Raw genomic sequence first — 55,140 nt, forward strand, 5'->3', positions numbered from 1 at the left:
GCCGCCGGAGTCGGCGGCATCGTCGGCGCCTACGTGCTGCTGCGGGTCCCCGCGCACTGGCTGCCGGCGATGGCGCTCGCGTTCTTCGCGCTCGTCCCGTCGGCCTCGATGAGGATCGCGATGCCCTCGCGAGCCGCCTCTCGGCGGCTGGGACGCCTGCGATGCCGTGCCCTCCTCCTCCACTGCTCGACCCTGGCGCCGACCCCCGGGGAGGAGGGGTCGCGTCGGTCCTGCCGCGGATCAGGCGGGGCCCTCCTGAAGCCAGCGGCGGAAGGTCTCAACCGAGTCCTTGTTGGTGAAGGGCGGGACGGTGTGGCCACCCTTGAAGCCGTCGCTGCTGTGATACGCGATCGTCGCCTCCTTGGCGACGGGGAGCGCGAGGCGGCGGAGGCGTCCGCCGTGCAGCTCGGCAGGAGCGAGCTGGTCGGCCGTGCCGGCGCTGACGCGCAGACGCATGCCCTGCCAGGCGGACTGCGGCAGCCGGGCGGGGTTGGTCGCGCGCATCAGCGCCCGGTCTCCGCCGTACACCGCGAGGACGCGGTTCGGCTGGCTGTCGTCGCGCGCCGCGAGGTCCTCGACGTCGAAGACGCTGCTGGCGTGGTACGCCCCGTAGATGTTCGGCACCATCTTCTTCGCGTAGGCCCAGCACATCATCGCTCCGCCGCCGGAGTTCGAGCGGAGGAAGCTCCCGCGGACGTTCCAGAGACTCTGCACCCAGGCCGTGGCGGCCGTCTGCACGGCGAGCGCCGTGGGGTTGGTGTAGTTGCTCGGGCCGCCGAAGTTCGGGCAGATGCTGACGAAGCCCAGATCGACGAGCGGGTCGGCCGAGTAGTTGTACGCATTGTAGAGCGCCGTGTAGGCGCTGCCACTGGCGTGGTAGAACCACGCCACCGGAACCGGGGAGCCGGATCCCGGCTTCGCCGAGTGCGGGACGAAGAGCTGAGTGAGGTCGTTGCCGATCTTCACGTCGATGACCTCGTACGGCTTTTTGCCGTTCCTCGAGAAATTGGTGTCGAGGCGCGAGACCTCGCCCGGGAGCCTCGGGATCACGCTGTAGTTCGGCGCAGCGAGCGCCGGGGTCGCCACCAGCGCGGAGGCGGTCGCGGCGGCTCCGACAGCGGAGGCGGCGAGCAGGAGGCGGCGCGAGAGGCCGCGCGGGGTGTCAGTCATATCGAGAATCCTTCGGAGCTTTCGCCATCAGTGTCGAGTCGGCCGACCATTCCGAATTCGACGCACATGAAGTGACGTCCGGCCCCCCAACCCATTCGAGAGTGTACGGGCCGCGGATGACGCGTGGATGTCGTTCTCATCACGTCTGGTCGCTCGGGCGGGGATCAGCGGGAGGAGGGGAAGAGACGGCGGGAGAGGCCCGAGGACTTCTCGGCCGTCTCGTGCACCACGAAGGGCACGGCGGAATCGGCGGAGACGACCCGCCTCGCCGCGGCGAGTTCGAGCGTCTCGCGGGAGAGGCCCTCGATGTCGACGGTGACCGCGAGGCCGGAGTCGGCCAGGCGGGTGGCGATCTGCACCTGGTGGTCGTCGACGTGCTCGCCGAACGAGGCGCGGCGCGGAACCAGGATCGGCACCCGGCCCTGCTCGATGGCGCTGAGCGCGGTGCCCACTCCCCCGTGCGCGATGACGACGTCGGCCGCCTTCATCGCGGCGTTGAGCTCGTCGTGCGGCACGGAGTGGCGGCCGTCGATCCCGAGCCCGGAGACGTCGTTCGCTCCGGTCTGCCAGAGCACCTCCACGCCCTCGAGCAGCGGCGCGAGCGCGGCGAAGAAGCGGGGGAACGGGTAGCCGTCCTGCGTGCCGACCGAGACCACGGCGCGGCGGATCGGCTGCGGGACGACGTCCTCGACGCGGTAGGTGTCGAAGATCGAGCCGCCGAAGCTCCAGCGGTCGTCGGCCCAGGAGCGGTACTGGGTGTAGGTCGAGACGGCGGGGACCCGGGCGAGGATCCGACCGGTCATCGACGGGCCGAGCACGCGGGCGGCGCTCTCGATGTAGTGCGCGGGGATGCCGCGCGAGGCCGCGAGCGGCAGGAAGGAGAGCGCGGGGCTGGCGCCGGTGCTGAAGACGGCGTCGAAGGACCCGCGGGCCAGCAGGGAGCGGCCGATCATCGCGTTGCGGAGCACCGGCACCACGGCGCGGGGCGGCGGATCGGCGAGGTGGGTCACGCGCCGGTCGGCGAGGAGGGTGCGGCTGAGGGCGCTGTCGACGGTCGCCCAGTGCTGCTCCTCCGGGTCGACTCCGAGGAGCCCCGAGAGGGCGAACATCTCCTTGAGATGCCCGCCGCCGGAGCAGACGAAGAGATACGAAGCCATACGCGCCTTCACTGGTGATGATCGAGATAACAGGCGTGTGGATGATCGATCGTCCGCCGAGAACGACCCCCCGGTCCCTGGTGCAGAAGTCGCCCGATCATAGCAGGGAGGGTCTCCGAGGGGCACTTCTCTGAGAGAACTGTTCACCTCGCCGGAAAGCGATAGGGGCTCATTCGACAGGCGATATCCGCTCACTTCTCCGGAGGGTGGAAAGCAATATCCGCTCGACTCGGGGATGGCCGGGAACGCCCATCGAGCGCTCGATACCGAACTGGCCGATTCCCGTCGATCACCTGCACCGCACGGGCCGCGCGCGTAGCGTCGGACCACCGGCGCAGAGGCCGGTCGACCCAGGAGGAGCGCCATGAGCGACAACGAGCAGAACAGCCCCGTGATGGACGGAGCCGAGGACGCCAGCAACGACGAGAAGCTCGGCGGCCTGATCGACCAGGTCGAGCACGACCACGGAGCCGAGGGCGCCGGCGCGATGGCCGACGCGCTCCGCGACCGCGCCGACGAGACCGACACCGAGATCACCGAGGAGTCGGACGCGTCCGGCCCGGTCGAGGACAGCGGCACCGCCCAGGTGTGAGCGACGGGGCCCGGAGGACGACTCCGGGCCCCGCTCCCTGATCGCTGGGGAGAGCGGTGGGCCCTCCGGATCGCTCGTCAGAGCGGCCCGGCGAGCGCCGCCCGATGTGCACCGGAGCGGCCCGGTGAGCGCCGCCCCACCCCCAAAGCCCTGTTTGACGGTGCGGGAGCCGCCGGTCACCATGGCCGCATGTCCTCTCTCGACGAGCTGCGCGCCACCGCGCATCCGATCCGCCTCCGCCTGCTGTCCCTGGTGACGGGAGCGGCGATGAGCGCCGCGGAGGCCGCCCGCGAGCTGCAGCTGTCGCAGGCGACGGCGAGCTACCACTTCCGCGTGCTGGAGCGCGCCGGGCTCGTGGCCGTCGTCGAGACCGTGCGCCTGCGGGGCGGCGAGGCGAAGAGGTACCGGCACGAGGCCTCCGGAAGGCCCTTCGACGTGACCGCTTCCGTGGACGCAGGGCCGGAGGAGGAGCGGGACCTGCACCTCGAGGCCCTGATCGAGGAGCTCCGGCGGCGCTCGTCGAGCCGGGCGGACGGTCCTCAGCTCTCGACGGACGCGGAGCTCTGGGTCGACCCCGAGGTCTGGCGGCGGGTCGTGCGGCACGTCGGGGAGGCGTCCGCGCTGCTGCACGCGGCGGCCCGGCCGCCGAGGACCCCCGGGACCGCGCCGGTGTCGATGACGACCGCGATGTTCCCGCTCCGCCGGCCGTGACCCGCGACGGGCGCGGGCCGCTGGCGCACGGTCCTCTTGCGCACGGCCCCTTCCGCTGGCTCCTCGCCGCCCGCACGACCGGCGTCCTCGGCAACGCCGTCGCTCCGATCGCCCTGGCCTTCGCCGTGCTGGACCTGACGGGCTCGCCGACGGACCTCGGACTCGTCGTCGCCGCGCGCTCCCTCGCCAACGTCGCCGTCCTGCTGCTCGGCGGCGTCCTCGCCGACCGGATCCCCCGCTCCGTGATCCTCGTCGGCACCTCGCTCGCGGCGGCGGCCACTCAGGCCGCGGTCGCCGTGACGGTGATCACGGGGACGGCGACCGTCCTGGCCCTGGTCGTGCTCAGCGTGCTCAACGGCGCCGTCGCGGCGATGAGCCTGCCCGCAGCGGCCGCCCTCGTCCCCGAGACGGTGCCGGTCGGCGAGCTCCGCCCGGCCAACGCCCTGCTCCGCCTGGGCCTGAACGCCGGGAGCATCGTCGGCGCCTCGGGCGGGGCCGCGCTCGTCGCACTGGTGGGTCCCGGGTGGGGGCTGGCGGTCGACGCCGCGGGCTTCGCCCTGGCCGCGGTCCTCTACTCCCGTGTGCGGCTGCCGCGGACGGTCCGCTCGGGCCCGGGCGCCTCCGTCCTCGCCGACCTCCGCGAGGGGTGGCGGGAGTTCACGAGCCGGCGCTGGGTGTGGATCGTCGTGGCGCAGTTCACCGCCGTCAACGCCGCGTTCGTCGGCGCGACCACGGTCCTCGGCCCGGTCGTCGCCGACCGGTCCTTCGGCCGAGCGGCATGGGGACTCGTGATCGCCGCGCAGACCGTCGGCCTGGTGATCGGGGCCGTGATCGCGCTGCGCTGGCGGCCCCGCCGTGCGCTGGGAGCGGGCGTCGCCCTCATGGCGGTGACGGCCGTCCCGGTCGCCGCCCTCGGGATCCTCCCGGCGCTCCCCGCCCTCCTCCTCGCCTTCGCCCTCGGCGGAGTCGCCCTCGAGATCTTCGCCATCGCCTGGGACCAGACGCTGCAGACCCACGTCCCCCGCGAGGCGCTCGCCCGGGTCTACTCCTACGACATGGTCGGCTCCTTCCTCGCCGTGCCGCTCGGGGAGGCGCTCGTGGGCCCGCTCGCCGACCTCGTCGGGCTCGACCGCACCTTGCTCGGCTGCGCCGCGGTCGTCCTCGTCGCCTCGCTCCTCGCGGCCTCCAGCAGGAGCGTCCGCGGGGTGGGCACGGACCGTCCGCGGCCGCAGACGCTCTAGCGCGTCACGGGAGGCGCGGGTGCGCAGGAAGGGGCGCACCACCCGGAGTCCGGGGGGAAGCAGCTCCAGGACGCCGTCCCAGGTGGCGGGGACGTCGGGGAAGCCGTGCACGAGCACGAGCGGAGTGCCGTCCTCCGGTCCCTCGTCGAGGTAGTGGATGTCGGTGAAGCGCGTGGACAGGACGCGCGCACCCGTCCCCTCCTGCTCCGGCCCGTCCGAACGGGAGTGCCGCGGCCCGCTCACGGGCGGTAGAGGGAGTCGACGGGGACCTCGCGGCTCGAGCCGTCCCGGGTGGTGATCGTGACCGTGCCGGCGGGCCCGGCGGCGAGACCGTCGGACGAGGGCCACCAGGCGGTCCAGGAGCCGCCCTCGAGGGTCGCGACGACCGGCTCGACACCGGCCTCGTTCAGCACCACCGATTCCACGTCCGCGCCCGCGAAGCCGACCGCGTAGATCAGAGCGGCGTCCCCCTCTCCGAAGGTTCCGGCCGAGCTGAGCTGGACGGCGTCCGCGGCGAGGGGGCCGACCGGTGCGGCGTCCGCCACCTCCCACATCCCCGCGCCGTTCCCGGCGCTGAGGCAGTAGTAGAGGGAGTCGTCGAAGCGGTAGATCATCGAGGCGGCGTCGCCGCGCGCGTCGAGGTGCGAGACCTCCGCCGGCCCGGCCTCGCCGTTGGGGCTCTGCAGGTTCGTCGCGCACCACTGCGTCGCCGACTGCCCGAGCTCGGAGCTCGGCAGGAGGCGCTCGGGGATCGCGGTCCAGGAGGCGAGCACCGCGCGGTTCAGCCCGACGGAGCCGGTGCCGGGGATGAGACCCGGGACCACGACGACCACCGCGGCGGCGGCTGCGGCGGCCAGGAGCACGGTCGCCGCGCCGGCGACGGCCCAGTCGCGGGGGCGGAGAAACGGGGAGCGGCCGCGTCCGCGCTGACCAGGATCTCGCCGAGGAGCGCGTCCCGACGTGCGGCCTCGGCAGCGGTGAGGGAGGTGCGGGGCTCGGCGTCGTGCGCGCGGAGCAGGTCGAGGAGCTGGTCGGTCATGAGAGGGTCCGTTCTGCCGTGCCGGAGAGGATGGTGGAGTCGAGGGGGGCGAGCAGCGCCGCCAGCCGCCGCTTCGCGCGGGTGAGCCGCATCGCGTAGGCGGCCCGGGAGCAGCCGAGCACCTGCGCCGCCTCGGCCTGCGGGAGGTCCTCCCACACGTGGAGGGCCAGAGCCTCCTGCTCGGCGAGGGGCAGCCGCTTCCACGCGCTCTCCAGGTCGAGGCGGTCGCCGACCGACGGGTCGGCCTGCTCCTCCGGGGCGAGGGTCCCGATCCGCACGGCCAGCGCCTGCCGGCGGTTCTCGCCGCGGGCGGCGTTGTGCGCGGCGCTCCGTGTCCGGGCAGGATCCACCGCGCGGGGCAGATCCTGCAAGCGGCAGGCGGCGATCCGCATCGACCGCACGCCGGAGAGGAGGGGCCCTCGGCGGGTGGCGGGCTGTCGGAGGGAGCAGCGGACGCGCGGTCATCCCCGAGGCGCACCGGACGCGACTCCCGGACGACGCACCGGACTCCTCCGGCCCGGGACTCTGGCAGAACGCCGCCGAGCCTCTGGTCCCGGCGCCCGTCCCGCCCAAGGAGACCTTCGTGAACCGCGCCCTCGCTTCCGCCGCCGCCTCAGCCCTCGTCGTCGTCGACGTCGTCCAGCGCGCCGCTGACGCCCGATGACCGGCTCCGGGAAGCCGGCCGGCGATCAGGCTCCGCTCCGCCTCGCGCTCGTGCACGTCGACTTCTGGTCGGCCGTGAAGCTCTCGTTCCTGCTCGGCCTCGCGCTCGCGGTACTCGGCCTCGTCGCCGTCCTGGTCGCCCATCCGCTGCTCGTGCACTCGGACCTCTTCACCCAGGCCGACACGCTCCTCGGGCAGGTCGTCAGCGATCAGGTCGACCTCGACGCGATCCTCTCGCTGCCGAACGTGCTGGGCTTCGCGCTCGTCGGAGCCGTGCTGAACACCGTCGTCGCCACCGCCCTGGGCGGGGTGGGGGCGCTGCTCTTCGGATCCGCCGCCGCCCTCGCGGGCGGGCTCCCGGTCGACCTCGCCCGGCACTGAGGGGCTCCGCTCCGACTAGGCCGCGAGCCCTCCCTCGGGAACCGGGGACGGACGGTCGTCACCGAGGAGCGGCGCCTGCTCGGGCTCGGCGGCGACGACCATGTCGCGCCCGGACGCGGGGGTGAGGAGCTCGCGCAGCCAGAGGCGGTTCACGGCGTGCAGACGGGGACGATCGAAGCGGTACTCCAGCACCGCGTTCGGCTGCACGAGGATCGCGTGCGAGCGCGGCTCCGACTCCTGCAGCGTCCTCCAGGTCAAGCGGAACGGCTGTCCCTGCTCCATCCGCGCGCGCACCGCGATCCGCACGTGCGCGAGCGTCCGGTCCTCGAACTCGATCCGGCGCCGCCAGGCGCCGAAGATCAGCACTCCCACGGGGCTCTCCTCATCGTGTCGGTCGAGCAGCCCGCAGAACGGCGGGGGCGGCGGGCGCGAGGCTCGCAGGGCCGGACCGCCATCGGACGGTCCGGTCGTGGGGACCGGAGTAGAGGTGGGTCCGAGGCTGGTCCCTTCCCGGAGGTGTGCGGACGGAGTGCGCTCCCGCGTCAGTCGGCGAAGATCGCGCCGACCGGCTCGCGCTTCTCGGCCTGGAAGCGGTCCTCGGCGCGGCCGAGAGCCCAGTAGGCCGAGAGCGAGAGCGCCCGGCGCTCCACGCCCCACTCGTCCTGCAGGAGGGCGCGCAGCTGCTTCATCGCGGTGCGCTCGCCGTGCGCGAAGACCTCGAGCACGCCCTCGGGCCTCCGCTCGGCCCGGACGGCCGCGACCAGCGCCCGGCCGGCCTCGAGACCGCCGCGGTGCAGCCAGCGCACCTCCACTCCGGCCGGAGCGGGAAGCGCGAGCTCGTCGGCGGCCGAGTCCACCTCGATCAGGACCAGGCCGCGGGCGTGCGCGGGCATCACCTCGAGGGCGGAGGCGATCGCCGGCAGAGCGGAGTCGTCGCCGAGCAGCAGGTGCACGGCCTCGGGGTCGGCGCTCGGCGACCAGGCGCCACCGGGCGCGGAGAGGGCGATCCGGTCGCCGGGTGCCGCGGCGAGCGCCCACGGCCCCGCCACCCCTTCGTCGCCATGCACGACGAAGTCGACGGCGATCGAGCGCCGCTCGAGGTCGACCGAGCGGACGGTGTAGGTGCGGCGCACGGGCAGCTGCTCGGGGGCGACGCTCGCCCGGAGCGCGTCGAGGTCGAAGGGCGGCTGGAGGTCGGAGCCGCGCGGCGGGAGCAGGAGCTTCACGTAGCGGTCGGTCGCGGCGAGGCGCTCGGGGTCGGACTCGGCGAGGAACGCGTCGAGCCCGTCGCCGCCGAGGTGCACGCGGACCAGGTGGCCGGTGAGGCGCTCGGTCCGCAGCACGGTGAGCACGTACTGGCTGCGGGCACGGCGCGGGCGGTCGGGGGACGGGGCGGCGTCGGTCATCCGTCCAGCATGCCCGGTCGTGCTCGGTGCGGGCCGAGTGCGGGCGCCCGCGGGCGGGCGCCGAGGGGTCACGAACGGTCGCTTCGGAAGGGCGGAAGGAGCCGTTCGTGACGCATCGGAGCAGGCCGAGGCGGGACCGGGACGTCGCGGCGGGGATCCGCGCGAGGCGGCGGCACGGGCGGGCGTGCGGACGAGCGGGCACCGGGGGGTCACGAACGGTCGCTTCGGAAGGGCGGAAGGAGCCGTTCGTGACGCATCGGAGCAGGCCGAGGCGGGACCGGGACGTCGCGGCGGCGCCGAGCGCGAGGCGGCGGCGCGAGCGCGCGTACGGACGAACGGGCGCCGAGGGGTCACGAACGGTCGCTTCGGGAGGACGGAAGGAGCCGTTCGCGACGCATCGGAGCAGGCCTTGGCGAGGCCGGGGCATCGCGGCGGGGATCCGCGCGAGGCGGCGGCGCGGGTGGGCGCTGATCCGTCGCTCACGGCCCGCGGAGGAGCGCAGGACGGGCCGTCCGCGACGGATCGGAGCGGGCCGGGCGCGACTGGGCGCCGCATGCGGAGCGAGCGCGGGCCTGCCGGACGGCGCCGGGCGTCGATCCGTCACGAACGGCCCGTGCGGGAGGACGGAACGGGCCGTCAGCGACGGATCGAAGCGGGCGGCCGGAGGCCCGGGCCGACGGAGCGGAGCGGACAGCAGCGCGCGTGGGCGGGGGCGGGCGGCGCCGCGCCCGGTCAGCGACGGCTGGGAGCGAGCGGCCGGAGGCCCGGGCCGACGGAGCGGAGCGGACAGCAGCGCACGTCGGCGGGGCGGGCGGCGCCGCGGCCGACGGCCCGGCGGACGGCCGGTGGCGCGAGGTGCGCTCGCGCGGGGCGCGGCGGCGGGGGCGCGCCTACTCTCGCGGGATGACTTCGACGGCTCCGCGACTCCGGCACGACCGACTGGTCGCCCCCGACGTGCTGCGCGGAGTGGCGGTGGCTGCCATGCTCGTCGCGCACGCGATGCCGCTCGTGCCGAGCGCGCGCACGGGGGTCGTCGGGTTCCTGGCGTGGAACGTCAACGATCTCGCGTCACCGCTGTTCGCGCTGGTGATGGGGATGTCGGCGGCCCTGGTGCTCGCGCGGCCCGGTGCCTCCCCCGGGCGGGTGCTGCTGCGGAACGCGATCCGCGGCGCGGTGCTCGTGGCGCTCGGCGTCTGGCTCGAGACCTGGGGCAGCTGGATCGCGATCGTGCTGCAGTACCTCGGCGTCGTGCTCGTGCTCGGCACGCCGCTGCTGCTCGTCCGCTCCCGGACGATCGCCGCGCTGGCCGCCGTACTCGCGCTCGCCGCGGGGCCCGTGAACGCCGCGGTCGCCGCCGCCGCATCCGGCTCTCCGCTCGCCCTCTGGCTCTTCACCGGGCCGAGCTACCGCGCGACCAACCTGCTCCCCTTCTTCCTCCTCGGAGCCCTGCTGCTGCGGCACGGCGCGCAGCGCGACCGGCTGCTGCCGGTGCTCGCGGCGGTCGCGGTCGTCGCGTACCCGGTGCGGCCACTGGTCGCGCTCCTGCTCGGCGTGGAGTCGCCCTCCGGCAGCCTCCCGGACACCCTGCACGACCTCGGGCTCGTGCTCCTGGCCTACGTGGCGGTGGTGCTGCTGACCACGTCGCGCTCCACCGCGGTCCAGCGGCTGCTGGTGCCGCTCCGGGCGATCGGCACGCTCGCGCTCTCGGTCTACGTGCTGCAGGTGGCTCTCGTCGCGGCGCTCGCGCGGGCGGGCCTCGGCTACTCCGCCGACACTCCGCTCGCCGCTCTCGCCCTCGTGCTCGGGCTGTGCGCGGCCGCCGTGCTGTGGTGGCGGTTCCTCGGTGCGGGCCCCGTCGAGCGGCTGACGGCGCGGCTCACCGGGCTCGTGCCGCGCTGAGCCGCCCGGCCGCCCGGCTGGGTCCGCGGCGAGGACCTGAGCCCGCTGCGGTCCGCGGCGAGCTCGCCTGAGCTCGCGTCGGACCGCGGCGAGCTCGCCTGAGCTCGCGTCGGTCCGCGGCGACCTCGGCTGAGCCCCCGACGCCCGACGGCCCGTACACGGGCGCAGACCGCCGGGCGTCCCCTCCCTCAGCGCGCGAGCGCCGACGCCTCCTTCGCGAGGGCCGGGCCGTGCGCCGCGAGCACCAGGTCGCGCATCGCGGTGGCCGGGAGCGACGCGGCTCCGGCCGGCAGCAGGTCCGCGTCCGAGGCCAGCACGAGCGGAGTGTCCGCCGACGAGGACGGCAGCCTCCCGTGCGTGCCGCGCACGAGCGACGCGTCCAGGGGAACCAGGTTCATCGCGTAGCGCAGCCCCAGCGCCTTCTTGGCGAGGTTGCCCGCCGCCTTCGCCTTCACCAGCGGGTCGGCCGGGTCGAAGAAGAGCTCGGCCGGGTCGTAGCCGGGCTTGCGGTGGATGTCGACGCCGCGGGCGAAGTCGGGCGCGCGGTCGTCGTCGAGCCAGTAGTAGTAGGTGAACCACGCCCCCGGCCGGGCGACCACGACGAACTCGCCCGAGCGCTCGTGGTCGAGGCCGTAGCGGGCCTGCGCCTCCCGGTCGAGCACCTCGTCGACGCCGTCGAGCCCCTCGAGGATCGAGCGCACCCGCGGCAGGTCCGCCGCGTCCAGCACGTAGACGTGGGCGACCTGGTGGTCGGCGACGGCGAACGCGCGCGACGTCCACGGGTCCAGCTGCTCCCGGCCGTCCTGCACGTAGACCTCGAGCAGGCCCTCGCGGCGGAGCGCCCGGTTCACGTCGACCGGGGTGTCGGCGTCGGCGATCCCGTACTCGGCGACCACGATCACCGACGCGCCCAGCGCCTCCGCGTCGTCGAGCAGCGGAGCGAGCACCACGTCGAGCTCCGACGCGGCCCGGCGCGCCTCGGGCGAGTCCGGACCGAAGCGCTGGAGGTCGTAGTCGAGGTGCGGCAGGTACGCCGTGGTCAGCTCGGGCGGTCCGGAGCCGTCTCCGGCCAGCACGTGCCGGGTCGCGTCGACCATCCACTGGGTCGAGCGGAGCGACGCGGTCGGCCCCCAGTACTGGAACAGCGGGAAGGCGCCGAAGCGCGAGACCAGCTCGTCGTGCAGCGCCGGCGGGCGCACGTACGCGTCCGGCGACTTGCGGCCGTCGGCGTGGTAGATCGGGCGCGGAGTGACGGTGACGTCGGTCGTCGCCCCCATCGCGTACCACCAGCCGATGTTGGCCGCGCGGTACGGCTCCCCGCTCAGCCGGCGCGCGGTCTCCCAGACCTTCTCCCCCGTGACCAGGCGGTTGTGCTGGCGCCACAGGTGCACCTCGCCGAGGTCGCGGAAGTACCAGCCGTTGCCGACGATCCCGTGCTGCGCGGGCATCGAGCCGGTGAGCATGGTCGACTGCACGCTGCAGGTGACCGCGGGCAGGACCGTGTCCAGCGGCAGGCGCCCGCCCGCGCGGGCCAGCCGCGAGAGGCGGGGCATGTCGGCGAGCGCCGTCGAGGTCAGCCCGACCACGTCGAGCAGCAGCACGGGCCTCACAGCGCCGCCGCCTGCGGGAGGAGGGGCGCCAGCAGCGCCTCTCGGGAGGCGGGCGTGAGCAGGTGCGCGGCCGCCCAGGCGAGCTCGGCGCCGATGCCCGTCGAGAGGTCGCTCGGGGCGTCGGCGAGCACCGACCAGGTGTAGGTCTCGACGTCGAGGTGGATCTCGTCGTACGGCCAGGCGGCGTCGACCGCCGAGACCGCCTCCGCCAGGACTGCCGTGGTCGCCGAGAGCGGCGCCTCCGGCCGGTGGTGCAGCGGCACGTGGAAGTGCACGCGCCACGGGCCGGTGCCGGGGAGCGTGTCCAGCGCCTCGGGCAGGTCGTCGACGCGGAGCACCCCGTCGATCCCGTTCTCGCGGGTCTGGTGCAGGTAGCGCTTCTCGACGAACGGGGTGAGCGCGGCGCGGCCCGAGGGGTCCTCCAGGTGGAGCGCGGCCGAGGCCTGCACCTTGACCACGCGCAGGCCCGCGTCGCGGATGCGGCGGACGGCCGAGACCGGGTCGGCGAAGGAGACGGCGAGGTGGCAGGTGTCGAGGCACACGCCCACGTACGCCGGGTCGACCACTCCGATCCGCGGGTGCAGCCAGTCGACGACGTCGTCCACGGTGTCGAGGATGCAGCCGGGCTCGGGCTCGATCGCCAGGCGGATCGCGTGGCCGGTGGAGCGGCGCAGGTCGCGCAGCTCCTCGACGAGCCGGGCGAGGTTCCGGCAGGCGGCCTCGTCCTGCTCCCGTCCCCAGCCCTCGCGCCAGCCCAGCGGCAGCGTCGAGATGCTGCCGTCGGCGCCGGCGGGCAGCAGGTCGGCCAGGATCCGCGCGCAGTCGATCGTGTACTGCAGGCGCTCCGGCGTGGTCCAGTCGGGGCGGTAGACGTCGAGCTTCACGACCTCGGCGTGGAACGCGGCGTACGGGAAGGCGTTGAGTGTGCGCACCTCCAGGCCGTTGCGCTGCAGGGCCGCGCGGAGGACGGCGCGGTCCTCGGCGCTGGCGACCAGGCGGGCCGCGAGGTCGCGCGGGATCCACAGGCCTACTCCGACCAGGGCGAGCCCGGCGGCCACGCGCGCGGGCCCGGCGTAGACGTCGAGCTGGCGGACGACTCCGGCCAGGTCCTCGGCGGGATGGACGTTGGTGCAGTAGGAGAGGTGCATCACACGACCTCCGCCACGCGCGGCGCGCCCCGGAGCACGGAGTTGCCCTCGAAGGTGCGGCCGGCCGACTCCTGCACGTCGAAGCCCGCGACGGGCGAGAGGTCCAGGCGTCCGCTCTGCCCGTAGAACTCGACCGGGTTCTGCCAGAGCAGCCGGTCCACGTCGCCCGCGCTGAAGCCGGCGACGAGGAGGAGGCGGCCGGTCTTCGCGGTCGTGAGCGGGTCGGAGCGGCCCCAGTCGGCGGCGGAGTTGACCAGCACGCGGTCCAGCCCGATCCGCTCGACCAGCGTCACCAGGCGCGTCTCGTCCATCTTCGTGTCGGGGTAGATGGAGAATCCCATCCAGCAGCCGGAGTCGCGGACCGCGTCGACGGTGACCTCGTTGAGGTGGTCGACGAGGACCCGCCCGGGCTCGAGCCCCGAGTCGGCGACGACCTCGAGGGTGCGGCGGGTGCCCGACTCCTTGTCGCGGTGCGGGGTGTGCACCATCGCGGGGAGGCCGTGCTCGCCGGCGAGCTCGAGCTGCTGGCGGAAGACCTGGTCCTCCTCGGGGGTGAGCGAGTCGTAGCCGGTCTCGCCGACCGCGACGACGCCGTCCTTGGCGAGGTAGCGGTCGAGCTCGGGCAGGACGGCCCGGCAGCGCGGGTCGTTCGCCTCCTTCGGGTTGAGCCCGATGGTGCAGTGGTGGCGGATGCCGAACTGCGCGGCGCGGAAGCGCTCCCAGCCGATCAGGGCGTCGAAGTAGTCCGTGAACGAGCCGACGTTCGTGCGCGGCTGGCCGAGCCAGAAGGAGGGTTCGACGACCGCGCGGACGCCGGCGTCGAACATCGCCTGGTAGTCGTCGGTGGTGCGGGAGGTCATGTGGATGTGCGGGTCGAAGATGCGCATCGTCGCGCCTTTCTCATCGGTGGTGGTGCCCCGTGGTCGGGGCGGCGTTCGGGGGCGGTCAGCTCGGCAGGAGCACCGCCAGATCGTCCGGGAGCGGGCGCCCGGCCGCGCGGCGCTCGTCGGCGAAGCGGCCGGCCATCGCGCGCAGCTCGGCGTCGCTGCGCTCCTCCAGCCCGGCGACCGCCGCGAGCGGGACGCCGAGGAAGACGAGCTTGAGCACCCCGTGCCGCCAGGCGTGCGCGTCGAGGTGGCGGCGGGCGAAGGAGCCCATCGCCGCGGCGACGAGCCGGGTGTCGTTGGCGCGCAGGGCGTCGGCGGTCAGCTCGAGGCCGGCGAGGGTCGTCGCCGGTCCCGGGTCGCCGAGGGCGTTCAGCCCGGCCAGCACTCCGCGGCGCTCGGCGCCGTCCCCGCCGCGGTAGAGGCGGAGGAGGAGAGCGGCCAGGTCGTCGTCGCCGAGCGCCTGCGCCGCGGCCTGCACCAGGGCGGCGCGGGCCGCGTCGTCGTGCGTGCCGTGGACGAGGCCGTGCGGGTCCTCGGCGGGCCGGAGCGGCTCGCGTCCGGCCTCGCGGCCCGCGGCGGGGAAGAAGCGCTCGATCCGCGACGGGCGCTCGAGGACGGCGGAACGGGCGGCCGCGGTCCACGGGTGCCCGGCGTGCGACGAGGCGCCGCCGAGCGCCTCCTCCATCGCCGCGAGGCTCGCCACAGCCAGGCGGGGCGCGTCGTGCGAGTGCCGGGGCAGCTCGACGGCGGCGATCCCGCGGTAGCCGATCTCGGCGAGGGTCGCGAAGGCGGCCGCGAGGTCGAGCGATCCGGTGCCGAGCTCGAGGTGCTCGTGCCGCTCCGGGAGCATGTCGTCGACCTGCACGTTCAGCAGCAGGTCCCCGGCGCTGCGGAGGGCTCCGACCACGCCGTCCGGCTCCACCACGACGCAGTGGCCGAGGTCGACCGTCAGCCCGACCGACTCCGGGTCGCCGAGCTCGCGGCGCAGCAGCAGCGCGTCGGCGACCGTCTCCACCAGCATCCCCGGCTCGGGCTCGACGGCCAGCCGCACGCCGTGGCGCTCGGCCGTCGCGACGACGCCGCGCATCCGCTCGACGAGCAGCCGCCAGGCCGCGGCCGCATCGACGCCCGCCGGCACGACCCCCGACCAGAGGGAGACGGCGTCGGCGCCCAGCAGCGCGGCGATCTCGATCGCGCGCTCGAGGAAGCGGACCCGGGGGCCGGCCTCCTCGTCGACCAGCGTGGGGCGGTGCTTCGCGAACGGGTCGAGCAGGTACCGCGCGCCCGTCTCGACGACCACGCGCAGGCCCAGCTCGTCGAGCCGCGACCGGAGCGCCAGCGTCCGCTCGCGCCAGTCGGCTGCGAAGGGATCGAGGTGCGGGTGCCCGAGGGTGAGCGCGACGGCGCGGTACCCCGCGGCGTGGATCACCGTGAGCGCGTCGTCGAGGGTGTGGTCGGCGAAGCCGTTGGTGCCGTAGCCGAGGACGGGTCCGGTGGCGCTCATGTGATGTCCGCCGTCCGCGGGCGGCGGAGCAGGAGGGAGCCGAGCGCGTCGAGCGCGAGCAGCGCCGCCCCCAGCTCGGGACGCTTCAGACCGGCGAGCGCGGCCTGCAGCGGGATCATCCCGGTGATGCCCGCGCGGGTGGCCGTCCGCGCGGCCGCGGCCGTCGGCGTCCGCACGGCCTGCAGCTGCGCGGTGAGCACGAGCAGGAGCCAGCGCCCGAGGCCCGCGGCGACGACCGCGGCGGGGGCGGCCCGGCGCTCGGCCAGAGCGCCGGCCGCGGTGGACAGCGCGATCGCCGCGGTGCCGGCCGAGACCGCTCCCGCCGCGACCGGGGTGGTGCCGTGCACCTCGCCGCGCGAGAGCACGGTGACGCCGAGCGTGTGCGCGGCCACGGCGGCGGAGGCGGGGGCCGCCGCGCGCACGCCGTCGACGCCCGCGCCGAGCAGCACGTCGAGACCGCGGCAGGCCGCCATCACGACCGGGCCCAGCGGAGTCGGCTTCGCGAGCAGGTCGTACGACCAGATCCCGGCCGCGAGCGGCAGCGAGAGTGCGAGCGAGCGCCGCCCGTCCACGACGGCCGCCACGGCGATCCCCGCCGCGGTCAGCGCGGCCGCCGTGCCCAGCGCCGCCGAGCGCCGGATCCGCCCCGAGGGGATCGGCCGCTCGGGCCGCTCCCGGGCGTCGAGCTCGGCGTCCGCGTAGTCGTTGAGCGCCATGCCCGCCGAGTAGAGCAGCGCCGAGGACAGCGGGAGCGCGACCGTGCGCGCTCCCACGCCGCGGCCCGCCCATGCTCCGCCGGCGACGGTGTCGCCGATCACGGTCAGCGCGGCCTTCGCGCGGACGAGCTCGAGGTAGTCGCGCAGCTCAGCCATCGCTCCGCGTCCCGCTCGTCACCGGGGTGCGGCGCTCGGCGACGAGCGCGCCGGTGCGGGCGGACCAGGCCACCAGCTCCGCCGTCTGCTCGGCGAAGCCGTGCACATCGCTGCCCCACGGGTCCTTGAAGAAGAAGCCGAGCTCGCCGACCGGGCCCGAGACGCCGGCCTCGTCCGCGAGCGCCAGCAGGCGGGCGAGGTCGAGGATCAGCGGCGCCGCGAGGGCCGAGTCGTACGCCGACCAGATCGTCTGCACCGTGATCCGCGAGCCGAGGAAGCCCTCCGCGTGCACGTGGTCCCAGGCGGTCTTGACGTCGCCGAGGTCCGGGACGTTGTCGATGTGGAGCGGAGTGACGACGTCGTCGCCGAGGAGGGAGCGGAGTCCGCGGTTCTTCGAGACGAGCTTCGAGCGCACCGCCTCCGGGTCGGCGAGGGTCTGCCCGTCGCCGCCGCCGAGGAGGTTCGCGCCCGCCCACGAGAGCACGCGCATCCCGCGCGCCGTGAACATCGGCGCGAGCACACTGCGGAGCAGGGTCTCCCCCGTCTTGCCGTCCTGGCCGGCGATCGGGATCCCGGCCTCGGCGGCCCACTCCTCCAGGGCCGGCAGGGCCAGCGCGGTCGAGGGAGTGAAGCAGGCGTAGGCCGCGCCCGCGACGACGGCCGAGAGGGCGGCGATCGAGCTCGGCGGCAGGAGGCGCTCGCCCGGACGCGCCAGGGCGGCGCGCAGAGCGGCGAGGTCGTGGAACTCGGGACGGTCGGCCGGCAGCACCTCGGTCGAGGCGACGTCGATCACGACGACCCGGGCGAGGCCGTGGCGCTCGCGGAAGGCGACGATGTCGGCGGCCCGGCGGTCGATCTCCTCCTGCTGCGACGCGGCGTCGGCGGGGGCGAGGCGGATCTCGGCGTCGGTCGCGTCGATCCGGTCGGCCACCTCGGCGACGACCGAGGTCGGGAACATGCCGCCGGCCGCGAGGCCCGTGGCCTTCTCGAGCAGCGGGGTCGGCGAGACGTCGTGGCCGCCGATGACGATGTCGGCGAACCCGGCGAGCGGGACGTCCTCGAAGGCGGGGGTCGCGGTGGCGCAGCCCGAGCTGGGCGCGGCTCCGGCGGCGATGGCGTGCAGGCCCACGGCGGCCGTGGTGGCGACGCTGCCCCGGGCCCCGATCAGCCAGAGGCCGATGCGCCCGCTCGATCGGGGGGCGCCTGTGGTGGTGGTGTCGGACGAGGTCATCGTTCTCTCCTGTCTGGAAGGGCTGGCTGAGCGGCGATCGTCGGGGCGCACCCGGGCGATCGGAGTGGGGAGGGGCCGCGGCCGGGCGCGCGTCGCGCCTCCGGCCGGCCGTGTTGCGCAGGACCCGCACGCAGGGCCCGCCGAGATTGCGCAACCGTGCGTCGACTGGTTTCCTCAGGTGTGCTGTCCCCCGAACCCGTCCTCCGGGCCGAGAGAAGGAGCTGAGCGTGGCCGAGCGCGCCGGTACCGCGACCGGCGACATGCTGAGGCTGTTCGCCGACGGTCGACCGCGCACCCGCGCCGAGCTGGTCGAGGAGACGGGTCTCGCGCGGACCGCGGTGATGACGCGCCTGGAGCAGTTCTTCGAGCTCGGACTGATCGCGCACCTCGACCGCGCTCCGTCGACCGGCGGCCGTCCGTCCGCGCGTCTCGTCTTCGACCCGGCCGTCCGCTCGCTCCTGGCCATCGACCTGGGCGCGGCGCACTCGACCATCGCGCTGACCGACTTCGACGGCCGCATCATCGCCGAGCGCCGCGAGGAGCTCGACATCGCGCAGGGCCCCGTGGCGGTGCTCGGGCACGCGCTCGACGTCTGCGACGGGATCCTCGCCGCGGCCGGGGTCGACCGCTCCGCCCTCGCGGGCATCGGGGTCGGCGTGCCCGGCCCGGTGGAGCACGCGAGCGGCCGCCCGGTGCGCCCGCCGATCATGCCCGGCTGGGACGGCTTCGACATCCCCGCCTTCGTGCGCCGGCGCTACGACACCACGGTGCTCGTCGACAACGACGTGAACCTGCTGGCGCTCGGCGAGCGGGCCTCGCGGTTCCCGCACGCCCTCGATCTGATGTTCGTGAAGGTCGGCACCGGCATCGGCGCGGGCATCGTCTCGTCCGGGCTGCTCCAGCGCGGAGCCCTCGGCTCCGCCGGTGATCTCGGCCACGTCCAGGTGCCGCGCACGGCCCCGGCAGCGGCGGGAGGTCAGGAGGGAGACCTCGAGGCGGTCGCGGGCGGCTCCGCTCTGGCCGCCGGGCTCGCCCGGGCGGGCCGCGACGTGCAGTCGGTGCGCGAGCTGATCGACCTGCTGAAGGCGCGCGATCCCGAAGCCGTCGAGGCGGCGCGGATCGCGGGACTCCAGCTCGGCGAGGTGCTGGCCACCTGCGTGAGCCTGCTGAACCCCTCCGTCATCGTGCTGGGCGGCGCGGTCGCCCTCGCCAGCCCGGAGATCCTGACGGCCGTGCGCTCGGTGATCGACGAGCGCTCCCTCCCCCTCGCGACGCAGCGGCTCGACGTGGTGACCGCCGAGCTGGGCGGCAGCGGGGGCGTGCGCGGTGCCGCGCTGATGCTGCGCGGGCACCTGCTCAGCCCCGCCGTGGTGGACGGCTTCCTCGAGCAGCTGCGCGCCGAGGGGCGGGCGGTCCGCTAGAGCGGCGGCCGCGCGTTCGGAGGCGGTGGGCCGCGCCGGCGCGATCCCCCGTGGACCGCGTCGGCCGCACCCGGTCAGGAGCGGACCTCCGCGCGGTCGGCGTCCTCCGGCTGGGCGCCGAGAGCGGCGGCGACGGCGGCGTCGATGCGCGCCTGCTCCCCCGCGGCCCGGCGGCGGCGGCGGACGACGGTCAGCACGATGAGCCCGATGAGCAGGGCGAGGAGGAGCACGGCGCTCCACGGCACGGCCGCGGCCGAGGTCTCGGCGGTGGCGACCGGCACGTCGGGGACGACGACGGCGGAGTCGGCCTGCGCGGCCTGGTCGGCGGTGACGACGGTGCCCGAGAGCGCGGCGCGGGCGGTCGCGACGAAGAGCGGCCAGACTCCGGCGACGGTCACGGTGCGCGAGACGGAGGTTCCGGGGAGGAGCTCGGGCAGCGGCTCCGGGTCGGTCGCGGACACCGGCGCGAGGCCGAAGAGGCCGGCGACGCTGATCTCGGCGCCCGGCGCGATGCGGGTGTTGCCCGCGTTGGTCACGGTGTAGTCGACGGTCGCGGAGCCGGGGGCGAAGGGGTTCCAGCCGCCCTGGTACGAGACGGCGAGGCCGTCGATCGACAGGCGCGGGGCGAGCTCGCCGCCGACGCGGAGGTACATGCGCGAGCCCAGGCGCCGGTCGACCGAGACTCCGGTCTCGCCCTGCACCAGGATCGAGGAGACAACGCCCGCGGCGTAGTCGCCCGGGGTCACGTCCTCGGGGACGACGACCTCGAACGGGACCTGCACGCTCTCGCCGGCGGGCACGGTGACCTCGGGCTCGGGGAACGCGATCCAGCTGCCCAGCTGCGTCGAGGGCTCCGCGGCGGGGAGCAGGTCGAGCTGGCCGGCCTCGGTGATGAAGCCGTCGGAGCCGTAGACGCGGAACGTCTGCTCCTCGTCGTCGTAGTTGGAGACGATCAGGGCGTCGCTGAGGCGTCCGCCGGGATCGAGGGCGTAAGCGTAGTTCGGCCGCTCGCTGCCCTGCTCGGTGTCGGCGGGGCGCACCCCCCAGGTGACCGGCGTGGAGGCGGGGTCCGCCTCCTGGGCACCCGCCTGAGCCGAGAGGCCGCCGGCTGCGAGGAGCGTCATCAGCAGCAGGGCGGCGGTGGTGCGGGAGGTGCGTGGCATGAGCGACATCGATCAGGCTTCCGTTGCAAGGGGGGATGCCTCCCCGCGGGACGCCGCTCCGGTGCGCGGCACGCCGAGCGGGGCGTACCGGAGTGGCGTCTCGCGGGGAGACGGGGGGAGGGTGGGGCGGCCCGGAGGCCGCCCCACCGGTGCTAGCCGAGCGCGGTGAGCGTCAGCGTCGCGGTGTAGGTGCCGGTTCCGACCGAGAGCGGGAGCTTCAGGTCGAGGTCGGCGCCCAGGACCGAGGATCCGGTCGGGTGCTGCGCCGCGGCGGAGCCGAGGACGCGGGGCGTGGCGAGGCCGTTGCCCGAGTCGAACCCGGAGGGGACGGCTGCGCCCGCGACGGCACCGCCGGTGTTCTCCAGGACCTCGGGGGTCCAGCCGAGGTGCTTGCCCGAGAACGTCTTCTCGCCGGAGCGGAAGTCGCTCAGCTGGCCGGTGACCGACCAGGCCGGGCCGTTGAGGCGGGTGTCGGTCACGCGGACCGGCACGAGCTCACCGGAGGCGGCGAAGTGGTCGCCCTGCTCCTCGGCGACGCCGAGGTTCACCAGGTTGCTGGTGCCCTCGAGCGTCCAGGTCAGCTCGCCCTTGTTGGCCTCGGGGACGATGACGGCCACGGCCTGGTCGCCGGCCGCCGCAGCGCCCGCCGCCGTTCCCGTGAAGGTGCCGTCGACTCCGGCGGCGGTGTTGCCCGCGCCGAAGTTGACCGCCGGCGCGTTGTCGGTGAGCGCGATGCGCCCGCCGACCGTCGTACCCGCGAGCTGGACGTTGCCGGAGTTGCCCGAGAGCGTGAGGTTCCCGCCCACCGTGTTGCCGAGGGCCGAGGCCGAGCCGTCCTCGTTCGCGCCCAGGAGGACGCCGCGCGAGGAGCCGGTGACGGCGAGCGAGCCGCCGACGATGGCGCCCTGCACGTTCACGCCGAAGTCGCTGCCGGCGAAGGTGGCGTCGCCGCCGACGCTGGTGCGGTCGACGTCGACGTAGTTCGCCGCGTCGGTGCTGACCGAGCCGTCGACCGAGAGGTCGCTGAACTCGACGTCGATCCCGCCGGCCTCGACCATGCCGCCGACCGTGAGGTCGCGCAGGTAGAGGAAGCCGTTGCGGCTGCCGTCCGAGAACGACACGACGTCTCCGCCGACGCTGGTGCCGTCGATCGAGATGCCGTACGCGTCGGTGCCGATGACGTCGCCGCCGATGGTCGCCGAGGTGGCGTCCAGCCAGGCGTCGTCGCCGACGATGACGTTGCCGGTGACGGTCACGTTGCCGAGCACGCAGGTCTGGCCCGCGCCGACGTTGAGGTCTCCGGTGATCGTCTGGTTCCCGAGCTCGGTGGTGCAGTCCGTCGTCGCCGCGAAGGCGGACGGTGCGGCGACCATCGCGAGGGAGGCGGCCGCGAGGACCGCCGTGGGCGTCTTCCACTTCATGGGGGTTCTCCTCGGTGCGCTCGTGCGCGTCGTGCTGGTGGTGGTGCTGTCGGTGCGGCGCGCGCGGCGCGGGGTGCGCTCAGCCACGGAGCGCAGCGATCGCGGAGTAGCTGCGGGAAGCGGCCTCGAGGGAGTTCCCCGTGCTCGGCGGCGTCGCCAGCGTGGGAGCGGTGTCCTGCTCCCAGACGCCGAAGCGCTGGCCGCGGTCGCGCAGCTCCGAGAGGAACGCCTGGTAGGGCAGGTTGCCCGCGCCGAACTCGACGATGTCGTAGCCGTTGGTGTTGGCGTTGTTCGTCTTGCCGTCCTTGAGGTGCAGGATCGGGTAGCGGCGCGGGTTGCGCTTGATGTAGTCGAGCGGCTCGAAGCCCGGGTAGAGCTTCTTGCCGACGTACGCCCAGTAGACGTCCATCTCGAGGTACACGTGACGCGGGTCGGTGTTGTCGTAGAAGAGGTCGTACAGGCGGGTCTTGGGGTCGTCCGTGGCGAACCCGAACTCACCGGCGTGGTTGTGCTGGTAGAGCTTCATGCCCGCGGCCGAGACCTGCTGGCCCCACTTGTTCCACTCCTCCGCCGCGGCGAGGTAGCCCGCCTTGGTGTTGACGTTGGTGGGCGCGTTGCCGGTGCCGAGGTGCGGCGTGCCGAGGATCTGCGCGATCTCGATCTGCTTGCCCAGCTCCGAGCGGAGGAGGTTGGTGCCGACGTGCGAGCCGACGGCGCGGAGGCCGTTGTCGTCGAGCAGCTGGCGGATCTGCTGCGGGGTGATCGCTCCGACGTTGCCCTGGGTGTACCCGGCGAACTCGATCTCGCTGTAGCCGATGCGGCCGAGCTCCTCGAAGACGGCCCGGAAGCCGAGCGACGAGACCTTGTCGCGGACGCTGAAGAGCTGGATGCCGATGCGGTTGATCGGGACCAGGCGCGTGGATCCGGACGAGGGCGCGGGGGCGGCCGTGGCGGGTGCCGCGAGGGCTCCCGCTCCGACGCCGACCGCGACGGTCGATGCGGCCAGGGCCGTCATCAGCGAGCGCCGGCTCATCGGCTTGGCCGTGATGGATGCGTGGTGGTGGTGCATCATTTCTCCTTCGAAATGGCAGATGGTGCAGGGGGTGGGGGGCCGGCCGGCCCGGTCGAGCCGGCCGGCCCCTGCGCGGGGGCTACTGCTGGACGGTGAGGTTCAGCAGCGCCGACGCGGCGTTGGTGTCCGCCGTGGCGGTGTGGGTGACGGTCAGCTTGTAGCTGCCCGCCGCGAGCTTCGGGAGCGTCACCACGACGTGCCCGTTCTCGTCGAGGGTCCCGGTGAGCATCGCGACGGTGGAGAGGTTCCTCTTCACCATCACGCTCACCTGACCGGTGCCGGCGACACCCGTCGAGGACTTCGCGTCGACCGTGACCTGCGCGCTGGCGCCCGGCTTGACCGGGTTGGGCGAGACGGTCGCGGTGAGCTCCGAGGCGGCCTTCGAGACGATCAGGCGGGCGGTGCCCTCCGAGGCCTTGAAGGTGGCGTCCGAGCCGTACGCCGCACGGAGGGTGTGGGTGCCGGCGCCGAGGGTCTTCGGCAGGGCGAAGGTCGCCTTGCCGTCCTTCAGCGTCGCGCGGCCCAGCTCGGTGGCGCCCTCGTAGAGGACGACCTCTCCGCCGGGGTTCCCCCCCTGACCGGTGACCGTGACGGTCGCCTCGCCCGGTGCCCCGAAGGTCACGCGGGGAGCCGAGAGCGCCACGGTGGTGGTCGACGCGGCGGTCGGGGCGTTCGCCGCGGCCAGGTCGATCGTGAACTTCACCGTGCCGACCGCCGAGACGTTGCCGCCGGTGTCGGTGGCGCGGTACTGGATCGTCCGGGCGCCGTTCGTGGTGAACGGGACCGTGTACGCGCCGTTGACGGCGCGGACCGTGGTCCACGTCGTGCCGTTGTCGGCGGAGTACTGGACGGTGGAGAGCGCTCCGTTGTCCGTGGCGGTGAGGCCGAGGGTCACGGGCTTGTTGTAGACGCCGCCGACGCCCGCGGGCGCTGCCGGGTCGAGGGTCGCCGCGACGGTCGGAGCCGTCTTGTCACCGGCGCCGACACCCTGGAAGGTGAGGGAGTCGAGCGACAGGCCGCTGGGCGAGGTCACGTAGAGCGAGCCGGTGCCGCGGGGGACGTTGGTGCCGAAGGGGACGAGGACGTCCTTCCAGCCGGCTCCCGCGGGGATGGTCGCCGTTCCGAAGGGCGCTGCGTCGGCAGCGTTCCAGCGGAGGTCGACGGTGCCCTCACCGGTGGCGCGGACCACGACGCCGGTCAGGTTGGCGAAGTTCACCGGGTCCCAGCGCAGGAAGGATCCCGCACCGAGTCCGCTGACGGCGTTGCCGCCGCTGGCGGTGGTGTCCGCGTAGGGCAGGACGCCCTCACGGGCGGCGTGCTCCGCCTCCTGTGTCTTCGGGTTCAGCCGCAGCGTCGCCTCGGCCGCAGCCGGGGGCAGGCCGTTGAAGCCGCCGTCCGTGTAGGTCACGACGACGGTGCCGTACAGCAGCGCGCCGGGGCCGTGCTCGGGCGAGTCCTTGGACGTCGGGAACGCTCCCTTGGCACCGGTGCCGGTGACCTCGGGGTGGGCGTGCTCGTCGTGGCCGAGGCCGTAGGTCCAGCCCACGCGGCTGCTGACGATCTGGTCGCCGTCCTCAGCGTCCTTGCCGGTCACCTGGTAGGGGATCGCGTCGCCCCAGCTGAAGAACGAGCCGTTGCCGGGCGTCTGGATCTGGATCTGCGGCGCCTGGTTGCCGACCGAGATGACCCGCGAGGTCAGGCTGAACTTGCCCTTGGCGTCGGTGACGCGCAGACGGGCCGTGAACTGTCCGAGCTCGGTGTAGGTCTTCTTGACGGTCACTCCGGTGGCGTCGAAGGTGCCGTCGCCGTCGAAGTCCCAGTCGTAGGTGAGCGCGTCGCCCTCGGGGTCGGTCGATCCCTTGGCGTCGAACGTGACCTCGAGCGGGGTCTGCGAGGCGGACAGGGGGGTCGCGGTGAAGCGGGCCTGCGGCGCCTTGTTGCCCTCGGCGTAGTCGATCCGGTACAGGCCCGCGTCGGGGTTGGCGCGGAAGAATCCGTCGCCGTACTCGATCACGTACATCGACCCGTCGGGGCCGAACTCCATGTCCATCGGGTTGTCGTGGATCGGCTGCGCGGCCTGGCTGAGCGCCGCGTTGGGGAGGAAGTCCTCGATGTGCGTGACCGCGCGGTCCTCATCGAGCGTGAACGCCGCGATGTAGTCCTGCGAGAACTCGCCGAAGAAGGTCTTCTTGTCCCAGTACTCCGGGAACTTCGACGTCGAGGGGTTCTCCGCGTCGAAGTGGTACACCGGTCCGCCCATGGGGCCCTGGCCGGTGCTGGTGCCGAAGTTGACGAGCTCGTCGAACGGCTGGTCGCCGGGGTTGTCGCCGTAGTACAGGGTCGCCGCCTTGGCGTCCGGGATGTCGACGAGGCCGGTGTTCCAGCGCGAGTTGTTCTTCAGGTTCTCCGGGTCGAAGAAGCCGCGGGGCGTCGACGTCTCGAAGTTCCACTCGTTGTACGGCGTGTTCGGTCCGTGGACGTAGGGCCAGCCGGAGTTGTGCGGCTCGTCCAGTCCGGTCGCGTTCCACTCGACGAGGCCCATCGGGCCGCGGACGCCGTCGGCCGCAGCGGCCTTCGTGGCGTCGGGGCCGTAGTCGCCCCAGGAGAGGGTGTTCGTCTCGGCGTCGACGTCGATCTTGAACGGGTTGCGGACGCCCATCACGAAGATCTCGGGGCGGGTCTTCTCGGTTCCCACCGGGAAGAGGTTGCCGTCGGGGATCGTGTACGAGCCGTCCTCCTGCACGGTGATCCGGAGGATCTTGCCGCGGAGGTCGTTCGTGTTGCCGGCGCCGCGACGCGAGTCGAAGCCCGGGTTCATGCGGGGCGCGTCGTTGTTCGGCGCGAAGCCCGCGGCACCCGGAGCGCTCGCCGGCGTGTTGTCGCCGGTGGAGAGGTACAGGTTGCCGTCGGCGTCCCAGTCGAAGTCGGCACCCACGTGGCAGCACTGCCCGCGCTGGGTCTCGATGTCGATGATCTTCTGCTCGCTCGCGAGATCGAGGCCCGAGCCGGTCCACTTGAACCGGGAGAGGCGGTTGATGCCCTTCCACTGGTCCCAGTAGCTGTCGGTCGCGCCCTCGGGCAGCATGTTCGGAGCCGCACCGGTCGGGGTGTTCCCGGGGGGCGCGTAGACGAGGTAGACCCACTTGTTCTCGGCGAAGTCGGGGTCGATGCCGACGGACTGCAGCCCGTCCTCCGAGTTCTGGTACACGGGGATCGTGTTGACGACACGGGTGGTGCCGGTCTTGGGGTCGGTGTGGCGGATCTCGCCGTTCCGAGCGGTGTGGAGGACCGACTTGTCCGGGAGGACGGCCAGGTCGAGGGGCTCGCCGACGTTCTTCGTCAGCAGGACCTTCTCGTAGTTGCTCCAGTCGAGAGCGGATGCTCCGCCCTCGGAACCGTGGTCCACTCCGTCGTGGGCCGAGGCGGGCAGGCCGAGGGCGGTGAGTCCGGAGACCGTCACCATCCCGGCGATGCCGAGTGCGAGAAGACGCCTGATGCTTCTTCTCGAGGATCGCTTACCATTCATGCGTGATGTGATTCCTTCAATGAGGTGTTCATCGCAGAGGCCGGGTCCGTCGCTGTCCGCACGACTGAGCGGATCCGGTCTCCTCCTGTCCGGCCCTGGGGCCGGTGTCTTGCACTCCTCCTCCTCTCGCGGATGCCGGTGGCGCTGCGCTGCGGGTCGTCAGTGATCCCGGGGCGGCGCCGAGGTGGGGGTCGGCGCGGGATGGTTCCCGCGCCGACCCGGGCTGGTGGGGCCGATCAGGACTCGAAGGCCGAGGGCAGGTACTCGGAGACGTTGTCCTTGGTGACGACCGGCGCGAAGAGCTGGATCTGGCGCGGGACGCCGAGCGAGCTGGTGTCGGCCATCGACTTGTTCTGCTCGACGAGGCGGGCGAGCTTGATGCCGTCCGCGGCCTGGGTCGAGGGGTAGACGACCGTGGCCTTGACGACGGAGTCGTCGGCCTCGATCGCGCGCATCACGTTGGCCGAGCCGGCGCCGCCGACGAAGAGGAACTCGTCGCGTCCGGCGGTGTCGATCGCCGCGAGGACGCCGACGCCCTGGTCGTCGTCGTGGTTCCAGATGGCGTCGATCTTCGGCGCGGCCTGGAGGAGGTTGGCCGCGGCCTGCTCCCCGCCCTGGACGGTGAAGTCGGCGGCGACGCGGTTGTCCACGTCGAGTCCGCAGCCCTCGAGCGCGTCCGAGAAGCCCTGGCTGCGCTCCTGGGTCAGCGGGAGGGAGTCGATGCCGGCGATCTCGGCGACGACGGCGTCGGGGTTGTCGCCGAGCTCCTCGCAGATGTAGGTGCCGGCGCTGACGCCCATGCCGTAGTTGTCGCCGAGGATGGTCGACCGGGCGGCGAAGGGGCTGGAGAACTCGCGGTCCACGTTGATGACGGTGATGCCCGCCTCCATCGCCTGGGTGGCGACCTGCGTGAGCGCCGCTCCGTCGATCGGCAGGAGCACGATCGCGTCGACGCCGTCGTTGATGAAGGTCTCGACCTGGCTGATCTGGAGGTTGACGTCGTTGGTGCCCTCCGCGGTGCGGAGCTCCACGTCGTCGTACTTCTCGGCCTCGGCGATGGCGGCGCGGCTGACCGCACCCATCCAGCCGTGGTCGGCGGCGGGAGCGGTGAAGCCGATGACGACGTTGTCGCCGGAGGCGTCGTTGTCCGAGGCGGCCACGGCGGCGGCGGTCCCGCCGGAGGCGGCGTTGCCGGTCTCGACCGGGGCGTTCGAGATGCATCCGGTGAGCATCAGCGCGACGGCGCCGAAGGCGACGCCGGCCGAGCCGAGTCGGGCGGTGCGGGAGAGGCGGCTGCGGGTGAAGGGGCGTGCGGGCATGGAAGTGATCTCCTTCGATCGATCCGAGGGGTCCGCGGGCACACGTGTCCTGCGGAGAGGTGACCTGAGTGGTCGGGTGGGTTGCTGTGTGTGGAGGAGCGGGGCCGGAGCCCCGGGGTCAGGACTTCCTGCCGCGGGCGGCGAACCGCTGCTGCAGCAGGACGGCGGCGACGATGATCGCGCCCTTCGCGACGGCCTGAGTCGAGGTCGACATGTTGTTCTGCGTGAACACGTTGGTCAGGGTCGTGAAGATGAGGACGCCGAACACGGTGCCGACGATGGTGCCGCGGCCGCCGGCCAGCAGCGTGCCTCCGACGACGACCGCCGCGATGGCGTCGAGCTCGTAGAGGAGGCCGTTGGTCGAGCTGCCGGCGGTGGTGCGGGCGAGCATCATGACGGCGGCGATGCCGGCGGTGAGCCCGGCGAGGCCGTAGACGTACATGGTGTGGCGGCGGACCTTGATGCCGGCGAGGCGGGCCGCCTCCGGGTTGCCGCCGACCGCGATGGTGCGGCGGCCGAAGGTGGTGCGGTTGAGCAGGATCCAGCCGGCGACGGCGACGACCACGAAGATCAGCACGAGCACCGGGATGCCGAGCACGTCGGCGCGGAAGAAGTCGAGGAACGGCGTGACCGTGACGACCTGCGTCTGGCGGTTCGAGATCAGCTCGGCGAAGCCGCGGGCGGCGACGAGCATCGCCAGGGTCGCCATGAAGGCGACGACCCGGCCGTAGGCGATCAGCGCGCCGTTGATCAGGCCGCAGACGAGGCCGACGACGACCGCGGTGAGCACGATCACCAGCCAGGAGGTGTTGGCCGCGTAGTACTGGGTCGAGACCGTGCTCGCCCAGACCGTCGCGAGCCCCATCACGGAGCCGACCGAGAGGTCGATGCCGCCGGAGGTGATGACGAAGGTCATGCCGATGCTCAGCACGCCGATGACGGCGGCGAGGCGGAGGATCGTGAGCACGTTGTCGACGCTGGCGAATCGCTCCCCCGCGGTGGCGAATCCGACGATGCAGAGGATCACCAGCGCGAGCAGCAGCCCGACGTTGCGGCCGAGGGAGCCCTGCATGAGGCGGGCCATCCCGGAGCGGGAGTCCTTCGAGGGCACGCCCCCGGAGGAGCCTCCCGTCGCGGCCGACGCGTGACGGGCGGCGTCCTCCTGCGGACCGCCGATCGACGGCGACGCAGTGTCGAGCTGTCCGCTCACGCTGCACTTCCTTCCATGACGAGATCGAGCACGCGGTGCTCGTCGATCGAATCGGCCGGGCCCTCGTGGACCACGGCGCCGTCGGAGATCACGAGCACTCGGTCGGAGAGTCCGAGGACCTCGCCGATCTCGCTGGAGACCACGAGCACGGCGGCGCCGTTGGTCGCGAGGTCCCTGATCAGGGTGTAGATCTCGGCCCGTGCGCCGACGTCGACCCCGCGGGTCGGCTCGTCGAGCAGCAGGACGCGGCAGCCGCGCACGAGCCAGCGGGCGAGGAGCGCCTTCTGCTGGTTGCCTCCGGAGAGGGTGCGGGCGTCGCGGTCGACCCCGGAGGGCCGCAGGTCGAGGGAGACCGCCTGCTCGGCCGCCGCCGCGCGCTCGGAGCGCTCGTCGAGGAAGCCGCGCTTGGCGAAGCGGTCGAAGGTCGAGAGGGTGATGTTGCGGTAGACCGGCTCGTCCAGGAGCAGGCCCTGGCTCTTGCGCTCCTCCGGGCAGAGGCCGATGCCGGCGTCGACCGCCGAGGTGACGGATCCGGCGCGCAGGCGCTTGCCCGCCACGCTGACCGTCCCGGTGCTGGCGCGGCGCGCCCCGTAGATGGTCTCGAGGATCTCGGAGCGGCCGGAGCCGACCAGCCCCGCGAGGCCGACGACCTCGCCGGCGCGGATCTCGAGGGAGACGTCCGAGAAGGAGCCCTGCAGGCCCAGCTTCTCGACCTTCAGCAGCGTCTCGGCTTCGACGTCGAGCTCCTGGCGGTCCGGGAAGACGTACTCGACGGCGCGGCCGGTCATCAGGGTGATGAGCTTCGAGGTGGGGGTGTCGGCGACCGCGAGGTTCTGCGCGACGGTGGCGCCGTCCTTGATCACGGTGATCCGGTCGCCGATGGCGCGGATCTCGTCGAGGCGGTGCGAGATGTACACGATGGCGACGCCGGAGGCGGTGAGCTGGCGCACCACGTGGAAGAGGTTCTCCACCTCCTCGGAGTCGAGCACCGCGGAGGGCTCGTCCATGATGATGACCCGCGCGTCGTGCGAGAGGGCACGGGCCATCTGCACGATCTGCTTGCCGGCGGCGGAGAGCGTGCCGACCTCGCGGTTCGGCGAGATCTCGGAGTGGCCGAGGCGCTCCATCAGCTCGCGGGTGATCCTCGTGGCCTTCGCCCGGGCGGTGAAGCCGCCGCGGGAGAGCTCGTGGCCGAGGAAGATGTTCTCGGCGACGGAGAGGCCGTCGACGACGTCGAGCTCCTGGTACATCGTCGCGATGCCCAGGGCGAGGGCCGCCGTCGGGGACGGGATCGTGACGACGTTCCCGTCGACGAGGATCTCGCCCTCGGTGGGCTGGTGGGCCCCGGCGAGGGTCTTGATGAGGGTGGACTTGCCGGCGCCGTTCTGGCCGAGGAGGCAGTGCACCTCACCGGGTCGGACATCGAGGTCGACGCCGTCGAGAGCACGGGCGCCGGGGAAGACCTTCACGATGCCGCGCATCTGCAGAAGCAGCTGCTGAGACTCGTCGGAGGTGCGGGGAAGAGGCTGTGCAGCAGTGCTGCGGGGGTCTGCGGTGACCATGCGGATGAAGCTACTTCCACTTACGTCGCGGGTCAAGCAAAAGTTCTGAACCGATTCGAAGGCGGTTCGAGTGATCGCCCAGTCGCCCCAAGGGCTTCCTGCTACCGCGTCAGGGCTGGGATCCGCGGGATTACGCGACATCTGACGGCGGCGGTTGAGACATTCCGTCCGTGATAGAGCGCTCTCCGAACCCTATGAACGCGCTCATGTCCGTGCAGCCCGGGCGCGTCGCCCCGGAGGCGGCCTCGCCGAGCGCGGTAGCGCCCGCGCCCCGACCCGTGGCAGGGTCGTACGGCCGACGAAAGGACGACGATGTCGAACGACCGAGCCCTGCGCGTCGCGATGGTGGGGACCGCCTTCATGGGCCGCACCCACTCGCACGCCTGGCGCACCGCCTCCCGCTTCTTCCCCCTCCCCCTCCGCCCCGAGCTCGCCGTGCTCGTGGGGAGCAACCCCGACTCGACCGCCGAGCGCGCCGAGCGGCTGGGCTGGAGCGAGGCCTCCACCGACTGGCGGGCCGTCATCGCCCGCGACGACATCGACCTCGTCGACATCTGCACGCCGGGCGACACCCACGCCGAGATCGCCATCGCGGCCCTCGAGGCCGGCAAGCACGTGCTGTGCGAGAAGCCCCTCGCCAACTCCGTCGAGGAGGCGGAGCGGATGGTCGCCGCGGCCGCCGCCTCCGGCAAGGTGGCGATGTGCGGCTTCAGCTACCGCCGCACCCCGGCCCTCGCCCTCGCGAAGCGCTTCATCGAGGAGGGCCGCCTCGGCGACATCCGCCACGTGCGCGCCCAGTACCTGCAGGACTGGCTGTCCGACTCCGAGGCGCCGCTGACCTGGCGCCTGCAGAAGGAGCGCGCCGGCTCGGGCGCCCTCGGCGACATCGGCGCGCACAGCATCGACACCGCCCAGTGGCTGACCGGCCGCGGCATCACCTCGGTCTCGGCGACGCTGCGCACCTTCACCACCGAGCGCCCCGTGCTCAGCGAGCAGGTCGGCCTCGGCGGCCGCGCCGGTGCCGACGCCCCGCGCGGCGCCGTGACCGTCGACGACGCCGCGGCCTTCACCGCCTCCTTCGAGGGCGGCGCCCTGGGCGTCTTCGAGGCGACCCGCGTCGCGACCGGCCGCCGCAACGCCAACCGGATCGAGGTGAACGGCGAGCTCGGCTCGATCGCGTTCGACTTCGAGCGGATGAACGAGCTCGAGTACTACGACGCCCGCGACCCCGAGGAGGCGCAGGGCTTCCGGCGCATCCAGGTCACCGAGCCGGCGCACCCGTACATGGCGGCCTGGTGGCCGACCGGGCACGGCATCGGCTACGAGCACCTCTTCACGCACCAGGTCGTCGACCTCGTCGAGGCGATCGCCGGAGGCACGGCGGTCACGCCCACATTCGCCGACGCCCTCGACGTGCAGCGCGTCCTCGACGCGGTCGCCACCAGCGCGGGCGCGTCGTCCGTCTCCACGCCGGTCGCCCGCTGACCCGACCGTCCCCTCCCCGCGAGATGCCGCTCCGGTGCGCCTCCCCCGGCGTGTCGCGTGCCGAAGCGGCGTCTCACGGAAGGGGGCGGCGGGCGCGGGGAGTCACAGTCGGCGCCGTTCGCCGATCCTGCGCCATAATGCGCCTATGAGCAAGAAGATTGACGCTGCGCATCGCGCACTGGTAGAGGCCCTCGACAAGCACGCCCGACTCGTCTCGGACAAGGAGTCGAAGCCGCGGAAGGTCGAACGGGCCGGAGCCGAGCTCCGCGCCGCGACGAAGGCGTACGCCGCGCTCGTGTCCGCGCGCACCGGCGCCGCGAGCCCCTTCGCCGATCTGGCCGACCCCCGCCTGGACAAGCCGACCATCGCGTCGCTCCGGGCCGAGCGCGACGCGATCGCGAAGCGGATCGCCAAGCACGAGGCGTCGGCGGGCGAGGACGGCGCGCTCGCGAGCTGAGCGTCCGGCGCGGCGCGGTCAGGCGCTGAGCAGCCGTCACAGCGCGATCCCGCGGTGAGCGCGCGCCTCCTCTGCCTCCGAGTCGCCGTGTTACGCGCGGGTTCCGCGCGGGTCCGACCGCCTTCGTAAGGTGATCCCCGGGATCCGCGCAGTCGCGGCGCCGAGCGACCGGAGGCCGGTCGCAGCGCCGGCGGTGACCAGCACCGCCCGGTCGGCACCGCGTGCCCGGATCCTCTCCACGGAAGGATCCCCACAGCCATGACCCTGCGCACCCGACTCCTCGCGACCTCCGCGATCGCCGCCTCCGCCGCCCTCCTCCTCGCCGGCTGCTCCGGCGCGGGCGGCGGCGACGACACCGTTCGTATCGGCGTGGTCGGCGCGAGCGACCCCTACTGGGCCACCTACGAGAAGGCCGCCGCCGACGCCGGGATCGACGTCGAGATCGTCGACTTCAGCGACTACAACCAGCCCAACCCCGCCCTCACCGAGGGCGAGATCGACCTCAACCAGTTCCAGCACATCGCCTACCTGGCGCAGTACAACACCTCGGCCGACGCCGACCTCGTGCCGATCGGCGCGACCGCGATCTACCCGCTCGGCCTCTACTCCTCGCAGTACGACGACGTCGCGGACATCCCCGCCGGCTCCACCGTCGCGATCCCCAACGACGAGACCAACCAGGCGCGCGCGCTGCTGGTGCTGCAGTCGGCCGGGCTCGTCGAGCTGAAGGACGGCGGCGGAGTGCTCTCGAACGTCGACGACGTCCAGTCCTCCTCGAAGGTGGAGGTCACCGCGCTGGAGGCCTCCCTCACCCCGACGTCGCTCCCGGACGTGGCCGCCGCGATCATCAACAACGACTTCATCGAGAACGCGGGCCTGAAGGCCTCGGACGCGATCGCCCAGGACGACCCGAGCGACCCCGCCTCCCTGCTCTACACGAACATCTTCGCCGCCCGGGCCGACGACGCCGAGAACGAGACCTACACGAAGCTCGTCTCGATCTACCAGGACAGCCAGGACGTGCTCGACGGCGTCTCGGAGCAGTCCGGCGGCACCGCGGTCTTCCTGAAGACCCCGGCCTCCGAGCTGGAGACCTCGCTCGAGTCCGCCGAGACCGACATCTCCGCCGCCTCCTGACTCCGGCACCCGCGGCACCGCGCCGGTCGGGTCCTCCGCTCGCGGAGCTCCCCTCCGGCGCGGTCCCGCGCCTCCCCCGCAACAGAAAGGGCGCCCCGTGCCGCTCATCCGCATGACCGACGTGCGCAAGGTGTACCCCGGCGCAGGGCGCGGCGCCGCCCCGACCGCGGCCGTCGACGGCGTGAGCCTCGAGATCGAGGCGGGCGACGTCTACGGCGTGATCGGCTACTCCGGCGCCGGCAAGAGCACGCTCGCGCGCCTCGTCAACGCTCTGGAGCCCGCGACCAGCGGCAGCATCGAGATCGACGGCCGCGAGACCGTGGGCCTGCCCGAGCGCGAGCTGCGCCGGCTGCGCCTGGGGATCGGGATGATCTTCCAGCAGTTCAACCTGTTCGGCTCGAAGACCGTGTGGCAGAACGTCGCCTACCCGCTGCAGGTCGCGGGCGTCCCGCGCACGGAGCAGCGCGCCCGCGTCGACGAGATGCTCCGCTTCGTCGGTCTGAGCGACAAGGCGCGCAGCCACCCGGAGCAGCTCTCGGGCGGGCAGAAGCAGCGCGTCGGCATCGCCCGCGCCCTCGCCGCCTCCCCGCGCATCCTGCTGGCCGACGAGGCCACCAGCGCGCTCGACCCGGACACCACCGGCGAGGTGCTCGCCCTCCTCCGCCGCATCAACGAGGAGCTGGGCGTCACCATCGTCGTGATCACCCACGAGATGGACGTGGTCCAGCAGCTCGCGACGAAGGTCGCGGTGATGGAGTCGGGCCGCATCGTGGAGCGCGGGCCCGTCTTCGACGTGTTCTCGGCCCCGCGCGAGCCGGTCACCCGCCGCTTCGTCTCCACGGTCGTCCGCTCGGTGCCCTCGCCCGCGGAGGCGGCCGTGCTGCGCGCGCGCCACCGCGGCCGGCTGGTCACGCTCTCGTTCTCGGACGACTCCGCCTCCCAGGGCGACGTCTTCGCCGAGGTCGCGGCCGCCGGCGTGCCGCTCGAGCTCGTCTACGGCGGCATCACCGACGTCCGCGGGCGGGCCTTCGGCCACCTCACGGTCGCCCTCGACGCGCCGGACGGCGTCGTCGACTCCCTCCTCGCCCGCCTCGGCGGACGCGTCGCCCTCACGGAGGTGCCCCGATGAACGAGCTGATCCCGCTCCTGCCCAAGCTCGTCCAGGCGACCGGCGAGACGCTCTACATCGTCGCGCTGAGCCTCCTCTTCGGCGGGCTCGGCGGACTGCTGATCGGACTGGGCCTCGCGCTCACCCGCGGCGGCGCCCTCTACGCGAACCGGATGGTCCACGGACTGCTCAACGTGATCGTGAACGTGTTCCGGCCGATCCCGTTCATCATCTTCATCGCCGCGGCCCAGCCGCTGGCCCGGCTGGTGGTCGGCTCCGGCATCGGCACGGACGCCATCGTCTTCACCCTCTCGCTCGGCGCCGCCTTCGGCATCGGGCGGATCGTGGAGCAGAACCTGCTGACCGTGCAGCCCGGCGTGATCGAGGCGGCGCGGTCGGTCGGAGCGAGCCGGTTCCGGATCGTCCGCACGGTACTGCTGCCGGAGGCGCTCGGTCCGCTGATCCTCGGCTACACGTTCGTGTTCGTCGCCGTGATCGACATGTCGGCGGTCGCCGGATACATCGGCGCCGGCGGGCTCGGCAACTTCGCGATCCAGTACGGCTACCGGCAGTTCGAGCCGGTCGTCACCTGGGCCGCGGTGCTCGTGATCATCGTGATCGTGCAGCTGGTGCAGCTGCTCGGCAACGTGCTGGCCCGGCGCGTCCTGCGCCGCTGAGGCCGCCCCCGCACGAAAGCGGGACGCCACTCCGGTACGCGACACGCAAGGGTCGCTGTACCGGAGTGGCGTCTCGTGGAGGCCCGTCCGCAGAGGCGGGAGCCGTCAGTAGCGCGGCTTGCGCTCCGGGCGCTCGCTCGAGCGGCTCGGGCCGCTGGGGCGTGCGCCGCGGTCGGCGCCGGCGCGGCTCGGACGGCGGTCCGGCTTCAGCTCGATCAGCTGGCCGCTGATGCGGGTGTCGGCGAGGCGGTCGAGCACGTCCTGGGGCAGGTCGGCCGGCAGCTCCACGATCGAGAAGTCCGGGCGGATGTCGATGTGCCCGAAGTCGCCGCGGTTGAGGCCGCCCTCGTTCGCGAGCGCGCCCACGATCTGGCGGGGCTCGACGCGCTGGCGGCGGCCGACCTCGATCCGGTACGAGGCGAGGTTGCTGTTCGCCGGGCGCTGACGGCGCTCGGGACGCTCGCCCCGGTCGCCGCCGCGGTCGAAGCGGTCGCCGCGCTCGGGGCGGTCGCCGCGGTCGGGCCGGGAGTCGCGGTCCTCGCGCTCGCGACGGGCGAAGCGGGGGTCGTCGGGCGAGAGCAGCAGCGGCTCCTCGCCCTGCGCGACGATGGCCAGCGCGGCGGCGACGTCCGACTCGACCACGTCGTGGTGCTCGACGTAGTGGCCGATGATGTCGCGGAAGCGCTGCAGGCGCTCGGTGTCGGCGAGCGCCGCGGTGATCGCGTCGTCGAAGCGCGAGAGGCGGGTGACGTTGACGTCCTCGACGCTCGGCATCCGCATCTCGGTCAGCGGCTGGCGGGTGGCCTTCTCGATGGCGGCGAGGAGGCGGCGCTCGCGCGGCGTGACGAAGCTGATCGCCGCTCCGCTGCGCCCCGCGCGACCGGTGCGGCCGATGCGGTGGACGTACGACTCGGTGTCGATCGGGATGTCGTAGTTGACGACGTGGCTGATGCGCTCGACGTCGAGACCGCGGGCGGCGACATCGGTCGCGACGAGGATGTCGAGCTTGCCCGACTTCAGCTGCTCGACGGTGCGCTCGCGCTGGGCCTGGGCCACGTCTCCGCTGATCGCCGCCGCGGTGTAGCCGCGGGCGCGCAGCTTCTCGGCCAGCGTCTCCGTCTCGCTCTTCGTGCGGACGAACACGATCATGCCCTCGAAGTTCTCGACCTCGAGGATGCGGGTGAGGGCGTCGACCTTCTGCGGGTACGACACCATCAGGTAGCGCTGCGTGGTGTTGACGGAGGTCGTGGTCTTGTTCTTGACCGTGATCTCCTCCGGCTCCTTCAGGTACTTGCCGGAGATGCGGCGGATCTGCGCGGGCATCGTCGCCGAGAACAGCGCGATCTGCTTCTCGACGGGGGTGTCGGCGAGGATCGTCTCGACGTCCTCCGCGAAGCCCATCTTGAGCATCTCGTCGGCCTCGTCGAGAACCAGGAACTTCAGCTGCGAGAGGTCGAGGGTGCCCTTCTCGAGGTGGTCCATGATGCGGCCGGGCGTGCCGACGACGACGTGGACGCCGCGGCGGAGCGCGGAGAGCTGGGTGCCGTATCCCTGGCCGCCGTAGACGGGGAGGACGTGGACGCCGCGGAGGCCGGACGCGTAGCGCTCGAACGCCTCGCACACCTGCAGCGCGAGCTCGCGGGTCGGGGCCAGCACGAGGGCCTGCGGCGTCTTCTGCGAGACGTCGAGGCGCGAGAGGATCGGCAGCGCGAACGCCGCGGTCTTGCCGGTGCCGGTCTGGGCGACGCCGAGGACGTCGCGGCCGGAGAGGAGGGACGGGATCGTCGCGGCCTGGATGGCCGAGGGCGTCTCGTAGCCGACCTCCTTGAGGGCCTTGAGGACCGGGTCGGAGAGACCGAGGTCGGAGAAGGTGAGCGTGGGGGCGCTCTCGGAAGCGGTGTCGGCTTCGGGGGCGGAATCGGGGGTATCGGTGGACGCCATGGTGCAACGGTAGTGCTCCGGCGGCGCCGCCGTCCGAGGGAACCCCGAACGCTCGGGCGATCCCGACCCTCCGGAGGCGCCTCGAGCGCCCGTCACGGGGTGAAGTCGAGCAGCACCTTGCTCGAGCGCGAGGCGTCGCGGGCGAGCTCGAAGGCCTCGAGCGCGCGCTCCAGCGGCAGCACCTGCGTGACCACCGGCGCCACCGCGAGGCTCCCGTCGGCGAGCGCCGCCAGCACCTCGTCGATCTCGTCGACGAAGCGGAAGGAGCCGATCAGGCGCAGCTCCCGGGTGATCGCGAGCGAGATCAGGGCCGGCTGCTCGCCCGAGGGGAGGAGTCCCACCATCACGACAGTGCCGCCGCGGGCGGCGCCCCGGACGGCCGAGGCGAGGCCGCGCGGGCTGCCCGAGGACTCGAAGACGACGTCGGCCGCGACCTCGGCGATCGCGTCGGCGTCGGTCGCGCGGATCGTCCGGGTCGCGCCGACCGCCCGGGCGATCGCGAGGGGCTCCTCGGCCAGGTCGACGGCGACGATCTCGGCCGCCCCCGCCCGCTTCAGCACGGCGACGATCAGCGCTCCGATCGGGCCGCTGCCGATCACCAGCGCGCGACGTCCCGCCACCTCTCCGGCTCGCGAGACCGCGTGCCAGGCGACGCTCGCCGGCTCCGCGAGCGCCGCCTCCCGGAGCCCGAGGACGGCGGGCAGCTCGCGGAGCATGCGCGCCGGCAGCACCGCGTGGCGGGCGAACGCGCCCTGGGTGTGCGGCATCCGCGCGGCGCTGCCCAGATAGGTGCCCTCGGTCGCGAGGTTGGGGCGCCCGTCGGGCCACTCGCCGCGAGCGGTCGCGGGGTGCACGGCGACGGCCGCGCCGACCGGGGGTCCCGAGCCGTCCACCGCTGCCTCGACGACCGTGCCGACCACCTCGTGGCCGAGCGTCAGCGGCTCGCGGAGGATCGACTCGCCCGCGGCGCCGTGCGTCCAGGAGTGCAGATCGGAGCCGCAGATCCCGCCGTACGCGACGGCGACGAGGGCCTCGCCGGGGCCGCGCGGCGCGAGCGGCGCCTCCTCGACGCGGAGGTCGCCGGCGGCGTGGACGACGACGCGGGTGGTGGAGGCGGGGACGAGCGCGGTCATGCGGGTTCCGTTCGGTGGGTCGAGGGGTGGCTCAGACGACGACGGTCATGCCGCCGTCGATGAAGACGACCTGCCCGTTGACGTAGTCCGAGCCGTCGGAGGCGAGCCAGACGGCGGGGCCGATCAGGTCCTCGACGCGGCCCCAGCGCGCGGCGGGCGTGCGCCCGAGGATCCAGCTGTCGAACTCCTCGTCGTCGACGAGGCCCTGCGTCATCTCGGTGTGGATGTACCCCGGAGCGATCGCATTGACCTGGATGCCGTGCTGCGCCCACTCCGCCGTCATCGCGCGGGTGAGGTTGCGGATCCCGCCCTTCGAGGCGGTGTAGGGCGCGATCGTCGGCCGCGCGAGATCGGCCTGCACCGAGGCGACGTTGACGATCTTCCCGGCGCCGCGCGGGATCATCCGCTTCGCCGCCGCCCGGCCGACCACGAAGGCGCTGGTGAGGTTCGTGCGCAGCACCCGCTCCCAGTCGGCGACCTCGAGCTCGAGCAGGGGCACGCGGTGCTGGACGCCGGCGTTGTTGACCACGATGCGCAGCGGGCCCACCGCCTCCTCGATCCAGGCGACGCCCGCCTCGGCGGCCGCGTCGTCGGTGACGTCGGCGGGGAGCGCTCGCGCGCGGAGGCCGGGCCGAGACGTCCCGCTGCGCGCCGGGACGCCGGCGAGGGGCGGTGTCTCGGCGAGGGGCGGTGTCTCGGCACTGACGGGCAGCGGGAAGCCGGCGCCTCACCGCTGCCGGGCGCGTGAGCACGGCAGCTCGGCGGAGAGGCGCCGCGCGAGAGCAGCCTCCGCGCGTCGGCGCAAGGGCCCCCGCTCCGGGCGTCCCCGACCTAGCGTCGGTGGAACGGCATCATCGAGCGAAGGAGCACGACATGGCATCAGGAGTCGCAACGGTCTGGGTCCCCGTCACGGACATGGAGCGGGCGGTCGCGTTCTACCGCGACACGCTCGGCCTCGAGGTCAAGGACACCTCGGACGACTGGTCGGAGCTGGACGCCGGCGGGCTGATGATCGGCCTGAACGCCCGCGAGTCGGCCACGGTCGCGGAGCAGGGCGGGGCGGTCATCTCGTTCCAGCCCGAGGGCTCGATCGAGGACGAGCTGGAGCGCCTCACGGCGCGGGGCGCGTCGATCGAGGGCGAGATCAGCGACCACGAGTGGGGCCGCATCCTCCCCTTCAAGGACTCGGAGGGCAACGACCTCCAGTTCTACTCGCCGCCGCAGAGCTGAGCGGAGGGCCGCCGTCGAGGCGGCCGCGACGAGCGGCGGGCGGGCCGGAGCCGGAGGGCTGCGGTCCGCCCGCCGCTGTGCGTCGCGCGGGCGGTCGTTCCCCGCGCAGGTGCATCGCCCGGCCGGTCCGGTCCTCCGATCGTCTCTCCGCCGCACGTGAGGCCCTCCTCCCAGCCCGGCTCCGCACCTGAGGTTCTAGAATCAGCTGTCCGCCGCATCTGCGGAGCCCACATCCGGAGGTCCCCGTGCGTCGTCGACTGCTCCCCCTCGTCCCGGCCGCTGCCGCGCTCCTCCTGCTCGCGGGCTGCTCCGCTCCGTCGACCCCCGCCGGCGATGCGGCCACCGGCGGCGCGACGTCCTCGGTCGGCGGCTCCATCACGGTCTTCGCCGCCGCCTCGCTGAAGGGCGCGTTCACCGAGCTCGCCACGGGGTTCGAGGCCGCCGAGCCCGGCGCGCAGGTCGAGCTCTCCTTCGCCGGCTCCTCCGACCTCGCGACGCAGATCGTCAACGGCGCCCCGGCCGACGTCTTCGCCTCCGCCGACGAGCGCACGATGTCCACCGTCGCCGAGGCCGGGCTCGTCGACGGGAACCCGGTCGACATCGCCACGAACACGCTCGAGATCGCCGTGCCTCCCGGCAACCCGGCGCAGGTCGCCTCGCTCGCCGACCTCGCCCGGCCCGGGACCGCCACCGTCGTCTGCGCGCCGCAGGTGCCGTGCGGAGCGGCGGCCGCCGCGGTCGAGCAGGCCGCCGGGGTCGACATCTCCCCCGTGAGCGAGGAGTCGTCGGTCACCGACGTGCTCGGCAAGGTGTCCTCGGGCGAGGCGGACGCCGGGCTCGTCTACGCGACCGACGTCCGCGGGGCTGCGGGCTCGGTCACCGGCATCCCCTTCGCCGAGGCCTCGGAGGCGGTGAACACGTACCCGATCGCGGCGCTGACCGGAGCGGGCGACCCGGCCACGGCGGCGGCCTTCGTCGCGTACGTCGCCTCCGACGCCGGGCGCGCGGTGCTCGCGGCGGCCGGGTTCGGAGCGCCGTGAGGAGCGTCGCGGCGTCGGACGAGGGGTGCAGGACGGTCAGCGGGTCGGTCATAGGAGGGTCGTAGGACGGTCATCGGAGGCGCAGAGCCCCGGCCGCCAGGGTTGCTCGCGACGGACACCACGACCGACGAGGAGCACGACCATGACCCGCATCCCGGAGCCCCGCAGCACGCCCGACGGACCGGCCTACGAGGGCCGCCGGCTCGACCGCCCCGAGGAGGAGGTGGTCGACCAGGGCCTCCCGTTCGACGTGGGCACCCTCTTCTCGCGGCGCGGCGTGCTGACGCTGGTCGGCGCGGGGGCGGCGACCCTCGGGCTCGCGGCGTGCGCCACCGGAGCATCGGGATCCGCCCCCTCCGCCGCCGCGACCGCCACCGCGACTCCCACCGCGACCGCCACGGCCGGGGCCCGCACCGCGGTCGCCGGCGAGATCCCCGACGAGACGGCCGGCCCCTACCCGGGCGACGGCTCGAACGGGGTCGACGTCCTCGAGCGCTCCGGGATCGTCCGCAGCGACCTGCGCACCAGCATCGGCGGCGGCGCGACGGCCGACGGGGTCCCCCTGGCGCTCACTCTGACGATCCTCGACGCGGCGAGCGGGGGCGTGCCGTTCGCCGGAGCCGCCGTGTACGTCTGGCACTGCGACGCGAACGGGGACTACTCGATGTACTCCAGCGGCGTCGAGGACGAGACGTACCTCCGCGGCGTGCAGGTCGCCGACGCGTCGGGCGTCGTCTCCTTCGCCTCGATCGTCCCGGCCTGCTACTCCGGCCGCTGGCCGCACATCCACTTCGAGGTGTACCCGGGAGTGGACTCGATCACCGACGCGTCGAACGCGATCGCGACCTCGCAGGTCGCCCTGCAGGAGGAGGCGTGCACCGCGGTCTACGCCCTCGACGCCTATGCGGGCTCGGCCGCGAACCTCGCCCGGGTCGGCCTGGACTCGGACTCCGTCTTCGGCGACGACGGCGGAGCCCTGCAGCTCGCGACGATGTCCGGCAGCCCGGCGTCCGGCTACTCCGCGGCACTCACGGCGAGCGTCGACACCCGCACCGCGCCGACCGCGGGCGCCGCGCCCCGCAGCCGCTGAACCCCCGTCCTCCTCCGCGAGACGCCGCTCCGGTCCGCGACACGCCGACGGCGGCGTACCGGAGCGGCCTCTCGCGAGAGGGGAACGGGCGTCAGCGCAGGAGGCGGCGGGCGACGGCCACGGCGCCGAGGGCGGCGAGGACCCAGGGGCCGCCGACGAGCAGCGGGTCGAGGATCTGGTGGCGCACGTCGGTCCGGCCGCGGCGCGAGGCGATCGGGTGCGCGTGCACCTCGGCGAGCACGCCGCTCTCGGTGATCGGATCGTCCGGCCGCGTCGTGAGCAGCGAGCGGAGGTGCACCCCGGTCGACTCCACCCGGTCGCCCAGCACGAGCAGCAGCCAGTGCGCGTGGCGCCCCTCGCTGAACCGGTCGTAGGCGTAGCGGCGGATCGCGCCCGAGAGGCCGTGGAGGGGCTGCGCCGTGCCGAAGACGGCGGGCAGCTCGAGGTGCTCGATGCTCTTCTCGCGACGGCCGTGCGTCCGCATCCTCTCCGGGCGCTCCCAGTGCGCGCCCGACACGAGGTCGCTGCGCTCGCGGGGGAAGGCGGGCCGGTCGGCGGGATCGAGGTCGGCGCCCCAGCCCGGGATGCGGGCACGCAGCTCCTCGGCGGTCGGCACGCGGACGGGGCGGTCGGCGGTATACGGCACGGGATCCTCCTACGGGACGACGACGGTCTTGATGCAGCCGTCGAGCTTGGACGAGAACAGGTGGTACCCCTCGGCGATGTGCTCGAGCGGGATGCGGTGCGTGATCAGGTCGCTGGGCGTGATGTGCCCGGCACGGATGTGCTCGAACAGGCGCGGCCACTGCCGTGTGACGGGGGCCTGGTTCATCCGCAGCGTGAGGCCCTTGTTGACGGCGTCGCCGAACTTGACGGCACTCGCGAGCGGACCGTAGGCGCCCATCACCGAGACGGTGCCGCCCTTGCGGACGCCGTCGATCGCCCAGTTGAGCGCGATCGGCGAGCCGCCCTGCAGCTTGAGCTTGGCGCCAGTGACGTGCTGGAGGAGGTTCCCGTCGGCCTCCGCGCCGACCGCGTCGATCACGACGTCGGCGCCGAGCCCGCCGGTGGTCTTCTTGAGGGTGACGATGAGGTCGTCCTCCTCGGTGTAGTCGATGGTCTCCGCGAAGGCGAACTCGCGGGCCTTGGCGAGGCGGTAGTCGATCTGGTCGACGACGATGACGCGGCCGGCGCCCATCAGCCAGGCGGACCGCGCGGCGGCCAGGCCGACCGGTCCGGCTCCGAGCACCACGACCGTGTCGCCCTCGACGATGTCGCCGAGCTGCGCGCCGAAGTAGCCGGTCGAGAAGGCGTCGGTGAGCATCAGGGCGTCCTCGTGCGGCAGCCACTCGGGGATCTTCGTCGGACCCACGTCGGCGAACGGGACGCGGACGTACTCCGCCTGCCCGCCGTCGTAGCCGCCCGCCGAGTGCGAGTAGCCGTAGATGCCGCCGATCGCGGTGGCGTTCGGATTCACGTTGTGGCAGTTGGAGTAGAGGCCGCGGGAGCAGAACCAGCAGGAGCCGCAGTAGATGGTGAAGGGGACCATCACCGTGTCGCCGACGCTGAGGTTCTGCACCGACGAGCCGACCTCGTCGACCACGCCGATGAACTCGTGGCCGAAGGTGTGGCCGATCCGGGTGTCCGGGAGCAGCCCGTGGTAGAGGTGCAGGTCGGATCCGCAGATCGCCGCCATCGTCACCCGGACGATCGCGTCGTTCGGGTGCTCGATCCTCGGCCGGTCCTTCTCCTCCACGCGGACCTTGTAGGGGCCCCGGTAGACCATCGCGCGCATGCCGCCTCCTGTGTCATCGTCCGTTCAGCGTGCGTCGTGCTCCCGCCGGTCCTCCAGGGGGTTGCGCGCGCGGCCCGGGATCCCCAGCGTCCGTCCCTCCGCGTTCCTCTCCTCCCTCTCCGCGAGATGCCACCCGGATGCGCGGCACGCCGCAGGAGGCGCACCGGAGCGGCATCTCGTGGAGAGGGGACGGGCACTGCACAGGCTCAGCCGCGGACGTAGGATCGACTCCATGCCGCAGATACGGATCAGGGACGCCGCCGCCGCGCTCGGCGTGAGCGACGACACGCTGCGGCGCTGGATCGAGAACGGGACGCTCGAGAGCGCGAAGGACGCGTCCGGGAGACGCGTCGTCGACGGCCTCGAGGTCGCCCGGCTCGCCCGCGCGAACGCCGTGCTGCCGGAGGATCCGTCCCCGGTCGCGCGCTCGGCCCGCAACCGCTTCGTCGGGATCGTCACCGGCATCGTGATGGACACCGTGATGGCGCAGGTCGAGCTGCAGTGCGGTCCCCACCGCGTGGTCTCGCTGATGAGCAGCGAAGCGGTCCGCGAGCTCGGGCTCGAGCCCGGGTCTCCCGCGGTGGCGGTGGTCAAGGCGACCACGGTCATCGTCGAGACGCCGCTCGCCCGCGGCTGATGCGCACCGGGTCCGGCCTGCCGCGCTGGGTCGTGGCCGTCGCCGCGCTCGGCGCCCTGCTGGTGCTGCTCCCGCTCGCCGCGATCCTCGCCCGCGTCGACTGGCCGCAGTTCCTGCCGCTGATCACCTCCGACTCCTCCGTCGCCGCGCTCCTGCTGAGCCTGCGCACCTCCGCCGTCGCGACCCTGCTCTGCCTGCTGCTCGGCACTCCGATGGCCCTCGTGCTCGCCCGCTCGGCCTTCCCCGGCCAGCGCCTGCTCCGCTCGCTGGTGCTGCTGCCGCTGGTGCTCCCGCCGGTGGTCGGCGGGCTGGCGCTGCTCTTCACCTTCGGGCGGATGGGCCTGCTCGGCGGCGCACTGGAGGCCCTCGGCGTCCGCATCGCGTTCTCGACCACCGCCGTCGTGATCGCGCAGACCTTCGTGGCCCTGCCGTTCCTGGTGCTGACGCTCGAGGGCGCACTGCGCAGCGCCGGCGCGCGGTACGAGTCGGTCGCAGCGACGCTCGGCGCCTCCCCCGGGACAGTGCTCCGCCGGATCACGCTGCCGCTGATCCTGCCGGGCCTCGCCTCGGGCGCGATCCTCTCGTTCGCGCGGGCGCTCGGCGAGTTCGGGGCGACGCTGACCTTCGCCGGCAGCCTCGAGGGCACGACGCGCACCCTCCCGCTCGAGATCTACCTGCAGCGGGAGAGCGATCCGGACGCGGCGGTCGCCCTCGCGCTGGTGCTCGTGGTGGTCGCGGTGCTCGTGATCGGTCTCGCGCACGGCCGCTCAGCCCGGGGGGTGCCGCGGTGAGCCTGCTGCTGGAGGCGCGGCTCGCGGCGCGCGGGATCGACGTGCGGATCGACGTGGCCGAGGGCGAGACGATCGCGCTGCTCGGGCCCAACGGCGCGGGGAAGTCGACCGTGCTCGAGCTGATCGCCGGCCTCGTCCGCGCCGACTCCGGGCGGGCGACCGCCGGCGGCGCGCTGCTCTTCGACGACCGCCGCTGGACTCCTCCGCACCGCCGCCCCGTCGCCCTGCTGGCGCAGGACCCGCTGCTGTTCCCGCACCTCAGCGTGCGCGAGAACGCGGCGTTCGGTCCGCGCAGCGCCGGCGCCGGACGGGCGCGGTCCCTCGAGCGGGCCGAGCGCGAGCTGGCCGCCGCGGGCGTGGCCGACCTGGCCGACCGGCGCCCGGGGAGTCTCTCCGGCGGCCAGGCTCAGCGGGTCGCCCTCGCCCGGGCCCTCGCGACCGACCCGCGCCTCCTGCTGCTCGACGAGCCGCTGGCCGCGGTCGACGCCCGGACCGCCCCCGTCCTCCGCCGAATGCTCCGCGAGGTGCTCGCCGACCGCTCGGCGATCGTGGTCACCCACGACGTGCTCGACGCCTGGACCCTCTCCGACCGGGTTCTGGTGCTGCACGGCGGCCGGGTGGTCGAGGAGGGGCCGACCGCCCGCGTCCTCACGCGCCCGCGCACCGCATTCACCGCCGAGCTCGCCGGGCTCGAGCTGCTCGAGGGCGTCCGCACCGCGACGGGTCTGCGCACCGCCGACGGGCACGAGCTGTCCGGAGTCGCGGCCGAGCCGGTCGCGGTCGGCGCCGCGGTGCTCGCCGCGGTCCGTCCCTCCGCCTTCTCCGTCGGAGAGGGAGGCCTCCGCGCCGTGATCACCGATGTGGAGCAGCGGGGAGACGCGGTGCGGGTGCGCAGCGCGCTCCTGACCGCCGACGTCCCGGCGGCCGACGCGGCGCGCCTCGACCTCGCGCCCGGTCGCGAGGCAGGCTTCACCGTCGCTCCGGAGGATCTGCTGATCTACCCGGCGTGAGGGGCGGGCACGAGGAGACGGCTCGCCATCCGGCATGAATCCGTCCCTCGGACCGCCCTGTGCTCGACGCGAGGGACGGCGGGAGCGCCCGTCCCGTTACTCCGCCCCGCCGCCGTCCGCGCCGGACAGCGGGAGCCGCGCGCGCAGCCGCGCCCCCGCCAGCACGGGCGAGTCCGAGAGCTCCAACGAGCCCCCGTAGACCGCGAGCTGCCGCTCCAGCCGCGCCAGGCCCGAGCGCGTCGACCCCTCGACGAGTCCGCGGCCGTCGTCGTCGAGGGTGAGCACCACGACGCCCGCCTCCTCGTCGCCGCGCACCCGCAGCGAGGAGGCGCCGCCGTGCTTCAGCGCGTTGGTGACCGCCTCCTCCAGGAACCGGACCAGGAGCATCCGCTGGTCGAGCGGTGGCTCGGCGCCCTCGGCGGCGAGCGCCGGGATGCGGCCGAGGTCGAGGTCGACGGCGATCTCGGGAGAGAGGCGCGCGACGAGGTCGCGGACGGCGGGCACCAGGCCGTGGTCGATCTCGACCGGGTAGAGGGCGTGGCCGACCGCGCGCACCTCGTCCTCGCGGAGCCGGTCGAGCCGGGCGGCGATGGCGAGCAGCCGCTCCGAGGCCGCCTCGTCGGATGCGCTCGCGACCGCGTGCAGCTCGGCGGTCAGCACCACGAGTCCGTTCTGGAGGCCTCCGTGCAGGCTCTGCGCGACGTCGCGCCGCACCCGCAGCTCCTCCCGCTGCAGGGCCTGCACCGCCTCGAGCGCCTGCACGGAGGCGCGGGCGTGCTCCCGCTCCTTCTCGCGCACCCGCCGTGCCGCGCGCACGAGCAGGTAGCCGTAGGCGGTGATCAGCGCGATCACCGTGGATCCGACGACCAGCTCGACCGCGAGAGCGGGGAGGGCCGAGAGCGGGTAGACGCCGGTCAGCACCTGGAGGCAGCAGCGGACGAGTCCCATCCCCGCGGCGATGACCGCCGTCCGGGCCACGCGGGCGCCGCCGGTCGAGCGCTCGGGGCGCAGCACTGCGACCAGGGCGATCGCGAGCCCGATCGTCGACACGTTGACCAGGACGCGCGTCGTCACGTCGAGCAGCGGCCCCGGATCGACGCCCCGCAGCGTCCGCGACAGCATCCCGAGCGCGAAGACGGCCTGGAGCGCGGCCAGCAGCGAGAGGACGCCGCCCAGGAGGGCCATCGCTCCGAGGACGATGCGGTTGTCCTCGCGCGCGTCGCGCGGGCCGGCGCTCATCCGGTGTGCTCGAGGAAGAGGAGCGTCGCGTCGACCCGCGGGTTGCGCTCGCCGTCCGACCGCACGCCGAGGCCCGCGTAGACGGCGTTGACGTGGTTGTCGACCGAGCGGACCGCGATGCCGAGGCGCTCGCCGATCGCGGCGTTGGTCAGCCCCGATGCGAGACCCGAGAGCACCTCGTACTGGCGCGGGCTCAGCGCGGCGACCGGGGAGTCGCGGCGGGCCGCGCGGGCGGCGACCAGCGCCGGATCGAGCACGGTGCGGCCGTCCGCCGTCGCGCGGACGGAGGCGAGCAGCGCGGGGGCGGAGAGGGAGGAGGTCTTCGAGAGGTAGCTCCAGCCGCGGGCCTCGGCGCGGTCGAGGCGGAGGAAGCGGTGCATCGCGTCGACGGCCGAGAGCAGGACGATGCCCAGCCCCGGCGCGGTGGACCGCAGCCGGCGCCCGAGCTCGATGCCGTCCCCGTCGCCGAGCTCGATGTCGAGGATCGCCACGTCGAGCTCCGCGGGCCGCAGCACCGACCGCGCCTCCGTGGCGGATCCGGCCTCCACGACGCTCCGCACGCCCGGCACCGCGCGCAGCAGCGACGACAGCATGTGCCGGTAGAGGGGCTGGTCGTCGACGACGGCCAGCCTGAGCTCCGGAACGCCCCCCACGGATGTCATCCGCCGATCTTCACCCATGCTCCGGAGGTCGAGGCGTCCCTCGACCAGGGGTCGTCGCGCGGAGATCCGCGTCAGCTCGGGGCGGCGGCGGGCGCCTACCCCGTGAGCGGGGGGATCAGGAGTGACGGGGCGGGGTCGATGAGGCGGGTGCGGAGGGGCGTGGGGTGGGCTCCGGGAAGGGCGGTGAGGAGCAGAGCCGCACGCCGCTCCGGTTCGCCCGCCGCGCCGCGTCGGAGTGCCCACCGCGCCGCTCAAGACAGCCGGACGCCCGTCAGGGCGAGGCCCGCGGCGGCCGCCGCGACGGCGAGCGCAGCCGTGCCGACGCCGTACCCCAGGCCGGCCCGGCGAGCGTCGCGACCGGCACGACGCCCAACGGGGGAAGTGCGGCGCCGATCGCGGCGCGGGCAGCCGTGCCGACGGCTCCGCCCGCCGCGACGAGGAGGATCGCGGAGGGGCGCAGGTGGAGGGGTCGCGTCACTCCGCGAGGTCCCAGGGCGCCGGGCGCGACGGGTCGCGGTCGGCGCGCGGGACGACGAGCACGGGGCGGTGCTGACGGTGCGCGAGGTGGGCGGCGACGCTCCCGCTGAGGAACTCGGCGATGCTCGCGAGCACGCCCGCGTCGCGGGTGCCGACCACGATCATCCGCGCGTCGACCTCCTCGGCGACCTCGGCGAGCGCCAGGGCGGGCTCGCCCCGCGCCGCGCGCAGCGACCACTGCACGGTGCTGCCGTCCAGCTCGTGCTCGACCGTCTCGCGGAGCCCGGGCGGGAGGGACGGGCCCTCGCCGCGGTCGGCCGCGGCGCCGACGAAGCCGAGCGGGATGCCGCCGGTCATCGGATCGACGTACTCGCCGACGAGGTACGGATCGGCCGAGACCGACACGAGCAGCAGGGCGGCTCCGGCGTCGGCGGCGACGCGGGCGGCGGTGCGCAGGACCTCGGGTCGCTGGCCGTCGACGATGCCGACGAGGACGGGCCCGGTGGGGGTGGGTGCGGTCATGAGGAGCTCCTTCCCGGTTGCGCCCCATCCTGGCACCGCACGGGCGCGAGCGGTCGGAGCATCCGTGCCGGATCCGTCGTGATCGTTCCGTTATGCGCGGGCCTCGGGCTAGAGTGGCTCGTCGCCGGATCCCCACCGGCCCCCGACCCCCCGTCACCACCGTCATCCGAGGAGAACGCACGCGTGTCGAAGCCAGGCATTCCCACCCCTGAGGAGAGTGCCGGCACCCCGACCACTGCACCCCCGACCCGGCGCGAGGCCCGCGAGGCCGAGCGCCGTGCGGCCCGGACCGAGGCGGAGACGGGCGCGGCGACCGCCGGTGCCGCGGTCGAGGGCAGCGGATCGGACGACTCGCCCGCTTCCGCAGGCGCTGGCGACTCCGCGGACTTCATCGTCGACGCCGCATCAGCCGTGGCGCCCGCTCCGACCGTGTCGGTCGAGGTCCCCGCCGTCGCCTCCCCCGCCTCCCGGTCGATCCCGGCCTCTCCGCGTCGCGCGTCCGCCTCCCGCCCCGTCGCTCCCCGCGTCGCCGAATCCGCCCGGGCCCGTGGCCTCAGCCGCCGCGCCCTGGCCTTCGGGACGTTCTCGGTGGTCGGCGGCCTCTTCGCCACGGCCGCGATCCCCGCGTACGGCGCCCGCAGCTCCTCCGCCACCGCGACCGGCCGCGCCGCCGCGAACCGGGTCGGCCTCCAGAACCTCACCGTCTCCTCCGACGCCGCCGGCCAGACCGCCGTCCGCGACGCCTTCGCCGCACCGACCCAGGCGCAGCTCGACGAGGCCAGCCGCCAGGCGGCCGTGCTCTCCGGATCCAACGGCGGCGAGTTCTCGACCGTGCAGACCCGCGCGGTCGGCGACGACTACCCGTGGCCCTACGAGACCATCGACGACGACGGCGGCGGACTCTCGCCCCTCGGCTACTACTACCGCGAGTGCGTCGACTTCGTGGCCTGGCGCCTCAACCGCGACGTCGGCCGCACCTCCGCGCCGTGGAAGTACACGTGGGGCAACATCACCCCGCTCGGCGGCAGCGCCTACGAGTGGCCGGACAACTGGGCCGCGAAGGGCTGGGCGACCAGCAGCGTCCCGATCGTCGGCTGCGTCGCGTGGTGGACCTACAACCACGTCTCCTACGTGCAGAAGGTCAACGACGACGGCACCGTGCTCCTCGAGGAGTACAACTACGGCGGCAAGCACAGCTACGTGACCCGCACCTTCCCCACCGCGCAGGTCCCGCTCTTCCTGTACCCGCCGGTCCTGTAGGGGGCCTGTCCCCGTCGCGCCTCGGCGGGCGGAGCGTCGCAGTCCCGCTCCCGGCGCGCGTCAGCCGAGCGCGGCGAGGAGGATCGCGAAGGCTGCCGTCGTCGGATCGACGAGCGCCATGTGGTCGGCGTCGGCGAGCTCGTGCAGCTGCACGGCGGGGTGCCGGTCGGCGTATCGGCGGCTGTAGGCGTCGGGGACGTCCTCGTCGAGTACGCCGTGGATCAGCGTGGTCGGCTGCGGCGGCGCCGGCAGCTGCGCGGGGTCGGCGCCCGGGAGCAGCGGGAGGTCGCCGCCGAGGAGCTCCCCCACGGCGTCGTCGCTGAGGCGGTCGGCGGAGGCGGCGGCCAGGTCGAGCACGCCCGCCAGTGCCACCACAGCGGCGACGTGCGGCGACGGACGGGCGGCCTGCGACCAGACGGCGAGGTGGCCGCCGGCGGAGTGGCCGACGAGGGTGACCGGTCCGGCGCCGGGCAGCAGTGCCGGGAGCGCCGCGAGCACGGCCAGGACGTCGTCGCCGGTGCCCGGCCAGCCGCCTCCCGGGTCGCCCGTGCGCCGGTACTCGGGGAGGAGCACGTCGTGCCCGCGGTCGGCCAGCGCCGCCGCGAGCGGCCGGGCGTGCCGCCGGTCCCACCGCGCGCGCCAGAACCCGCCGTGCACGAGCACGACCGGCCGGCGCGCCCCGCCGGGCGCCCCGCGGAAGACGTCCGCGATCTGCTCCGGAGCCTCCCCGTACCGGCGCACCTCGTCCGGCTCGCGCCCCTCCGACTGCTGCATCCCCCCAGTACCTCCCCGCGAGACGCCACGTCGGTGCGCCCGGCACGGCGTGTCGCGTACCGGAGCGGCATCCCGCGGAGAGGGAGGGGACCGCGTCAGGACTCGAACCAGCCCCGGGGGTGGTGGTCGGCCGTGAGGGGCGTGCGCGGCCGGGTCGGGCGGGCCCAGCGGACGGCGTTCGCCAGCACGCGCCGGATGTCCGGGTGGTGGTAGACAGGGTAGTCCTGGTCGCCGGGCGAGAAGTAGAAGACCTTCCCGAGGCCGCGGGTGTAGGTCACACCGGAGCGGAACACCTCGCCGCCGGTGAACGTCGACAGGAACACCGTCTCCTCCGGCACCGGGATGTCGAAGTACTCGCCGTACATCTCCTGCTCGGGGATGATCAGCGGGCTGGGCACGCCCTCGGCGATCGGATGCGTGGGCGCGATCGTCCAGACCAGCTCGCGGTCGCGGTCGTTGCGCCACTTCAGCGAGCAGGTCGTGCCCATGAGCGCCTTGAAGATCGACGAGTAGTGGCCCGAGTGCAGGACCAGGATCCCCATCCCCTCCTGCACGTGCCGCAGGACCCGCTGGACGACCTCCTCCGACACCTCCTCGTGCGCGATGTGCCCCCACCACAGCAGCACGTCCGTCGTCGCGAGCGCCTCCTCGGTGAGCCCGTGCTCGGGCTCGGGGAGCGTCGCGGTGCGCACCGAGACGGCGTCGCCGAGCGACTCCGCGAGTCCGTCCGCGATGACGCGGTGGATGCCGTCCGGGTAGTGGCGCAGCACGGTCTCGTCGCCGCGGGTCTCGTGGCGGAACTCGTTCCAGACGAGGACCTCGATCGGGGAGCTCATGCGACCGCCACCTCCTGCTTCTCGGCGGCGGAGCGGTAGATCGCGTCGACCACCCGGCTGCGGTGCAGCGCGTACTCGCCGTAGTGGCCGGAGTAGCGGGGGCCGCCCGCGGGCGCGTCGGCTCCCGAGGCGATCGCCTCCAGGAACTCGGCGATGACCGAGCGGTGGTGCCCGGCGGGGACCTTCACGTCGGGGTGCGAGACGGTCGGCGCTCCGGCGACCTCGGAGTAGAGCGTCAGAGTCCCCTCCGTGGCGTAGTCGGCGACGTGGAGGCGCGCGCCCCCGGCCGAGCCGAGCAGCTCGACCTCGATGTCCTCGTCGACCTTCGAGTAGCTGGCCCAGGAGGCGTCGAGCTGGAGCGAGCGGCCGTTGTCGAGGCGCAGCAGGGCGCTCGAGAAGTCCTCCACCTCGAACGCGTGCGTGCCGGTGGCGGCGACGCCGTGCGGGCGCCCTCCGCGGCCGGAGCGGCCGATCTCGCCGTACGCGACCGCCGAGACGCTGGTCACGCGCGGCTCGTCGAGCAGGTGCAGCGCGATGTCGAGCACGTGGGAGCCGAGGTCGATGAGCGGGCCACCGCCGGCGAGCTCCTTGCTGGTGAACCAGGAGCCGATGCCGGGGATGCCGGTGCGCCGCTGCCAGCTCGCGCGGGCGTGGTAGACGTCGCCCAGCGGCGCGTCGTCGAGGTAGTCGCGGAGGAAGGCGACGTCGGCGCGGCGGCGGTGGTTGTACGCGATCTCGAGCACCCGGTCGTTCGTGCGGGCGGCCTCGACCATCTCGGCCGCCAGCTCGGCGGTGGTGGCGAGCGGCTTCTCGCAGAAGACGTGCTTGCCGCTCGCGAGCGCGGCCACGGCGATCGGGTGGTGCAGGTGGTTCGGGACGCCGATGGAGACGACGTCGAGGTCGTCGCGGGCGACGAGGTCCTCCCAGTCGGCGTAGAGGTCGGGGACGCCGCGGGTCGCGCCGAGTTCGTGCAGGCGCGCCTCCTCCTGGCCGGCGAGCGCGACGACGCGGGCGCCGGGCAGGGACTGGAAGGCATCGAGGTGGGTGGTGCCGGCGAAGCCGAGGCCGACGACCCCCACGCGCAGCTCAGTGGTGTTCTCTGTCATGCGCCGAGCCTACTCGAATCGATTCGAGCACTCCACGGGCGGCGTGGCTTCCCGGAGCGCCGGGCAGGCCGAGCGTCAGGCCGCGAGGCGCGCCTCGAGCGCGGCGAGCGATGCGCGCAGGGCCGGCGCCTCGAGGGCGTCGCCGTCGGCGGCGGCGTGCGCGGCGGCGAACGCCTGGACCTGGCGGTGCAGCTCGACGCGGGTCCCGCCGCGGGCGACGACCGCGAGCCGCTCGGCGAGGCGCACGCCGGCGCGGACGACGAGCGGCTGCTCCATCGCGTACGAGCGCAGCGCGAGGAACACGTCGGCCAGCAGCTCGCCCGCTCGGGGCCACGGGACGACCAGGCGGACGACTCCGTCGGCGTCGGAGTAGCGGCCGCGCGCCTCCGGCCGGCCGCAGAGGTCGACGAGCGCGCTGGTCAGGGCCTCGACGGCGCCGACCGCGGTGTACGGGTCGTTGGTGCCGGTCGCGAGCCCGCGGACTCCGATCTCGACCACCTGCTGGACGGCGTAGCGGAGGTCCTGGTGCGGGGTGCGCGCGTCGGCGACGACGACCGCGGCGACCGCCTCCTCCTGGGCGACGGACCCCTCCAGGACCTCGAGCACCGGGTCGCCGACGAGGACGTGGTCGCCGGGCAGCGCGAGCACCCGGAGCCGCGTGTCGCCGCGACGGGCCAGGGCGACCAGCCGCTCGACCTCGAGCTGCTCGACGTAGCCCCCGCGCACCGCACACAGCACGACCGGCTCGCGCCCCGCCGGCGGCAGGGCCTCCTCCGCGAGCAGGGCCTCCTCCGCGTCCACCGGCTCCTCACCGTCCTCCGGATGCAGTCGCTCGATCACGTCGACGAGCTCGCCGAGCACCCGCTGCTGCAGCGTCGTCACCTGCACCGACAGCGCGATGTGGTGGATGAAGTAGACGAGCACCGCGACGTCGCCCACCGCGAGCAGCACCGAGAACGAGACGGCCACCACCGGCACGAACGTCAGCGACGCGTCCTCCTCGGTGTGCACCGCGCGCAGCACGATCAGCGAGTACAGGAACGTGGACGTGAGCACCGCCAGGACGACCTGGTTGCCGCGGTCGGCCATGAAGTTGCGGACCAGCCGGGGCCCGTAGGCGGAGGACGTGGTCGCCAGCACCGAGATCGTGATCGAGAACGAGGTCGCGGCGACGCCCAGCATCGTCCCGCCGATCGCCGAGAGGATCGCCCGGCCGCCGGTCGGCGACAGGTCCTCGATCAGGGGGATGTCGCTGACGCCGGCGCGGACCAGCAGATGGTCGACCTCGACCAGCCCGAGCGCCAGCCCGACGGCGAGGACGCCGAACAGGGCCGGGAGGAACCAGAAGGATTCGCGGAGGTGGAGGAGCCGGGAGCGCATCCTCGAAGGCTAGAGCGGCGCCTCCTCGCGGGCTGCGCCGCCGCGGAGGCTTGCGCGCCGGGCCGGGACGTGCCGCGGTGCCTGCCGCCAAGGCGACGTCGCGTCAGGGCCGTCCGCACTGCGGGGGCGTCGTCGCGACGGACGCCGGACGCACCGGAGGCGCCGACCCCCGGGGATCGGCGCCTCCGCAGGGCGTCAGGTGACGTTGATGAGCGTGCGCTGCCAGCCGGAGGAGCCGTCGGGCGCGACCGGCGCGCGGTCCTCGATCTGGACCATGCCGTTCTTGTCGACCGCGCGGACCGCGACGTAGTGCGAGCCGGGCTGGGCGTCCCAGTCGACGAACCACTGCACCCAGGTGTCGAGGTTGACCGGGGTCGAGAGCGTCGCCTCCTGCCAGTCGCCGTTGTCGATGCTCACCTCGACCTTCTCGATGCCGATGCTCTGCGCCCAGGCGACGCCCGCGATCTTGAGAGCGCCCGAGGTGACGGGGACGCCGATCCGCGGGGTGTCGATCCGCGAGGACATCTTGATGGGGGCCTCGGCGGAGTAGCCGCGCGGGGTCCAGTAGGCCTGGTCGGCCTCGAAGGTGGTGACCTTGAGCTCGGTGAGCCACTTGGTGGCCGAGACGTAGCCGTAGAGGCCGGGCACGATCATCCGCACCGGGAAGCCGTGCTCGAACGGGAGGGGCTCGCCGTTCATGCCGACGGCGAGGATCGCGTCGAGGTTCTCGTCCGTGACCGCGGTGATCGGGGTGGACGCCGTGTAGCCGTCGCTGCTGGTGGAGAGGAGCATGTCGGCTCCGCTCTGCACGCCGGCCATCTTCAGCACGTCGCGCAGGGGGACGCCGAGCCACTTGGCGTTGCCGACGAGGTTGCCGCCGACCTGGTTCGAGACGCAGGTGAGGGTGATGCCGTACTCGTCGAGGCCCATGTCGAAGATCTGCTGGAGGTTCAGCGTCACCTCGCGGTCGACCATGCCGGTGATCTTCAGCGACCAGGCCGACGGGTCCAGGTTGGGCACGGTGAGGGCGGTGTCGACGCGGTAGAAGTCGGCGTTCGGCGTGTAGAGCGGGGTGATGCCCTCGATGTCGAGCTCGGCGCCCGCGGGGACCGAGACGGTGCTGCGCGGGGACGGCAGGCGCAGGGCGT

At 73.8% G+C, this 55,140-nt stretch carries 50 protein-coding genes (1 of these 50 only partly in view); 18 read left to right on the plus strand and 32 right to left on the minus strand.

What is annotated here, in order from left to right; genetic code table 11:
* Positions 1–240: 240 nt before the first annotated feature.
* Positions 241–1,170, minus strand: coding sequence for a S9 family peptidase (locus tag C5C30_RS06770; protein WP_104333405.1), 930 nt, complete (start codon positions 1,168–1,170; stop codon positions 241–243).
* Between the two features lie 164 nt (positions 1,171–1,334).
* Complete coding sequence (locus tag C5C30_RS06775) at positions 1,335–2,327, minus strand: glycosyltransferase (RefSeq protein ID WP_104260670.1); 993 nt, start codon at positions 2,325–2,327, stop codon at positions 1,335–1,337.
* Positions 2,328–2,691: 364 nt separating this feature from the next.
* On the opposite strand from C5C30_RS06775, the gene C5C30_RS06780 reads away from it, so the two are divergent.
* The 3 genes from C5C30_RS06780 to C5C30_RS06790 all read left to right on the plus strand — a co-directional run bounded on the left by C5C30_RS06780 (position 2,692) and on the right by C5C30_RS06790 (position 4,871).
* Positions 2,692–2,919, plus strand: coding sequence for a hypothetical protein (locus C5C30_RS06780; protein ID WP_104222474.1), 228 nt, complete (start codon positions 2,692–2,694; stop codon positions 2,917–2,919).
* A 189-nt stretch (positions 2,920–3,108) separates the two neighbouring features.
* Entirely contained in the window at positions 3,109–3,630 is a 522-nt protein-coding gene (locus tag C5C30_RS06785; protein ID WP_104222473.1) for a helix-turn-helix domain-containing protein, read from the plus strand.
* Complete coding sequence (locus tag C5C30_RS06790; protein WP_258065830.1) at positions 3,627–4,871, plus strand: MFS transporter; 1,245 nt, start codon at positions 3,627–3,629, stop codon at positions 4,869–4,871. Before C5C30_RS06785 ends, C5C30_RS06790 begins: the two co-directional genes overlap by 4 nt.
* Before the next feature lie 239 nt (positions 4,872–5,110).
* Here the strand turns inward: C5C30_RS06790 and C5C30_RS06795 are convergent, their stop codons facing one another.
* Together C5C30_RS06795 and C5C30_RS06800 are read right to left on the minus strand one after the other, a co-directional pair.
* Positions 5,111–5,734, minus strand: a complete 624-nt coding sequence (locus C5C30_RS06795) for a hypothetical protein (RefSeq protein WP_104333407.1) — start codon at positions 5,732–5,734, stop codon at positions 5,111–5,113.
* 172 nt (positions 5,735–5,906) lie between these two features.
* A complete protein-coding gene (locus tag C5C30_RS06800) occupies positions 5,907–6,260 on the minus strand; it encodes an RNA polymerase sigma factor (RefSeq protein WP_219827782.1) in 354 nt (117 codons plus the stop codon).
* A 310-nt stretch (positions 6,261–6,570) separates the two neighbouring features.
* On the opposite strand from C5C30_RS06800, the gene C5C30_RS06805 reads away from it, so the two are divergent.
* On the plus strand, positions 6,571–6,954 hold the full coding sequence (locus C5C30_RS06805) for a DUF3566 domain-containing protein (RefSeq protein WP_104333409.1): 384 nt from the start codon (positions 6,571–6,573) through the stop codon (positions 6,952–6,954).
* A gap of 15 nt (positions 6,955–6,969) precedes the next feature.
* On the opposite strand, the gene C5C30_RS06810 is transcribed toward C5C30_RS06805, so the two are convergent.
* Both C5C30_RS06810 and C5C30_RS06815 read right to left on the minus strand, forming a co-directional pair.
* Entirely contained in the window at positions 6,970–7,326 is a 357-nt protein-coding gene (locus C5C30_RS06810; RefSeq protein WP_104263227.1) for a hypothetical protein, read from the minus strand.
* A 170-nt stretch (positions 7,327–7,496) separates the two neighbouring features.
* Complete coding sequence (locus C5C30_RS06815; RefSeq protein ID WP_104333410.1) at positions 7,497–8,360, minus strand: siderophore-interacting protein; 864 nt, start codon at positions 8,358–8,360, stop codon at positions 7,497–7,499.
* Between the two features lie 903 nt (positions 8,361–9,263).
* Between C5C30_RS06815 and C5C30_RS06820 the strand changes: the two genes are divergently transcribed.
* Entirely contained in the window at positions 9,264–10,259 is a 996-nt protein-coding gene (locus C5C30_RS06820; RefSeq protein WP_104333411.1) for a DUF418 domain-containing protein, read from the plus strand.
* A 188-nt stretch (positions 10,260–10,447) separates the two neighbouring features.
* Here C5C30_RS06820 and C5C30_RS06825 read toward each other — a convergent pair whose 3' ends face one another.
* From C5C30_RS06825 to C5C30_RS06850, 6 genes are read right to left on the minus strand one after another with little or no spacing between them, the layout of a single operon-like run.
* Complete coding sequence (locus tag C5C30_RS06825; RefSeq protein WP_104333412.1) at positions 10,448–11,869, minus strand: alkaline phosphatase family protein; 1,422 nt, start codon at positions 11,867–11,869, stop codon at positions 10,448–10,450.
* Entirely contained in the window at positions 11,866–13,017 is a 1,152-nt protein-coding gene (gene eboE, locus C5C30_RS06830; RefSeq protein WP_104222467.1) for a metabolite traffic protein EboE, read from the minus strand. Before eboE ends, C5C30_RS06825 begins: the two co-directional genes overlap by 4 nt.
* Complete coding sequence (locus tag C5C30_RS06835; RefSeq protein WP_104222466.1) at positions 13,017–13,904, minus strand: TatD family hydrolase; 888 nt, start codon at positions 13,902–13,904, stop codon at positions 13,017–13,019. Before C5C30_RS06835 ends, eboE begins: the two co-directional genes overlap by 1 nt.
* A gap of 58 nt (positions 13,905–13,962) precedes the next feature.
* Entirely contained in the window at positions 13,963–15,408 is a 1,446-nt protein-coding gene (locus C5C30_RS18015) for an EboA domain-containing protein (RefSeq protein WP_104309259.1), read from the minus strand.
* A complete protein-coding gene (locus tag C5C30_RS06845) occupies positions 15,405–16,280 on the minus strand; it encodes an SCO3242 family prenyltransferase (protein ID WP_208543324.1) in 876 nt (291 codons plus the stop codon). Before C5C30_RS06845 ends, C5C30_RS18015 begins: the two co-directional genes overlap by 4 nt.
* Positions 16,273–17,511 (minus strand): inositol-3-phosphate synthase, encoded by a 1,239-nt coding sequence (locus C5C30_RS06850; RefSeq protein ID WP_104222464.1) that lies wholly within the window; start codon positions 17,509–17,511, stop codon positions 16,273–16,275. The genes C5C30_RS06845 and C5C30_RS06850 overlap by 8 nt, the downstream gene beginning before the upstream one ends.
* Before the next feature lie 227 nt (positions 17,512–17,738).
* Between C5C30_RS06850 and C5C30_RS06855 the strand changes: the two genes are divergently transcribed.
* Positions 17,739–18,932, plus strand: a complete 1,194-nt coding sequence (locus tag C5C30_RS06855) for an ROK family protein (protein WP_244229502.1) — start codon at positions 17,739–17,741, stop codon at positions 18,930–18,932.
* Between the two features lie 74 nt (positions 18,933–19,006).
* Here C5C30_RS06855 and C5C30_RS06860 read toward each other — a convergent pair whose 3' ends face one another.
* From C5C30_RS06860 to C5C30_RS06890, 7 genes are all read right to left on the minus strand, one after another.
* Positions 19,007–20,095, minus strand: a complete 1,089-nt coding sequence (locus C5C30_RS06860; RefSeq protein ID WP_146081490.1) for a hypothetical protein — start codon at positions 20,093–20,095, stop codon at positions 19,007–19,009.
* Between the two features lie 152 nt (positions 20,096–20,247).
* A complete protein-coding gene (locus C5C30_RS06865) occupies positions 20,248–21,516 on the minus strand; it encodes a hypothetical protein (RefSeq protein WP_104269481.1) in 1,269 nt (422 codons plus the stop codon).
* A gap of 79 nt (positions 21,517–21,595) precedes the next feature.
* A complete protein-coding gene (locus C5C30_RS06870) occupies positions 21,596–22,585 on the minus strand; it encodes a sugar phosphate isomerase/epimerase (protein ID WP_219813837.1) in 990 nt (329 codons plus the stop codon).
* A gap of 82 nt (positions 22,586–22,667) precedes the next feature.
* Positions 22,668–26,114 carry a PQQ-dependent sugar dehydrogenase gene (locus tag C5C30_RS06875; RefSeq protein ID WP_146081491.1) on the minus strand — a complete coding sequence of 1,149 codons (3,447 nt, stop codon included), beginning with the start codon at positions 26,112–26,114 and terminating at the stop codon, positions 22,668–22,670.
* A 236-nt stretch (positions 26,115–26,350) separates the two neighbouring features.
* Positions 26,351–27,433 carry a substrate-binding domain-containing protein gene (locus tag C5C30_RS06880; RefSeq protein WP_104222461.1) on the minus strand — a complete coding sequence of 361 codons (1,083 nt, stop codon included), beginning with the start codon at positions 27,431–27,433 and terminating at the stop codon, positions 26,351–26,353.
* A gap of 118 nt (positions 27,434–27,551) precedes the next feature.
* Positions 27,552–28,517 carry an ABC transporter permease gene (locus C5C30_RS06885; RefSeq protein WP_104222491.1) on the minus strand — a complete coding sequence of 322 codons (966 nt, stop codon included), beginning with the start codon at positions 28,515–28,517 and terminating at the stop codon, positions 27,552–27,554.
* Positions 28,518–28,639: 122 nt separating this feature from the next.
* Positions 28,640–30,124 (minus strand): sugar ABC transporter ATP-binding protein, encoded by a 1,485-nt coding sequence (locus tag C5C30_RS06890; RefSeq protein WP_208543410.1) that lies wholly within the window; start codon positions 30,122–30,124, stop codon positions 28,640–28,642.
* Positions 30,125–30,517: 393 nt separating this feature from the next.
* On the opposite strand from C5C30_RS06890, the gene C5C30_RS06895 reads away from it, so the two are divergent.
* The 5 genes from C5C30_RS06895 to C5C30_RS06915 all read left to right on the plus strand — a co-directional run bounded on the left by C5C30_RS06895 (position 30,518) and on the right by C5C30_RS06915 (position 35,069).
* Positions 30,518–31,690: a Gfo/Idh/MocA family protein gene (locus tag C5C30_RS06895; RefSeq protein WP_104226598.1), complete on the plus strand. Its 1,173-nt coding sequence runs from the start codon at positions 30,518–30,520 to the stop codon at positions 31,688–31,690.
* A gap of 145 nt (positions 31,691–31,835) precedes the next feature.
* Complete coding sequence (locus tag C5C30_RS06900; RefSeq protein WP_104222458.1) at positions 31,836–32,147, plus strand: hypothetical protein; 312 nt, start codon at positions 31,836–31,838, stop codon at positions 32,145–32,147.
* A 258-nt stretch (positions 32,148–32,405) separates the two neighbouring features.
* The gene (locus C5C30_RS06905; RefSeq protein WP_104333415.1) at positions 32,406–33,284 is read left to right on the plus strand and encodes a MetQ/NlpA family ABC transporter substrate-binding protein; all 879 of its coding nucleotides are present in this window, start codon (positions 32,406–32,408) and stop codon (positions 33,282–33,284) included.
* Positions 33,285–33,381: 97 nt separating this feature from the next.
* Positions 33,382–34,413, plus strand: coding sequence for a methionine ABC transporter ATP-binding protein (locus tag C5C30_RS06910; protein ID WP_258065831.1), 1,032 nt, complete (start codon positions 33,382–33,384; stop codon positions 34,411–34,413).
* Entirely contained in the window at positions 34,410–35,069 is a 660-nt protein-coding gene (locus C5C30_RS06915; RefSeq protein WP_104226596.1) for a methionine ABC transporter permease, read from the plus strand. Before C5C30_RS06910 ends, C5C30_RS06915 begins: the two co-directional genes overlap by 4 nt.
* 105 nt (positions 35,070–35,174) lie before the next feature.
* Here the strand turns inward: C5C30_RS06915 and C5C30_RS06920 are convergent, their stop codons facing one another.
* The 3 genes from C5C30_RS06920 to C5C30_RS06930 form a co-directional block, all read right to left on the minus strand.
* Positions 35,175–37,010 (minus strand): DEAD/DEAH box helicase, encoded by a 1,836-nt coding sequence (locus C5C30_RS06920; RefSeq protein WP_104237941.1) that lies wholly within the window; start codon positions 37,008–37,010, stop codon positions 35,175–35,177.
* 92 nt (positions 37,011–37,102) lie between these two features.
* Positions 37,103–38,143: an L-idonate 5-dehydrogenase gene (locus C5C30_RS06925; RefSeq protein ID WP_104247665.1), complete on the minus strand. Its 1,041-nt coding sequence runs from the start codon at positions 38,141–38,143 to the stop codon at positions 37,103–37,105.
* A gap of 31 nt (positions 38,144–38,174) precedes the next feature.
* Positions 38,175–38,855 (minus strand): SDR family oxidoreductase, encoded by a 681-nt coding sequence (locus tag C5C30_RS06930; protein ID WP_104226593.1) that lies wholly within the window; start codon positions 38,853–38,855, stop codon positions 38,175–38,177.
* 161 nt (positions 38,856–39,016) lie between these two features.
* Here C5C30_RS06930 and C5C30_RS06935 point away from each other — a divergent pair, with 161 nt between their 5' ends.
* From C5C30_RS06935 to C5C30_RS06945, 3 genes are all read left to right on the plus strand, one after another.
* Entirely contained in the window at positions 39,017–39,373 is a 357-nt protein-coding gene (locus C5C30_RS06935) for a VOC family protein (RefSeq protein WP_104226592.1), read from the plus strand.
* Positions 39,374–39,618: 245 nt separating this feature from the next.
* The gene (modA, locus tag C5C30_RS06940; protein WP_104247666.1) at positions 39,619–40,413 is read left to right on the plus strand and encodes a molybdate ABC transporter substrate-binding protein; all 795 of its coding nucleotides are present in this window, start codon (positions 39,619–39,621) and stop codon (positions 40,411–40,413) included.
* A gap of 142 nt (positions 40,414–40,555) precedes the next feature.
* Positions 40,556–41,503, plus strand: a complete 948-nt coding sequence (locus C5C30_RS06945; protein WP_104333416.1) for an intradiol ring-cleavage dioxygenase — start codon at positions 40,556–40,558, stop codon at positions 41,501–41,503.
* 91 nt (positions 41,504–41,594) lie between these two features.
* Here the strand turns inward: C5C30_RS06945 and C5C30_RS06950 are convergent, their stop codons facing one another.
* Positions 41,595–42,149: a hypothetical protein gene (locus C5C30_RS06950; protein ID WP_104333417.1), complete on the minus strand. Its 555-nt coding sequence runs from the start codon at positions 42,147–42,149 to the stop codon at positions 41,595–41,597.
* A gap of 9 nt (positions 42,150–42,158) precedes the next feature.
* Entirely contained in the window at positions 42,159–43,298 is a 1,140-nt protein-coding gene (locus tag C5C30_RS06955) for a zinc-dependent alcohol dehydrogenase (protein WP_104267462.1), read from the minus strand.
* Between the two features lie 232 nt (positions 43,299–43,530).
* On the opposite strand from C5C30_RS06955, the gene C5C30_RS06960 reads away from it, so the two are divergent.
* From C5C30_RS06960 to C5C30_RS06970, 3 genes are read left to right on the plus strand one after another with little or no spacing between them, the layout of a single operon-like run.
* A complete protein-coding gene (locus C5C30_RS06960) occupies positions 43,531–43,935 on the plus strand; it encodes a molybdopterin-binding protein (protein WP_104222447.1) in 405 nt (134 codons plus the stop codon).
* Positions 43,935–44,726: an ABC transporter permease gene (locus tag C5C30_RS06965; RefSeq protein WP_104333418.1), complete on the plus strand. Its 792-nt coding sequence runs from the start codon at positions 43,935–43,937 to the stop codon at positions 44,724–44,726. Before C5C30_RS06960 ends, C5C30_RS06965 begins: the two co-directional genes overlap by 1 nt.
* Positions 44,723–45,736 carry a sulfate/molybdate ABC transporter ATP-binding protein gene (locus C5C30_RS06970; protein ID WP_104333419.1) on the plus strand — a complete coding sequence of 338 codons (1,014 nt, stop codon included), beginning with the start codon at positions 44,723–44,725 and terminating at the stop codon, positions 45,734–45,736. Before C5C30_RS06965 ends, C5C30_RS06970 begins: the two co-directional genes overlap by 4 nt.
* Positions 45,737–45,832: 96 nt before the next feature.
* Here C5C30_RS06970 and C5C30_RS06975 read toward each other — a convergent pair whose 3' ends face one another.
* The 3 genes from C5C30_RS06975 to C5C30_RS06985 all read right to left on the minus strand — a co-directional run bounded on the left by C5C30_RS06975 (position 45,833) and on the right by C5C30_RS06985 (position 48,636).
* Entirely contained in the window at positions 45,833–46,975 is a 1,143-nt protein-coding gene (locus C5C30_RS06975) for a sensor histidine kinase (RefSeq protein ID WP_104333420.1), read from the minus strand.
* Positions 46,972–47,637 carry a response regulator transcription factor gene (locus C5C30_RS06980; RefSeq protein WP_104247673.1) on the minus strand — a complete coding sequence of 222 codons (666 nt, stop codon included), beginning with the start codon at positions 47,635–47,637 and terminating at the stop codon, positions 46,972–46,974. The genes C5C30_RS06975 and C5C30_RS06980 overlap by 4 nt, the downstream gene beginning before the upstream one ends.
* 474 nt (positions 47,638–48,111) lie before the next feature.
* Entirely contained in the window at positions 48,112–48,636 is a 525-nt protein-coding gene (locus C5C30_RS06985) for a universal stress protein (protein ID WP_104239244.1), read from the minus strand.
* A 183-nt stretch (positions 48,637–48,819) separates the two neighbouring features.
* Between C5C30_RS06985 and C5C30_RS06990 the strand changes: the two genes are divergently transcribed.
* Positions 48,820–49,896, plus strand: coding sequence for a CHAP domain-containing protein (locus C5C30_RS06990; RefSeq protein WP_104333421.1), 1,077 nt, complete (start codon positions 48,820–48,822; stop codon positions 49,894–49,896).
* A gap of 60 nt (positions 49,897–49,956) precedes the next feature.
* Here the strand turns inward: C5C30_RS06990 and C5C30_RS06995 are convergent, their stop codons facing one another.
* The 5 genes from C5C30_RS06995 to C5C30_RS07015 form a co-directional block, all read right to left on the minus strand.
* Positions 49,957–50,670: an alpha/beta hydrolase gene (locus C5C30_RS06995; RefSeq protein WP_104333422.1), complete on the minus strand. Its 714-nt coding sequence runs from the start codon at positions 50,668–50,670 to the stop codon at positions 49,957–49,959.
* Between the two features lie 95 nt (positions 50,671–50,765).
* Positions 50,766–51,506: a ThuA domain-containing protein gene (locus tag C5C30_RS07000; RefSeq protein WP_104333423.1), complete on the minus strand. Its 741-nt coding sequence runs from the start codon at positions 51,504–51,506 to the stop codon at positions 50,766–50,768.
* A complete protein-coding gene (locus C5C30_RS07005; RefSeq protein WP_104333424.1) occupies positions 51,503–52,612 on the minus strand; it encodes a Gfo/Idh/MocA family protein in 1,110 nt (369 codons plus the stop codon). The genes C5C30_RS07000 and C5C30_RS07005 overlap by 4 nt, the downstream gene beginning before the upstream one ends.
* A 75-nt stretch (positions 52,613–52,687) precedes the next feature.
* On the minus strand, positions 52,688–53,992 hold the full coding sequence (locus C5C30_RS07010) for a DUF2254 domain-containing protein (protein WP_104260644.1): 1,305 nt from the start codon (positions 53,990–53,992) through the stop codon (positions 52,688–52,690).
* A 195-nt stretch (positions 53,993–54,187) separates the two neighbouring features.
* A protein-coding gene (locus C5C30_RS07015) for a molybdopterin-dependent oxidoreductase (protein WP_104226578.1) crosses the window boundary here: on the minus strand, positions 54,188–55,140 show its 3' portion. 637 nt of this gene lie beyond the right edge of the window; 953 of the gene's 1,590 nt are visible here — the last part of the coding sequence; its start codon lies off the right edge, out of view; it ends in the stop codon at positions 54,188–54,190.

Origin of the sequence: Rathayibacter sp. AY2B5 (assembly GCF_002931645.1) — a bacterium.
Lineage (GTDB): Bacteria > Actinomycetota > Actinomycetes > Actinomycetales > Microbacteriaceae > Rathayibacter.

What these genes read in the sequence shown, in the direction of transcription:
- C5C30_RS06805 (WP_104333409.1), top strand. Translation starts at nt 6,571, where the DNA reads ATGACCGGCTCCGGGAAGCCGGCCGGCGATCAGGCTCCGCTCCGCCTC.
- C5C30_RS06880 (WP_104222461.1), bottom strand. Translation starts at nt 27,433, where the DNA reads ATGCCCGCACGCCCCTTCACCCGCAGCCGCCTCTCCCGCACCGCCCGA.
- C5C30_RS06835 (WP_104222466.1), bottom strand. Translation starts at nt 13,904, where the DNA reads ATGCGCATCTTCGACCCGCACATCCACATGACCTCCCGCACCACCGAC.
- C5C30_RS06845 (WP_208543324.1), bottom strand. Translation starts at nt 16,280, where the DNA reads ATGGCTGAGCTGCGCGACTACCTCGAGCTCGTCCGCGCGAAGGCCGCG.
- C5C30_RS06905 (WP_104333415.1), top strand. Translation starts at nt 32,406, where the DNA reads ATGACCCTGCGCACCCGACTCCTCGCGACCTCCGCGATCGCCGCCTCC.
- C5C30_RS06875 (WP_146081491.1), bottom strand. Translation starts at nt 26,114, where the DNA reads ATGAATGGTAAGCGATCCTCGAGAAGAAGCATCAGGCGTCTTCTCGCA.
- C5C30_RS06980 (WP_104247673.1), bottom strand. Translation starts at nt 47,637, where the DNA reads ATGACATCCGTGGGGGGCGTTCCGGAGCTCAGGCTGGCCGTCGTCGAC.
- C5C30_RS06965 (WP_104333418.1), top strand. Translation starts at nt 43,935, where the DNA reads ATGCGCACCGGGTCCGGCCTGCCGCGCTGGGTCGTGGCCGTCGCCGCG.
- C5C30_RS07000 (WP_104333423.1), bottom strand. Translation starts at nt 51,506, where the DNA reads ATGAGCTCCCCGATCGAGGTCCTCGTCTGGAACGAGTTCCGCCACGAG.
- eboE (WP_104222467.1), bottom strand. Translation starts at nt 13,017, where the DNA reads ATGCACCTCTCCTACTGCACCAACGTCCATCCCGCCGAGGACCTGGCC.
- C5C30_RS06935 (WP_104226592.1), top strand. Translation starts at nt 39,017, where the DNA reads ATGGCATCAGGAGTCGCAACGGTCTGGGTCCCCGTCACGGACATGGAG.
- C5C30_RS06975 (WP_104333420.1), bottom strand. Translation starts at nt 46,975, where the DNA reads ATGAGCGCCGGCCCGCGCGACGCGCGCGAGGACAACCGCATCGTCCTC.
- C5C30_RS06775 (WP_104260670.1), bottom strand. Translation starts at nt 2,327, where the DNA reads ATGGCTTCGTATCTCTTCGTCTGCTCCGGCGGCGGGCATCTCAAGGAG.
- C5C30_RS06895 (WP_104226598.1), top strand. Translation starts at nt 30,518, where the DNA reads ATGTCGAACGACCGAGCCCTGCGCGTCGCGATGGTGGGGACCGCCTTC.
- C5C30_RS06945 (WP_104333416.1), top strand. Translation starts at nt 40,556, where the DNA reads ATGACCCGCATCCCGGAGCCCCGCAGCACGCCCGACGGACCGGCCTAC.
- C5C30_RS06915 (WP_104226596.1), top strand. Translation starts at nt 34,410, where the DNA reads ATGAACGAGCTGATCCCGCTCCTGCCCAAGCTCGTCCAGGCGACCGGC.
- C5C30_RS06995 (WP_104333422.1), bottom strand. Translation starts at nt 50,670, where the DNA reads ATGCAGCAGTCGGAGGGGCGCGAGCCGGACGAGGTGCGCCGGTACGGG.
- C5C30_RS06920 (WP_104237941.1), bottom strand. Translation starts at nt 37,010, where the DNA reads ATGGCGTCCACCGATACCCCCGATTCCGCCCCCGAAGCCGACACCGCT.
- C5C30_RS18015 (WP_104309259.1), bottom strand. Translation starts at nt 15,408, where the DNA reads ATGAGCGCCACCGGACCCGTCCTCGGCTACGGCACCAACGGCTTCGCC.
- C5C30_RS06960 (WP_104222447.1), top strand. Translation starts at nt 43,531, where the DNA reads ATGCCGCAGATACGGATCAGGGACGCCGCCGCCGCGCTCGGCGTGAGC.
- C5C30_RS06925 (WP_104247665.1), bottom strand. Translation starts at nt 38,143, where the DNA reads ATGACCGCGCTCGTCCCCGCCTCCACCACCCGCGTCGTCGTCCACGCC.
- C5C30_RS06885 (WP_104222491.1), bottom strand. Translation starts at nt 28,517, where the DNA reads ATGGCCCGCCTCATGCAGGGCTCCCTCGGCCGCAACGTCGGGCTGCTG.
- C5C30_RS06870 (WP_219813837.1), bottom strand. Translation starts at nt 22,585, where the DNA reads ATGCACCACCACCACGCATCCATCACGGCCAAGCCGATGAGCCGGCGC.
- C5C30_RS06820 (WP_104333411.1), top strand. Translation starts at nt 9,264, where the DNA reads ATGACTTCGACGGCTCCGCGACTCCGGCACGACCGACTGGTCGCCCCC.
- C5C30_RS06815 (WP_104333410.1), bottom strand. Translation starts at nt 8,360, where the DNA reads ATGACCGACGCCGCCCCGTCCCCCGACCGCCCGCGCCGTGCCCGCAGC.
- C5C30_RS06860 (WP_146081490.1), bottom strand. Translation starts at nt 20,095, where the DNA reads ATGCCACGCACCTCCCGCACCACCGCCGCCCTGCTGCTGATGACGCTC.
- C5C30_RS06955 (WP_104267462.1), bottom strand. Translation starts at nt 43,298, where the DNA reads ATGCGCGCGATGGTCTACCGGGGCCCCTACAAGGTCCGCGTGGAGGAG.
- C5C30_RS06890 (WP_208543410.1), bottom strand. Translation starts at nt 30,124, where the DNA reads ATGCGCGGCATCGTGAAGGTCTTCCCCGGCGCCCGTGCTCTCGACGGC.
- C5C30_RS06900 (WP_104222458.1), top strand. Translation starts at nt 31,836, where the DNA reads ATGAGCAAGAAGATTGACGCTGCGCATCGCGCACTGGTAGAGGCCCTC.
- C5C30_RS06985 (WP_104239244.1), bottom strand. Translation starts at nt 48,636, where the DNA reads ATGACCGCACCCACCCCCACCGGGCCCGTCCTCGTCGGCATCGTCGAC.
- C5C30_RS06865 (WP_104269481.1), bottom strand. Translation starts at nt 21,516, where the DNA reads ATGAAGTGGAAGACGCCCACGGCGGTCCTCGCGGCCGCCTCCCTCGCG.
- C5C30_RS06780 (WP_104222474.1), top strand. Translation starts at nt 2,692, where the DNA reads ATGAGCGACAACGAGCAGAACAGCCCCGTGATGGACGGAGCCGAGGAC.
- C5C30_RS06770 (WP_104333405.1), bottom strand. Translation starts at nt 1,170, where the DNA reads ATGACTGACACCCCGCGCGGCCTCTCGCGCCGCCTCCTGCTCGCCGCC.
- C5C30_RS07010 (WP_104260644.1), bottom strand. Translation starts at nt 53,992, where the DNA reads ATGCGCTCCCGGCTCCTCCACCTCCGCGAATCCTTCTGGTTCCTCCCG.
- C5C30_RS06785 (WP_104222473.1), top strand. Translation starts at nt 3,109, where the DNA reads ATGTCCTCTCTCGACGAGCTGCGCGCCACCGCGCATCCGATCCGCCTC.
- C5C30_RS06850 (WP_104222464.1), bottom strand. Translation starts at nt 17,511, where the DNA reads ATGACCTCGTCCGACACCACCACCACAGGCGCCCCCCGATCGAGCGGG.
- C5C30_RS07005 (WP_104333424.1), bottom strand. Translation starts at nt 52,612, where the DNA reads ATGACAGAGAACACCACTGAGCTGCGCGTGGGGGTCGTCGGCCTCGGC.